60 protein-coding genes and 1 tRNA gene (2 of these 61 only partly in view) are annotated in these 53,651 nt (G+C 63.1%); 34 read left to right on the plus strand and 27 right to left on the minus strand.

The genetic code is table 11. The features are described from left to right. The 7 genes from ACN9MW_RS01015 to ACN9MW_RS01045 all read right to left on the minus strand — a co-directional run. Positions 1-193: the 5' portion of a LysR family transcriptional regulator gene (locus ACN9MW_RS01015; RefSeq protein WP_426166715.1), read on the minus strand. 713 nt of this gene lie to the left of the window's left edge; only the first 193 of its 906 coding nucleotides appear in the window; the start codon lies at positions 191-193; its stop codon lies off the left edge, out of view. 88 nt (positions 194-281) lie between these two features. Continuing rightward, complete coding sequence (locus ACN9MW_RS01020; protein WP_426166717.1) at positions 282-1,073, minus strand: peptidoglycan recognition protein family protein; 792 nt, start codon at positions 1,071-1,073, stop codon at positions 282-284. Positions 1,074-1,080: 7 nt separating this feature from the next. Continuing rightward, entirely contained in the window at positions 1,081-1,998 is a 918-nt protein-coding gene (locus ACN9MW_RS01025) for an N-acetylglucosamine kinase (protein ID WP_426166719.1), read from the minus strand. Between the two features lie 70 nt (positions 1,999-2,068). Further along, positions 2,069-3,739, minus strand: a complete 1,671-nt coding sequence (locus ACN9MW_RS01030) for a glycoside hydrolase family 10 protein (protein WP_426166721.1) — start codon at positions 3,737-3,739, stop codon at positions 2,069-2,071. A 30-nt stretch (positions 3,740-3,769) separates the two neighbouring features. Next, positions 3,770-5,035: an MFS transporter gene (locus ACN9MW_RS01035; RefSeq protein WP_426166723.1), complete on the minus strand. Its 1,266-nt coding sequence runs from the start codon at positions 5,033-5,035 to the stop codon at positions 3,770-3,772. Between the two features lie 39 nt (positions 5,036-5,074). Further along, positions 5,075-5,956 carry an N-acetylmuramic acid 6-phosphate etherase gene (gene murQ / locus ACN9MW_RS01040; protein ID WP_426166725.1) on the minus strand — a complete coding sequence of 294 codons (882 nt, stop codon included), beginning with the start codon at positions 5,954-5,956 and terminating at the stop codon, positions 5,075-5,077. Positions 5,957-6,037: 81 nt separating this feature from the next. Further along, on the minus strand, positions 6,038-6,778 hold the full coding sequence (locus ACN9MW_RS01045; protein ID WP_055939138.1) for a GntR family transcriptional regulator: 741 nt from the start codon (positions 6,776-6,778) through the stop codon (positions 6,038-6,040). Positions 6,779-6,940: 162 nt separating this feature from the next. Here ACN9MW_RS01045 and ACN9MW_RS01050 point away from each other — a divergent pair, with 162 nt between their 5' ends. Further along, a complete protein-coding gene (locus tag ACN9MW_RS01050; RefSeq protein WP_426166727.1) occupies positions 6,941-8,236 on the plus strand; it encodes a serine hydrolase domain-containing protein in 1,296 nt (431 codons plus the stop codon). 47 nt (positions 8,237-8,283) lie between these two features. After that, entirely contained in the window at positions 8,284-9,537 is a 1,254-nt protein-coding gene (locus ACN9MW_RS01055) for a D-amino acid dehydrogenase (protein WP_426166729.1), read from the plus strand. Here the strand turns inward: ACN9MW_RS01055 and ACN9MW_RS01060 are convergent. From ACN9MW_RS01060 to ACN9MW_RS01070, 3 genes are all read right to left on the minus strand, one after another. Beyond that, positions 9,534-10,064, minus strand: coding sequence for an RNA 2'-phosphotransferase (locus ACN9MW_RS01060; RefSeq protein WP_426166731.1), 531 nt, complete (start codon positions 10,062-10,064; stop codon positions 9,534-9,536). The genes ACN9MW_RS01055 and ACN9MW_RS01060 overlap by 4 nt on opposite strands. 35 nt (positions 10,065-10,099) lie before the next feature. Beyond that, positions 10,100-10,531: a PEP-CTERM sorting domain-containing protein gene (locus ACN9MW_RS01065; protein ID WP_426166733.1), complete on the minus strand. Its 432-nt coding sequence runs from the start codon at positions 10,529-10,531 to the stop codon at positions 10,100-10,102. A 136-nt stretch (positions 10,532-10,667) separates the two neighbouring features. After that, positions 10,668-11,138, minus strand: coding sequence for a hypothetical protein (locus ACN9MW_RS01070; protein ID WP_426166735.1), 471 nt, complete (start codon positions 11,136-11,138; stop codon positions 10,668-10,670). Positions 11,139-11,232: 94 nt separating this feature from the next. Between ACN9MW_RS01070 and ACN9MW_RS01075 the strand changes: the two genes are divergently transcribed. From ACN9MW_RS01075 to ACN9MW_RS01120, 10 genes are read left to right on the plus strand one after another with little or no spacing between them, the layout of a single operon-like run. Continuing rightward, on the plus strand, positions 11,233-11,661 hold the full coding sequence (locus ACN9MW_RS01075) for a YchJ family protein (protein ID WP_426166737.1): 429 nt from the start codon (positions 11,233-11,235) through the stop codon (positions 11,659-11,661). 15 nt (positions 11,662-11,676) lie between these two features. Beyond that, positions 11,677-13,284, plus strand: coding sequence for a carboxyl transferase domain-containing protein (locus ACN9MW_RS01080; protein WP_426166739.1), 1,608 nt, complete (start codon positions 11,677-11,679; stop codon positions 13,282-13,284). A 10-nt stretch (positions 13,285-13,294) separates the two neighbouring features. Beyond that, positions 13,295-14,080: an enoyl-CoA hydratase/isomerase family protein gene (locus tag ACN9MW_RS01085; RefSeq protein WP_426166741.1), complete on the plus strand. Its 786-nt coding sequence runs from the start codon at positions 13,295-13,297 to the stop codon at positions 14,078-14,080. Positions 14,081-14,092: 12 nt separating this feature from the next. Further along, on the plus strand, positions 14,093-15,421 hold the full coding sequence (gene bioA, locus ACN9MW_RS01090; protein ID WP_426166743.1) for an adenosylmethionine--8-amino-7-oxononanoate transaminase: 1,329 nt from the start codon (positions 14,093-14,095) through the stop codon (positions 15,419-15,421). 2 nt (positions 15,422-15,423) lie between these two features. Continuing rightward, a complete protein-coding gene (gene bioF / locus ACN9MW_RS01095) occupies positions 15,424-16,608 on the plus strand; it encodes an 8-amino-7-oxononanoate synthase (RefSeq protein ID WP_426166745.1) in 1,185 nt (394 codons plus the stop codon). Position 16,609: 1 nt separating this feature from the next. After that, positions 16,610-17,377: a dethiobiotin synthase gene (gene bioD / locus ACN9MW_RS01100; protein WP_426166747.1), complete on the plus strand. Its 768-nt coding sequence runs from the start codon at positions 16,610-16,612 to the stop codon at positions 17,375-17,377. 12 nt (positions 17,378-17,389) lie between these two features. Continuing rightward, positions 17,390-18,430 carry a biotin synthase BioB gene (bioB, locus tag ACN9MW_RS01105; RefSeq protein WP_130316548.1) on the plus strand — a complete coding sequence of 347 codons (1,041 nt, stop codon included), beginning with the start codon at positions 17,390-17,392 and terminating at the stop codon, positions 18,428-18,430. 31 nt (positions 18,431-18,461) lie between these two features. Then, positions 18,462-20,492, plus strand: coding sequence for an acetyl/propionyl/methylcrotonyl-CoA carboxylase subunit alpha (locus tag ACN9MW_RS01110; RefSeq protein ID WP_426166749.1), 2,031 nt, complete (start codon positions 18,462-18,464; stop codon positions 20,490-20,492). A gap of 10 nt (positions 20,493-20,502) precedes the next feature. After that, the gene (locus ACN9MW_RS01115) at positions 20,503-21,438 is read left to right on the plus strand and encodes a 2-hydroxyacid dehydrogenase (RefSeq protein ID WP_426166751.1); all 936 of its coding nucleotides are present in this window, start codon (positions 20,503-20,505) and stop codon (positions 21,436-21,438) included. Position 21,439: 1 nt separating this feature from the next. After that, complete coding sequence (locus ACN9MW_RS01120) at positions 21,440-22,348, plus strand: hydroxymethylglutaryl-CoA lyase (protein WP_426166753.1); 909 nt, start codon at positions 21,440-21,442, stop codon at positions 22,346-22,348. A gap of 186 nt (positions 22,349-22,534) precedes the next feature. On the opposite strand, the gene ACN9MW_RS01125 is transcribed toward ACN9MW_RS01120, so the two are convergent. Continuing rightward, the gene (locus ACN9MW_RS01125) at positions 22,535-23,236 is read right to left on the minus strand and encodes a CPCC family cysteine-rich protein (RefSeq protein WP_426166755.1); all 702 of its coding nucleotides are present in this window, start codon (positions 23,234-23,236) and stop codon (positions 22,535-22,537) included. A gap of 62 nt (positions 23,237-23,298) precedes the next feature. After that, a tRNA-Pro gene (locus tag ACN9MW_RS01130) sits at positions 23,299-23,375 on the minus strand. Positions 23,376-23,443: 68 nt separating this feature from the next. On the opposite strand from ACN9MW_RS01130, the gene ACN9MW_RS01135 reads away from it, so the two are divergent. Then, positions 23,444-24,004 carry a hypothetical protein gene (locus ACN9MW_RS01135; protein WP_426166757.1) on the plus strand — a complete coding sequence of 187 codons (561 nt, stop codon included), beginning with the start codon at positions 23,444-23,446 and terminating at the stop codon, positions 24,002-24,004. A 29-nt stretch (positions 24,005-24,033) separates the two neighbouring features. Here the strand turns inward: ACN9MW_RS01135 and rsmI are convergent, their stop codons facing one another. Then, entirely contained in the window at positions 24,034-24,936 is a 903-nt protein-coding gene (gene rsmI / locus ACN9MW_RS01140) for a 16S rRNA (cytidine(1402)-2'-O)-methyltransferase (RefSeq protein WP_426166759.1), read from the minus strand. Positions 24,937-24,946: 10 nt separating this feature from the next. Between rsmI and ACN9MW_RS01145 the strand changes: the two genes are divergently transcribed. From ACN9MW_RS01145 to ACN9MW_RS01165, 5 genes are read left to right on the plus strand one after another with little or no spacing between them, the layout of a single operon-like run. After that, on the plus strand, positions 24,947-26,254 hold the full coding sequence (locus tag ACN9MW_RS01145; RefSeq protein ID WP_426166761.1) for a penicillin-binding protein activator: 1,308 nt from the start codon (positions 24,947-24,949) through the stop codon (positions 26,252-26,254). Between the two features lie 9 nt (positions 26,255-26,263). Then, complete coding sequence (locus ACN9MW_RS01150; protein WP_426166763.1) at positions 26,264-26,620, plus strand: YraN family protein; 357 nt, start codon at positions 26,264-26,266, stop codon at positions 26,618-26,620. A gap of 58 nt (positions 26,621-26,678) precedes the next feature. Next, entirely contained in the window at positions 26,679-27,275 is a 597-nt protein-coding gene (locus ACN9MW_RS01155) for a phosphoheptose isomerase (protein WP_426166765.1), read from the plus strand. Continuing rightward, the gene (locus ACN9MW_RS01160) at positions 27,268-27,897 is read left to right on the plus strand and encodes a BON domain-containing protein (RefSeq protein ID WP_426166767.1); all 630 of its coding nucleotides are present in this window, start codon (positions 27,268-27,270) and stop codon (positions 27,895-27,897) included. Before ACN9MW_RS01155 ends, ACN9MW_RS01160 begins: the two co-directional genes overlap by 8 nt. Before the next feature lie 9 nt (positions 27,898-27,906). After that, positions 27,907-28,419, plus strand: a complete 513-nt coding sequence (locus ACN9MW_RS01165; RefSeq protein WP_426166769.1) for a TlpA disulfide reductase family protein — start codon at positions 27,907-27,909, stop codon at positions 28,417-28,419. A 1-nt stretch (position 28,420) separates the two neighbouring features. On the opposite strand, the gene ACN9MW_RS01170 is transcribed toward ACN9MW_RS01165, so the two are convergent. After that, complete coding sequence (locus ACN9MW_RS01170) at positions 28,421-29,077, minus strand: hypothetical protein (protein ID WP_426166771.1); 657 nt, start codon at positions 29,075-29,077, stop codon at positions 28,421-28,423. A gap of 77 nt (positions 29,078-29,154) precedes the next feature. Next, the gene (locus ACN9MW_RS01175; RefSeq protein WP_426166773.1) at positions 29,155-29,571 is read right to left on the minus strand and encodes a PaaI family thioesterase; all 417 of its coding nucleotides are present in this window, start codon (positions 29,569-29,571) and stop codon (positions 29,155-29,157) included. A gap of 152 nt (positions 29,572-29,723) precedes the next feature. Here ACN9MW_RS01175 and ACN9MW_RS01180 point away from each other — a divergent pair, with 152 nt between their 5' ends. Beyond that, complete coding sequence (locus tag ACN9MW_RS01180; protein ID WP_426166775.1) at positions 29,724-29,981, plus strand: DUF6966 domain-containing protein; 258 nt, start codon at positions 29,724-29,726, stop codon at positions 29,979-29,981. Next, a complete protein-coding gene (locus ACN9MW_RS01185) occupies positions 29,978-30,703 on the plus strand; it encodes an alpha/beta hydrolase (protein ID WP_426166777.1) in 726 nt (241 codons plus the stop codon). Before ACN9MW_RS01180 ends, ACN9MW_RS01185 begins: the two co-directional genes overlap by 4 nt. Here the strand turns inward: ACN9MW_RS01185 and ACN9MW_RS01190 are convergent. Next, positions 30,690-31,352 carry a uracil-DNA glycosylase gene (locus ACN9MW_RS01190; RefSeq protein WP_426166779.1) on the minus strand — a complete coding sequence of 221 codons (663 nt, stop codon included), beginning with the start codon at positions 31,350-31,352 and terminating at the stop codon, positions 30,690-30,692. The genes ACN9MW_RS01185 and ACN9MW_RS01190 overlap by 14 nt on opposite strands. A gap of 41 nt (positions 31,353-31,393) precedes the next feature. Between ACN9MW_RS01190 and ACN9MW_RS01195 the strand changes: the two genes are divergently transcribed. Next, complete coding sequence (locus ACN9MW_RS01195; protein ID WP_426166781.1) at positions 31,394-32,254, plus strand: CHAD domain-containing protein; 861 nt, start codon at positions 31,394-31,396, stop codon at positions 32,252-32,254. Here ACN9MW_RS01195 and ACN9MW_RS01200 read toward each other — a convergent pair. From ACN9MW_RS01200 to yfcF, 4 genes are all read right to left on the minus strand, one after another. Next, positions 32,251-32,802: a YdeI/OmpD-associated family protein gene (locus ACN9MW_RS01200; protein WP_426166783.1), complete on the minus strand. Its 552-nt coding sequence runs from the start codon at positions 32,800-32,802 to the stop codon at positions 32,251-32,253. The genes ACN9MW_RS01195 and ACN9MW_RS01200 overlap by 4 nt on opposite strands. A 58-nt stretch (positions 32,803-32,860) precedes the next feature. Further along, a complete protein-coding gene (lipA, locus tag ACN9MW_RS01205; RefSeq protein ID WP_057265523.1) occupies positions 32,861-33,817 on the minus strand; it encodes a lipoyl synthase in 957 nt (318 codons plus the stop codon). 13 nt (positions 33,818-33,830) lie between these two features. Then, a complete protein-coding gene (lipB, locus tag ACN9MW_RS01210; RefSeq protein WP_426166785.1) occupies positions 33,831-34,499 on the minus strand; it encodes a lipoyl(octanoyl) transferase LipB in 669 nt (222 codons plus the stop codon). A 67-nt stretch (positions 34,500-34,566) separates the two neighbouring features. Continuing rightward, positions 34,567-35,205, minus strand: a complete 639-nt coding sequence (yfcF, locus tag ACN9MW_RS01215; protein WP_426166787.1) for a glutathione transferase — start codon at positions 35,203-35,205, stop codon at positions 34,567-34,569. Positions 35,206-35,307: 102 nt separating this feature from the next. On the opposite strand from yfcF, the gene gcvA reads away from it, so the two are divergent. Then, positions 35,308-36,201, plus strand: coding sequence for a transcriptional regulator GcvA (gene gcvA, locus ACN9MW_RS01220; RefSeq protein ID WP_426166789.1), 894 nt, complete (start codon positions 35,308-35,310; stop codon positions 36,199-36,201). Here gcvA and ACN9MW_RS01225 read toward each other — a convergent pair. The 4 genes from ACN9MW_RS01225 to ACN9MW_RS01240 form a co-directional block, all read right to left on the minus strand. Beyond that, complete coding sequence (locus ACN9MW_RS01225; RefSeq protein WP_426172354.1) at positions 36,185-36,460, minus strand: HP0495 family protein; 276 nt, start codon at positions 36,458-36,460, stop codon at positions 36,185-36,187. The two genes, gcvA and ACN9MW_RS01225, sit on opposite strands and share 17 nt — an antisense overlap. 111 nt (positions 36,461-36,571) lie before the next feature. Next, the gene (locus ACN9MW_RS01230) at positions 36,572-37,342 is read right to left on the minus strand and encodes a hypothetical protein (protein ID WP_426166791.1); all 771 of its coding nucleotides are present in this window, start codon (positions 37,340-37,342) and stop codon (positions 36,572-36,574) included. Positions 37,343-37,387: 45 nt separating this feature from the next. After that, complete coding sequence (locus ACN9MW_RS01235; RefSeq protein ID WP_426166793.1) at positions 37,388-38,179, minus strand: DUF2491 family protein; 792 nt, start codon at positions 38,177-38,179, stop codon at positions 37,388-37,390. A 3-nt stretch (positions 38,180-38,182) separates the two neighbouring features. Further along, entirely contained in the window at positions 38,183-39,073 is an 891-nt protein-coding gene (locus tag ACN9MW_RS01240) for a hypothetical protein (protein WP_426166795.1), read from the minus strand. 95 nt (positions 39,074-39,168) lie between these two features. On the opposite strand from ACN9MW_RS01240, the gene ACN9MW_RS01245 reads away from it, so the two are divergent. Further along, positions 39,169-39,657 (plus strand): phage regulatory CII family protein, encoded by a 489-nt coding sequence (locus tag ACN9MW_RS01245; RefSeq protein WP_426166797.1) that lies wholly within the window; start codon positions 39,169-39,171, stop codon positions 39,655-39,657. Between the two features lie 116 nt (positions 39,658-39,773). Here the strand turns inward: ACN9MW_RS01245 and ACN9MW_RS01250 are convergent, their stop codons facing one another. The 3 genes from ACN9MW_RS01250 to ACN9MW_RS01260 form a co-directional block, all read right to left on the minus strand. Further along, complete coding sequence (locus ACN9MW_RS01250) at positions 39,774-41,696, minus strand: DUF6600 domain-containing protein (RefSeq protein WP_426166799.1); 1,923 nt, start codon at positions 41,694-41,696, stop codon at positions 39,774-39,776. 87 nt (positions 41,697-41,783) lie between these two features. After that, positions 41,784-41,975, minus strand: coding sequence for a DUF1653 domain-containing protein (locus ACN9MW_RS01255; protein WP_426166801.1), 192 nt, complete (start codon positions 41,973-41,975; stop codon positions 41,784-41,786). Beyond that, a complete protein-coding gene (locus ACN9MW_RS01260) occupies positions 41,972-42,613 on the minus strand; it encodes a LysE family transporter (RefSeq protein ID WP_426166803.1) in 642 nt (213 codons plus the stop codon). Before ACN9MW_RS01260 ends, ACN9MW_RS01255 begins: the two co-directional genes overlap by 4 nt. Positions 42,614-42,721: 108 nt before the next feature. Between ACN9MW_RS01260 and ACN9MW_RS01265 the strand changes: the two genes are divergently transcribed. The 11 genes from ACN9MW_RS01265 to ccoP all read left to right on the plus strand — a co-directional run. Next, entirely contained in the window at positions 42,722-43,651 is a 930-nt protein-coding gene (locus ACN9MW_RS01265; RefSeq protein WP_426166805.1) for a DUF808 domain-containing protein, read from the plus strand. Between the two features lie 45 nt (positions 43,652-43,696). Beyond that, entirely contained in the window at positions 43,697-44,104 is a 408-nt protein-coding gene (gene yiaA / locus ACN9MW_RS01270) for an inner membrane protein YiaA (RefSeq protein ID WP_426166807.1), read from the plus strand. A gap of 110 nt (positions 44,105-44,214) precedes the next feature. After that, positions 44,215-45,867 (plus strand): methyl-accepting chemotaxis protein, encoded by a 1,653-nt coding sequence (locus ACN9MW_RS01275; RefSeq protein ID WP_426166809.1) that lies wholly within the window; start codon positions 44,215-44,217, stop codon positions 45,865-45,867. 17 nt (positions 45,868-45,884) lie between these two features. Further along, entirely contained in the window at positions 45,885-47,315 is a 1,431-nt protein-coding gene (hemN, locus tag ACN9MW_RS01280; RefSeq protein WP_426166811.1) for an oxygen-independent coproporphyrinogen III oxidase, read from the plus strand. Positions 47,316-47,322: 7 nt separating this feature from the next. Continuing rightward, positions 47,323-48,108, plus strand: a complete 786-nt coding sequence (locus ACN9MW_RS01285) for a sulfite exporter TauE/SafE family protein (protein WP_426166813.1) — start codon at positions 47,323-47,325, stop codon at positions 48,106-48,108. Next, positions 48,105-50,573 carry a heavy metal translocating P-type ATPase gene (locus ACN9MW_RS01290; protein ID WP_426166815.1) on the plus strand — a complete coding sequence of 823 codons (2,469 nt, stop codon included), beginning with the start codon at positions 48,105-48,107 and terminating at the stop codon, positions 50,571-50,573. Before ACN9MW_RS01285 ends, ACN9MW_RS01290 begins: the two co-directional genes overlap by 4 nt. Positions 50,574-50,577: 4 nt before the next feature. After that, on the plus strand, positions 50,578-50,724 hold the full coding sequence (gene ccoS, locus ACN9MW_RS01295; RefSeq protein WP_426166817.1) for a cbb3-type cytochrome oxidase assembly protein CcoS: 147 nt from the start codon (positions 50,578-50,580) through the stop codon (positions 50,722-50,724). Positions 50,725-50,802: 78 nt separating this feature from the next. Further along, positions 50,803-52,227 carry a cytochrome-c oxidase, cbb3-type subunit I gene (ccoN, locus tag ACN9MW_RS01300; RefSeq protein WP_426166819.1) on the plus strand — a complete coding sequence of 475 codons (1,425 nt, stop codon included), beginning with the start codon at positions 50,803-50,805 and terminating at the stop codon, positions 52,225-52,227. A gap of 23 nt (positions 52,228-52,250) precedes the next feature. Beyond that, complete coding sequence (gene ccoO, locus ACN9MW_RS01305) at positions 52,251-52,865, plus strand: cytochrome-c oxidase, cbb3-type subunit II (protein ID WP_426166821.1); 615 nt, start codon at positions 52,251-52,253, stop codon at positions 52,863-52,865. Between the two features lies 1 nt (position 52,866). Beyond that, positions 52,867-53,013 (plus strand): cbb3-type cytochrome oxidase subunit 3, encoded by a 147-nt coding sequence (locus ACN9MW_RS01310; RefSeq protein WP_426166823.1) that lies wholly within the window; start codon positions 52,867-52,869, stop codon positions 53,011-53,013. Beyond that, positions 53,006-53,651 carry the 5' portion of a cytochrome-c oxidase, cbb3-type subunit III gene (gene ccoP, locus ACN9MW_RS01315; protein ID WP_426166825.1) on the plus strand. It continues 287 nt past the right edge of the window, so 646 of the gene's 933 nt are visible here — the first part of the coding sequence; the start codon lies at positions 53,006-53,008; its stop codon lies beyond the right edge, outside the window. Before ACN9MW_RS01310 ends, ccoP begins: the two co-directional genes overlap by 8 nt.

Here is a 53,651-nt window from a genome sequence, read left to right on the forward strand (position 1 = left end):
AAAGGCGGTGCGCTTCCGGCTTCGGGTACAGCTTGCCGCGCACGCGCTCGAACAGCGGCATGCCCAGTTGCAGCTCGGCGTGCTGCAACACCTTGGTCACGGCTGGCTGGGAAATATGCAGCACCTGGGCGGCGCCGCTGATGGTGCCAACCTGCATGATGGCGTGGAAAACTTCGATGTGGCGCAGCCGCATTGTCCTGGTTCCTCTTCCTCGGCGCCGCCGGTCGTCCCCTGCGGCATGTTGGCAGGATAGGGGAAAGCCGGCGGCCGTGCAAACCGCCTTACTGTATTGGCTTGGGCGCAGTCAGCACGTCGAGGATGGCGGCGGATTCGGCGTCCGGCACGCCGTCCCATTTGCTGTTGCGGTACTTGGCCTGGAAGGTCACCAGCACATTCTGGGTTTCTGGGTCCAGCACGCCGGTCTGCGGGGTGGCGTAGCCGTGCTGGGCCAGCTTTTGCTGGAACCAGGCGATGTCCGGCAGCTGGGCTTCGTATTGCGGACGCACCGCGGCCACGGCGGCCGCGTCCGGCCAGGCGATCAGGCCTTCGTCGGCCAGCCGCTTCCACGGGAACATCGGGCCGGGATCCTGCTTGCGTTGCGGTGCGATATCGGCGTGGCCGAGGAAGTTTTCCGGTGCGATCTGGTGGCGTTCCTTGATCTGCTTGAGCAGGGCGACCAGCTGGTCGATCTGGCGCTCGGAGAAGCCATACCAGTGGCGGCCGTCGGGCATGTCCTTGAAGCCGGGGTTGACGATCTCGATGCCGATCGAGCTGTGGTTCAGCGCCGTGTAGTTCTTCCAGCTGCTCAGCCCGGCGTGCCAGGCGGCGCGGTTTTCGTCGACCAGGGCGTAGACGCGCGGCTCATTCTCGTCGGTGATGAGATAGTGGGCGCTCACATCTTTCTCGGTCAGCAGCTTGATCGACAGCGGCAAGTCGGTCACGGTGTAATGGATCACGACGAAACGCACGCGGCTGCTCTGCCCTTTGGAGGTCAGCGAATGGTCGATGTTCGGCAGCTGGGTGGCACAACCGGTCAGCAGGGCGATCAGGGAAGCGAGCAGCAGTTTTTTCATGGTTTCCTTAGTTGCGTGGCCGGGCGGCCATCCTGGCAGCCGCATGATGCGGCCTGGCGCTGCGTTTTTGCAAATGGAATTCAGGCGGCAAGTCGGTGCGCATGGCTTCGAAAATCAGGGGATGCAGTTCGGCCGCGCGGCCGGACAGGACAATCGGCCGCGCGCCGAAGCGCGTCACCAGCGCCAGCGCCAGGCGCGCCAGTTCGCGGCCAGCCTGCAGCAGGATGTGGCGGGCGGCGGGGTCGGCCCCCGCGCTCATGGCAACGGCCAGCGCCAGCTTGCCGATGTCGCCGCGCTCCTGGGTGTACATGAAGTTGCGCGAGAAAGACCAGTCGCTGCCGCCGACATGGTCGAACACCGCATGCGCCATCGGCGAGTCCTCCCAGGCGCCGGGCTGTTCATCCTCGCCGCGCCAGATACGGCGCATCGCTTCGCGCGCAATCCAGAAGCCGCCGCCGGCATCGTCCAGCATGACGCCGCGGCCGCCGGCGCGGTGGAATTCGCCTTGCTCGTCGATGAAGGCGGCAATTGAACCGGTACCGGCATAGACCAGGTAACCCTGGCCGGGCTCGAAGGCGTCGAGATAGGCAACTTCGATATCGTTGCAGAGCGTGATGGCGTCCAGGCGTACGCCGAGCAGCGTGGAGAGCCAGTCCAGCAGCACGGCGCCATCGCCGCCGAAGCCAGTCAGCCCGGCGCAGATGCGCAGTGGCTTGCCGGCTTCCAGTACGTCTTGCGCCAGCTGGCTGAAGATGGTGTGGATCAGCTCGCGTCCGGCCGGCTTGGCCATCATCAGGGCGGACAGCCCGGCGACCGTTCCTTCGGCCACGATGTCGCCTGCCGGGGTGGCAAGCGCCCAGCGTGTTTCCGTGCCTCCAGCATCGATTCCCAGCCCTAAGGTACGATCGGTGTCAGGTTTGCCCATGATCTGTCGAGTGTACGTTGAAACGCCGACATCTTTGCATGAAAGCGCGTGCGGCACTCATTCCAAAAAGTTATAACGCAGCGGAAACTCTTGGACTTTCATTGCCTAAGCGGTCGATTGCCGATACCACCACGCTGCGGGCCGGCACGCCATTATCGTCGGTCAGCACCACTTCGCTGCGGCCGGCAGGCACCACGTTGAAGCGCCATTCTTCGCCGTAGTGCGCCCAGATCGCAAGCTGGGTGGCACGGCCGGCGTTGCCAAGGGTAAGCGACAGTCCGCTGGCGTGGCGCTTGACTGCCACGGTCGGCGCTGGCGGCGCTTCGCTGCCCAGCCATGGCGAAGCCGGCACCAGCGCCGGTCCCTGGTAGCTGGTGGCCTTCAGGTGGTCGCTCACGCCTTTGCGGTTTTGCATCAGGGCCGCAATGCTGAAATGAATGTGGCCGTTCGCGTTGCCGCGGCTGCGCGTGACGCCGACCTGCTGCACGATTTCATCCGCGCTGAAGGACTTGCTGCTGTCGTCAATGCGGCTGGTGTACAGGCCCGGCCAGATATGGCGGCCGCGCTTGTTCTGTCCCAGCCAGTAATCGAGCAACACGGGGAAAGCTTGCGGCTGCTGCGCGATCGGCCAGTACAGCTGCGGGGCCAGGTAATCGAGCCAGCCGTTCTGCAGCCACAATTCGGCGTCGGCATACAGCTTGTCGTACTGGCTGAAGCCCTGGATGCCGGGCGGGCGGCGGTCCGGGCGGCCAATGCCGAAGGGGCTGATGCCGAAGCGCACCCACGATTTTTCCTTGTGGATACCGGTGTAGAGCGCTTCGATCAGCTGGTTGACGTTCTGGCGGCGCCAGTTGGCGCGGTCCAGGGTGCCGCCGCCTTGCAGGTAGCGCTGGTACGGGGCGCCGTCGGGGAAATCCAGCTCGGGCTTGTTGCCGTTCGACGGCGCGTCCAGGGCCGCCTCGCCGCCATTGGCGCCGGGCGCTTCAATCGGATAAGGGTAGAAGTAGTCGTCGATGTGGACGCCGTCGATGTCGTAACGGCGCACCACGTCCAGGATCACGTCCAGCGTTTGCTGGGCGGCGGCTTCCTCGCCGGGGTCCATCCACTGGAATTTGCCATATTGGCGCACCACTTGCGGCCTGGTGTTGGCTACATGCTCACGCGCGTTCGGCGTGCGGGCGGCTGAATGGCGGGCACGGTAGGGATTGAACCATGCGTGCAGTTCGAGGCCGCGGGCATGAGCCTGCGCGATCCAGAAGGCCAGCGGGTCCCAGGCCGGCTCGGGAGCCTTGCCCTGCTGGCCGGTGAGGAACTCGGACCAGGGCTCGAGCTTGGACGGGTAAATGGCGTCGGCGCTCGGGCGCACCTGCAGCACGATCGCGTTCAGGTGCAGTGCCTTGGCGCGGTCGAGGATGGCGAGGGCTTCGGCCTGCTGGCGCGCCGGCGGCAGGTTGCTGCGGCTGGGCCAGTCGATGTTGGCCACCGTCGACACCCAGGCAGCGCGGAATTCGCGCGGCGCGGCAGGCGGCTGTTCGCCGGTGATGCGTTGCTGCACCGGCGCCGGGCTTGCCGCCGTGACCGGGGCGGGCGTATTGCCGCTCCCGCCACCGGAGGGTGGTGCCGCGGCGTCGCCGGCGGCTGGCACGGTCGGCGTCGACGAACACGCCCCCATTAATGCGGCCACGCCGGCCGCGGCGGCGGCTATGGTCAGCCGCCTTTTCGCATTAAAAGCCAAAACCAAATCCTCACATCAGCAGGAGCCGTATTCTACCTATTCCCGGCCAAAGTCCGGATCTATCTTGATCAGTGCCGTCATGATGAAGGCGGGGATGGTTGCCGTGCAGACATAAATGAAGAAGTGCTGGTAGCCGAGATACTCCTGGATCGCGCCGCTGGCCATTTGCGGAATCATCATCCCCAGCGCCATGAAGCCGGTGCAGATCGAATAATGCGCAGTCTTGTGCTCGCCCTGGCTGACCATGATCATGTACATCATGAACGAGGTGAAGCCGAGCCCATAGCCGAACTGCTCCACTGCCAGGCAAGTCGCGATCCAGGCGAAGTTTTGCGGTTGCGCCTGCGACAGGTAGACGAAAATCAGGTCCGGAATATGGATCGCAATCGCGAAAGGCCACAGGCAGCGCTTGAGGCCAAAGCGCCCGATCAGCCAGCCGCCCACCAGGCCGCCGAGGATCAGGCCGACGATGCCGATCGTGCCGTAGGCAATGCCCACAGCGGCGGTGTCCAGGCCAAGGCCGCCTTTCTCCAGCGGGTCTTTCAGGAACGGCACCACCATTTTCAGCAACTGCGACTCGCCAAGGCGGAACAGCAGCAGGAACAGCAGGATCACGACGATGCCGTCCTTGCGGAAGAAGGCGGAAAATGTCGCGAAAAACTCCTGCATCGGCGCCGACGAGTGCACTGCCGGCTTGTCTTCCGCCGGCCTTGGCAGCACGACGAAGTGATAGAGCGCCAGCGCCAGGAAGACCGCGCCGGTCACACCGAAGGTGATAGCCCAGGCCATATGGGGATTGCCGTGGTACTTGATGATTTCGCCGGCCAGGAATAGCAGGCCGCCGTTGCAGGCCACGTTGGCCGCGCGATAGAAAGTGCTGCGCACGCCGACAAATTCCGCCTGCTGCTTCTGCCGCAGGCCGAGCATGTAGAAGCCGTCCGCCGCGATATCGTGGGTGGCGGAGCTGAAGGCCATCAGCCACATGACGCCAAGGCTAAGCTGGAAAAAGTTCGAGAGCGGCAGCGTGAAGGCAACCGCCGCCAGCGACACGCCCAGCACCATCTGCAGGATGGCGACCCAGGAGCGCTTGGTGCCGAACATTTCGATCAGGGGAGACCACAGCGGCTTGATCACCCATGGCAGGTACAGCCAGCCGGTGTAGAACGCCATCTCCGTGTTGGAGATGCCAAGATCCTTGTACATGGCGGTGGACAGCGCCATCACCACGAAATAGGGAATGCCCTGGTTGAAATACAGTGTCGGAACCCAGCCCCAGGGGCTGCGTTGCTGCGCTCGATCCATTACGTCCTTTCTTGTCGGCCGGACGCGCGCAGGGGCGGATCAGATGGTGAGTGCGCCGCGCACGCTGCCCCCGGCCTGGTCCAGCAAGCCTGCCGCCTGCTGCACCGTGGTTTTCTTTAACAGGGCGACCACCGCCACTTTGACGTGGAAGCCGCACTGTTCCAGCGCTGTGCGGGCTGCCGCTTCATCGGCGCCGGTGGCGTGCATTGTGAGCCGCACCGTACGCGCGTACAGCTTCGCATTGGTCGGCTTCAAGTCTACCATCAAGTTTCCATAAACCTTGTTCAGGCGCACCATGAGCGCGCTGGAAATCGTGTTCAGCACGATCTTCTGCGAGGTGCCGGCTTTCAGGCGCGTGCTGCCGGAGATGATTTCGTGGCCGGTGTCGAGGGTGATGCCGATTTCAGCCTCCTGCGTGACCGGCGCACCAGGGTTGTTGGCGATGCCGACGGTTAGCGCGCCGGCCTTGCGCGCGGCTTCGATGGCGCCCAGCACATAGGGGGTGGTGCCGGATGCGGCCAGCGCCAGCACGACGTCATCCGGGCGCGGGTCCAGGGCCTGAAGGTCGCGTGCGCCCTGTTCGCGGTCATCCTCCGCGCCTTCCACCGCCTTGAACATGGCTTCCGTGCCGCCGGCAAGGATGGCGACGGCACGTTCGTGCGGCCAGGAGAAGGTGGGATAGAGTTCAACGCTGTCGAGCACGCCGAGCCGGCCCGAGGTGCCGGCCCCGACGTAGAGCAGGCGCCCGCCCGCTTCGATGCGGGGCACGATTGCTTCGACTGCCTTGGCAATGGCGGGGATGGCGGTGCGCACGGCTTGCACCGCATTCAGCTGGTCATCGGCAAAGGCGGCGACCAGTTGCTCTATGGGATATTGGTCCAGCTCGCGATGTTGTGCACTGGGTGTTTCGGTCTTCAGCATGGAACGAGTGTAATGCCAAATTGCCGGGCCGGCCCATGACGGGACTTGCGAAGCTTATTCCCCCAGGTTATGCGGCGCGGCCTACGCGGCGCGGCGCATCTCCGCCACGAAGTCGTAATGATCGCTGCGGCAGTAGGAATGCGTCAGCTCGATCGCCTGGCCCGACTCAAGATAGGCGATACGGGTAATAAACAATACAGCCTGCCCTTCCGGCACTTCCAGCTGGCGCGCCAGTTCGGCCGAAGCATTCATGGCGCGGATATGCTGCAGCGCGCGCGCCGGGCCCTTGCCGACAGAATCCAGGTATTGGTAAAGCGAATCGCCGATCAGTTCCGGATTGGGAACGATGGTTTGCGGCAGCACCGACACCTCATACGCCATCACCACGTCATCGGCCAGGCGCAAGCGTTCAAGCCGCGCCACGCGGGTATTCGGCGACAGGCCGAGGCTGAGCTGTTCGTCGGCGCTGGCGGCCACCAGCGCGCGCTTGAGCCAGCGCGAGCCGGGCTTGTAGCCGCGCTGCGAAAGTTGTTCCGAGAAGCTGGTCAGGTTCGACAGCGGTTGTTCGATGCGCGGCGCAATGTAGTTGCCCGAACCGCGGCGGCGTACCACTAGGCCCTGGTCCACCAGCTGGTCGATGGCCTTGCGGGCGGTCACGCGCGAAACGTTCAGCAATTCCGAGAGGGTTCGTTCAGAAGGAAGCGCCTGGTCGACCTGGTAACGTCCGTTTCGAACATCGTCGCTCAACTTGCGGGCAATCTGCATGTACAGCGGCGAATTGTCTTGTTGATCTGGTTTGAATTCAACGCTGGTGAGGCTCATTACATTTCTCCTATAACTGCTAGTGTAATAGCGAAAGAGAAATCACGCTGCTCTTTTCATATTTGCTTTAGCGCCCGATACACCGGGGTTATAGGCAGATAATCAGTTTTCATTAGCAGGCCGAAAGGACGGCACCGTATGCTGCTTGCAAAAGGAGAATGCATGCAAAGAGCTTTGCGCGCCTTGGCCGGCGCAGTACTGCTGGGCAGTATCGGCCACGTTTCCGCCAGCAAGCTGGATGCGGAACTGGCAGCGATCGTCAACGATGCGCAGCGGCCGCTTTCGGGCTTGTCCGTACTGGCTATCCGCGACGGCAAGGTGGCTTACCAACAACAGTTCGGGCTGCGCCGGCTTGATACGACGGGCCGCGGCATCACCGCGCCCGTCACGCCGCAGACCATGTTCCGTATTGCATCCATCTCCAAGATGATGACCACCTTGGGCATGATGAGGCTGGTCGAGGAAGGCAAGCTCAAGCTTGACACCGACGCCGGCGAATATCTGGGCTTCGCGCTGCGCAATCCGCATTACCCGTCGCAAGTGATCACCCTGCGGCATTTGCTGAGCCACACCTCAACGCTGCGCGATGACGCGGGCTATTCCTGGCCCGCTGGCACGGCCTTGCGCGATGTGCTGGCGCCAGATGGGAAGATGTGGGCGCGCGATGGCGAGCCGGGCCAGTACTTCACGTATTCCAACCTGAACTGGGCTGTGATCGGGACCATCATGGAACGCGTGACCGGCGAACGCTTCGACCGACTGATGAGGCGCTTGCTGCTGGCGCCGATGGGCCTGCGCGGCGGCTATAACCCTGCCGAATTCAGCGCCCAGGAAGTAGCGGATACCGCAACGCTGTACCGGCGCCGCACGCGCGAAACTGAAATCTGGGACAGCAAGGGGCCGTGGATTGCGCAGGTCGACGACTTCGGCGTGACCGCGCCGCAGGATCCGCCGGGCCTCGACAAGTATGTAATCGGCACTAATGCCACGCCCTTCAGCCCAACCGGCGGCCTTCGCATGTCGGCCAGCGACATGGGCAAGGTCATGCTCATGCTGATCAACAACGGCCGCCATGAGGGCAGGCAGCTTATCAAGCCGGCATCACTGGCCCTGATGTTTGGCGAGCAATGGCGCTTCAATGGCAGCAATGGCGATACCTTGAAAGGGCTTTACCATAGCTGGGGGCTGGGCGCCCAGCGCTTTGCCGACGTGCGGGGCAATATGGGCGGCATGCCGAAGGATGGCCGCTTCCATGCGGTCGGCCACCTGGGCGAAGCCTATGGCCTCGTGTCCACCTTCGCCGTAGACTTAAGGAAGAAGCAGGGCATCGTATCGCTGATCGGCGGCTTTGCCAGCGACCCGGAGGCCGATCCAGGCCTGCAGTCGGCGCACACGCGTGCCGAGGAACGGATCCTTGATGCGATTTACCAACGCGCCATCCTGCGCCGCCGCGACTGAACTACAATAGGCTAATTTTCCACAAGGCAACACAATTCGGGGATCGGATGGCGAGAGCACGGCAAGTGGTGGTGATTGGCGGAGGCGTGGTCGGCCTGGCGTCAGCGTGGTGGCTGCTGGAAGCAGGCTTCCGCGTGACGCTGCTCGAACGCGCCCCGACCGTTGCCAGCGCCGCCAGCTACCGCAATGGCGGCCAGCTCAGCTATCGTTACGTCTCGCCGCTGGCCGACGAAGGCGTGCCGAAAAAGGCCCTGCAATGGCTGTTCGAGCGCGACGGCCCGTTTCGTTTCCGTCCCGAGGCCGATTACCGCCAGTGGCGCTGGATGGCGCAATTCCTGCGCAACTGCAAGGCCGACGCCAATGCCCGCACCACCGCCAAGCTTTTGCAGCTCGGCGAGTTGAGCCGCCTGTCCCTGTCGCTGCTGGAACTGAAATTGCCGCTGAGGGAATTCAACTGGCGCAATGCCGGCAAGCTGGTGGTCTATCGCAGCGAAGAAGCCTTCAAGGCCGCGCTGGACAAGCCCGATAACGACGAAAACCGCGCCGTGCTCTGGGGCCGCGATACGGCCCGCATCGAGCCGGCGCTGGCCGAACTGGCGCCCAGGCTGGCGGGCGGCATCTTCAATCCCGGCGAAGCCGTGGCGGATTGCTATGCCTTCTGCCTGGCGCTGGAAAAACGCATCTATGCCCACCCGCGCTTCGAGCGCTGCATGCACACGGCAGCGCGCACCATTTTCGTTGAAGCCGGCAAGGTGACGGCAATCGAGACCGACGCCGGCTGGCTGACTGCCGACCATTACGTGCTCGCTGCCGGCATCCAGAGCCGCGACCTGGCTGCCACGGCCAACCTCGACCTGCCCATGTATCCGCTGAAAGGCTACAGCCTGACGGCGCCGATCCGCAGCGAACACGTGGCGCCCAATATCAGCGTGACCGATTTCGAGCGCAAGACGCTGTATGCCCGCATCGGCAAGCAATTACGGATCGCCGCGATGGTCGACATGGTGGGCGAAAGCACGCGCATCGACCGCCGCCGCATCGCCAGCCTGTCCCGCCTGGCGCGCGAATCGATGCCGCATGCCGCCGACTACGACAAGGCGGAGGCCTGGGCCGGCCTGCGTCCCGCCACGCCGAACAGCGCCCCCATCATCGGGCCCACGCCTTATCCCAACCTGTGGCTCAACGTCGGCCATGGCCCGCTGGGCTTCACCTTCGCCTGCGGCAGCGCCAGCCTGCTGGCAACACTGATGCTGGGCAAGGAGCCGCCGTTTGAGCTCGACTGCCTGGCCTACAAGGTCTAGTTCAGGTATTTCGCAGGCACGGCCTCGGTCAGCCAGACGCCGTTTTCCGAGATGTAGAAGAGGTGGCCGTCGCGCGCCATCTGGCCGGATTCCACGGTCAATACGACCGGCTTGCCATGCCGGCTGCCCACTTTTTCGGCAGTTGCCTGGTCAGACGAGAGGTGCACATGCTGGCGCGAGGCCGAATGCAGGCCGCTTTCGCGGATCGAATCAAGGAAACGCGTGGCAGTGCCATGGTACAGGCGCTCCGGCGGCGTCCGGGGCGGCAGTTCGAGCGCGATATCAACGGAATGGCCCTGGTTGGCCCGGATTTTCGTGCCATCCGCGCTGATCGCAAATCGCTTCTTATCGCTGTTTTCAACGATGGATTCGATCTGGGAGCGGTTCAAATTCGTTCCGCGGACGTTGGCAAGGGCAATCAATTGGTCGATCAATGCCCATCCATTCTGGTCCAGTACGAGCCCGATTTCTTCCGGTTTGTGACGCAAGACCAGGCTCAGGAACTTGCTTTGACTGACTTCGTTCATGACCGGCATCTAGCACCTGCCACTGTCGGCTTTCTTTACTGTGCAGCTGGGCGCCCCCTTCTCTCGCGCAAAATGAGGAGGGCGAAGCCCAGGCCCAGCAAAGCGAAAGTGCCTGGCTCAGGCACAACCGCCACCACTGGCAACTGGACCGGCGGCTCGACAAGCGGCGGTGAGCCGGTGGGTGCAGGAGGAGTCAGCGGCAATGCCACGTCCGGCGCCCGGGCGGGCGGACCTGCTGCAGGCAAGGGCGGCGGCAGGCCATTGAACGCCGGTGTCCGGCCGAATTCCGTCGGTGGCCTGCGATTGAAGTAGGATGCAGGGGGCCTGCTGTAGTTCATGTAGCTGAAGTCGATGCTGTTGAAGGTATAGGGGGACTGCGTCGATCCAGTTGGACCCGCTAGGGCCTGGCCGCCTGGCAGGATGGAGCAGGCCAGCAGGCAAGACTTGAACATGGCTTCAGCTTTCATTTTGCGCTCCATGACGAGTTGGCGAAACTTCAAGCTTGAAGAAGCATCAACCGTACCTGCACCTAAGTCGCTGATTATCCGGCTCGTTGCTGGTTGAACCGGGCCATGCGTAAAATTTTGCGACGCGGCGCGCGGCTCATTCCCAGGGATTGGGTTCGTCGATGCGCTTGAAGAAGTCCCGTACGCCGGCTTGCTCGTCTCCCTGTTTCAAAGGCACGGCCAGCAGAATTGCCCCCTGGTTCATCGCGAGGAGGTAAGGCCTGTCGTGCGTAACCCATACTTTGAAATCATCGCAAAAATGATTGAGCATGCCGCCAACCTCATTCTTTTCGAAAAAACCACGCAACAGCTTGATGGGCGCGACTTTGACGGTCACTCGCGTACCGGGTTCAGGGAACTGGCTGCCAGGGATTTCGGCGGTCGTCGCAACCACCAGTGTCGGGGCGCTAGCTATCACCCTTTTTTCCCACTGGGTCTGGGCTCGCTCCCAATAAGCGCGCGCCGCTTCCGGATCACTGGGCATGTCGCGTGGCGGCTGGCATGCCAGGGCCGGCGAAGTCATTGCGACCGCAAAGGTCAGCGCGAATAAGGATGCATGGATTTTCATTCTGGCAATTATAGCTTTCCAGCCCGGATGGTGGTGCCAACCCGCATGACCTCGGGAAGTCACGCGAGCCGCTGTTATGGCGGATAATGGCGGGATGTCCAAATCCAAGACCCCTGTCGGCTGCCCATGCGGCGGTCCTTCTTTTGCGACTTGCTGTGGCCCTTTTATCGAAGGAAAGGCCTTGCCGGAGACGGCTGAGCAACTGATGCGCTCCCGTTATTCCGCCTATGCGCTGCAGAACGAGCCGTATTTGTTGTCGACCTGGCACGAAAGCACCCGTCCGACCGAGCCGATTATTAACAAGGACGAAAAGCTCCAATGGCTGGGACTTGAGGTAAAATCTGCTTTACGTTTACGTCAACGTAAAGCAGAAGCCCAGCCGAACGAGGATTTTGTCGAGTTCGTCGCCCGCCTGCGCGTGAATGGCCGTGGCCAGCGTCTGCATGAGCTGAGCCGCTTCCTGCGCGAACCGCGCGAAGGTGGCTTGCGCTGGTTTTACGTCGACGGCGAATTTCCAGAATAAGAGAAGAGGACGACAATGCCGCATATCGAAAGCAAACTCAATCCGCGCAGCGAGGACTTCAAAGCCAACGCCGACGCCATGCAAGCCCTGGTCGACGACCTGCGCGCCAAGGTCGCGAAAGCGGCGCAAGGCGGCGGAGAAGCGGCCTGCGCCAAGCATGTGGCGCGCGGCAAGCTGCTGCCGCGCGACCGCGTACAGATGCTGCTCGATCCCGGCACGCCTTTCCTCGAATTCTCGCAGCTGGCTGCTTTCGATATGTACGACAACGCCGCTCCGGCAGCGGGCGTGATCACCGGCATCGGCCGCGTAAACGGCCAGGAATGCGTGATCGTCTGTAACGACGCCACTGTGAAGGGCGGTACTTACTACCCGATGACGGTGAAGAAGCACCTGCGCGCGCAGGAGATCGCCGAGCAGAACAACCTGCCGTGCATCTACCTGGTGGATTCGGGCGGCGCCAACCTGCCGAACCAGGACGACGTGTTCCCGGACCGCGACCACTTCGGCCGCATCTTCTTCAACCAGGCCAATATGTCGGCCAAGGGCATCCCGCAGATCGCCGTGGTGATGGGTTCCTGCACCGCCGGCGGCGCCTACGTGCCGGCCATGTCGGACGAATCGATCATCGTGAAGGAACAGGGCACTATCTTCCTCGGCGGCCCTCCGCTGGTGAAGGCGGCGACCGGTGAAGTGGTTTCCGCTGAAGACCTGGGCGGCGGCGACGTGCACACCCGCCTGTCCGGCGTGGCCGATCACCTGGCCAAGGACGATATGCATGCGCTGTCGATGGCGCGCACAATCGTGTCGAACCTGAACCGCCAGAAGCCGCAACAGGGCGTGCTGCGCGAAGCGGTGGAACCGAAATACGCGCCGGAAGAACTGTACGGCGTGATTCCTGTCGACACCCGCAAGCCTTTCGATATCCGAGAAGTGATCGCGCGTATCGTCGACGGCTCCGAATTCGATGAGTTCAAGGCCCGCTACGGCACCACGCTGGTGTGCGGCTTCGCCCACATCTACGGCATGAAGGTCGGCATCATCGCCAATAACGGCATCCTGTTTTCCGAGTCCGCGCTGAAAGGCACGCACTTCATCGAACTGTGCTGCCAGCGCAAGATCCCGCTGGTCTTCCTGCAGAACATCACCGGCTTCATGGTCGGCCGCAAGTACGAAAACGAAGGCATCGCCCGCAACGGCGCCAAGATGGTGACCGCCGTCGCTACCGCTTCCGTGCCGAAGTTCACCGTGATCATCGGCGGCTCCTTCGGCGCCGGCAACTACGGCATGTGCGGCCGCGCCTACTCGCCACGCATGCTGTGGATGTGGCCTAACGCGCGCATCTCCGTGATGGGCGGCGAGCAGGCAGCCGGCGTGCTGGCCACCGTCAAGCGCGACGGCATCGAAGCCAAGGGCGGCCAGTGGAGCGCCGAGGAAGAAGCGGCCTTCAAGCAGCCGATCAAGGAACAGTACGAAGTGCAGGGCCATCCTTACTACGCCTCCGCGCGCCTGTGGGACGACGGGGTGATCGATCCGGCCGACACCCGCATGGTGCTGGGCCTGGGCCTGTCCGCCGCGCTCAACGCGCCAATCCCGGACACCAAGTTCGGCGTGTTCCGCATGTAAGGAGATGGCGATGACTTATGAAACCCTGACCGTCGACATCAACGACAAGATCGCCACCGTCACCCTGAACCGCCCTGACGTGCGCAATGCCTTCAACGAGCATTCGATCAACGACCTGGCGCGCGCCTTCTCGGAGCTGGGCCGCAACGAAAACGTGCGCGCCATTGTGCTGGCGGGTAACGGCCCGGCCTTCTGCGCCGGCGGCGACCTGAACTGGATGAAGAAGATGGCCCATTACACCCACGAGGAGAATGAGGCCGACGCCATGCAGCTGGCGCAAATGCTGCGCACTATCTACCTGTGCCCGAAACCGACCGTCGCGCGCGTGCATGGCGATTGCTATGCGGGCGGCATGGGTCTCGTCTCCGCCTGCGACATCATTGTCGCCGTGCCGGAAGCGAATTTCTGCCTGAGCGAAGTGAAACTGGGTCTGATCCCCGCGACCATTTCGCCGTATGTGATCAAGGCGATGGGTGAGCAGGCTTCGCGCCGCTATTTCCTCACCGCCGAACGTTTCAGCGCCGCCGAAGCCCACCGCATCGGCATGGTGCACGAACTGGTCTCCGCCGACGCACTGGACGCCAAAATGGCGGAAGTGCTGAAGGCGCTGGTGACCAACAGCCCGAATGCAGTGAAGGAAGCCAAAGTGCTGGTGCGCGACATCGCCGGCAAGCCGGTGAACGATGCACTGCTGGCCGATACGGCCCAACGCATCGCCCACATCCGCGCTTCCGAGCAGGGCCGCGAAGGCGTGACTTCCTTCCTGGAGAAGCGCAAGCCGGGCTGGCTGAATTGAACGGAGCAGTTTTTGGAAGCAAACCAACAAAGCGATTGGGTAGCACGTAGCCTGAAGTCAGTCTGGCACCCGTGCACCCAGATGCAGCACCATGAAACGGTCCCGCTGATCCCGGTCAGCCATGGCCGCGGCGTGTGGCTGTATGACCATCAAGGCAACCGCTACCTGGATGCGATCAGCTCCTGGTGGGTGAACCTGTTCGGCCATGCCAACCCGCGCATCAACGCGGCGCTGCGCGAACAGCTCGACATGCTGGAGCATGCGATGCTGGCCGGCTTCACCCACGAGCCGGTGATCCAGCTCAGCGAACGCCTGGCGGCGCTGACCCAGCACCAGCTGGGCCACGCCTTCTACGCGTCGGACGGCGCGTCGGCGGTCGAAATCGCGTTGAAAATGAGCTTCCACGCCTGGCGCAATATGGGCCAGGGCGACAAGCAGGAATTCGTTTGCCTGAAGGGCAGCTACCACGGCGAGACGATCGGCGCGCTGGCCGTGACCGACGTGGCGCTGTTCAAGGATGCTTACGGCCCGCTGCTGCGCGCCACGCAGACCGTGATGTCGCCCGACTCGCGCCAAGCGGCAGAAGGCGAAACGGCGGCCGACGTGGCACGCCGCGCCGCGGCCGATGTCGAACGCATGTTCACCGAACGCGCCGGCAAGATCGCCGCCATCATCATCGAACCGCTGGTGCAGTGCGCCACCGGCATGGCGATGCACGACCCGCTCTACCTGAAACTGGTGCGCGAGCTGTGCGACAAGCACGGCGTGCACCTGATCCTGGACGAAATCGCCGTCGGCTGCGGCCGCACCGGCACCTTCTTCGCCTGCGAACAGGCCGGCATCTGGCCTGACTTCCTGTGCCTGTCGAAGGGCATCAGCGGCGGCTACCTGCCGCTGTCCATCGTGCTGTCGCGCGACGAGATCTACCAAGCGTTCTACGATGCCGACGTCACGCGCGGCTTCCTGCACTCGCACTCGTACACCGGCAACCCGCTGGCCTGCCGCGCGGCCTTGGCCACGCTGGACATCTTTGCTGAAGACCATGTGCTGGAAGCGAACAAGGCGCGCTCGCGCAAGCTGACCGAGGCGCTGGCGCCGCTGGCCAACCACGAGCACACCGAGAACTTCCGCAACCGCGGCATGATCTGGGCCTTTGATGCCGTCGGCGCTACGCCGGGCTTCTCGCGCCGCTTCTTCACCGAGGGCACGAGGCAGGAACTGCTGCTGCGCCCCATCGGCAATACCGTGTACCTGATGCCGCCGTATATCCTCAGCGATGAGGAAATCGATGGACTGGCTGCGCGCACCTTGTCGGTGTTCGAGAAAACGCGGGTGGGCTGATCATGGAACTGCTCGCAAAACTCGACCAGCAATTGCAAGCGCTGGATGACAAAAGCCTGATCCGCAAACGGCGCTCGGTCGAAACGGCCTGCGCGCCGCGCATGATGGTCGACGGCCGTGAACTGCTGGCCTTCTGCAGCAATGACTACCTCGGCCTGGCAGCGCATCCGCGCGTGGCCGAAGCGATGCACCAGGGGATTGAACTGTATGGCGCCGGCAGCGGCGCCGCGCACCTGGTCAGCGGCCATAGCCGCGCGCACACCTTGCTGGAGCAACGCCTCGCAGAATTCCTGTCGCCGCACCTGGTTGAGGCGCAGGCGCTGTATTTCTGCACCGGCTACATGGCCAACCTGGCCGTGGTGACCGGCCTCGCAGCCGGCGACAAGGACACTGAAATCTTCAGTGAAGCACTCAACCACGCATCCCTGATCGACGGCGCCCGCCTGGCACGCACCAAGGTTTCCGTCTACCCGCACGCCGACGTGGCCGCGCTGGGAGAACTCCTGTCCGCCAGCACCGCCAGCAACAAGATCGTGGTGACGGACGCCGTGTTCAGCATGGATGGCGACCTGGCCGACCTGCCGGCGCTGCTGGCCCTGTGTGAACGTCACAAGGCCTGGCTGGTGGTGGACGACGCCCACGGCTTCGGCACGCTGGGCGAGAATGGCCGCGGCGCATTGGAGCACTACGCCATGCGCTCGCCTTACCTGGTCTATGTCGGCACCCTGGGCAAGGCTGCCGGCGTGGGCGGCGCCTTCGTTGCGGCGCACCGTACCGTGGTGGAAACGCTGATCCAGCGTGCCCGTCCTTACATTTTCACCACCGCTGCGCCGCCCGCATTGGCTCACGCGCTGCAAGCCAGCCTGGACATCATCTGCGGTGACGAAGGCCGCGAGCGCCGCGCTCACCTGCAAGCGCTGGTGGCACAATTGCAGGACAGCCTGCACTTGAAGCGCTGGCAACTGCTGCCGTCGAAAACGGCAATCCAGCCAATCATCATTGGCGAGAACGAAGAAACCATGCGCATGTCCGCCGCGCTGTACGAGCAAGGCATCTGGGTGGGCGGCATTCGCCCGCCAACGGTGCCAGCAGGTACTGCGCGCCTGCGTGTCACGCTGTCCGCCGGCCACACCGCCGACGACGTGCGCCGCCTGGCAGACGCAATTAACGAATTAGAAAGGACCTGATATGGCGCTTGAAGACCCTGTCATCGCTCCTGCACCCCAAGCCGCAGCGGCCGCCGATGGCCTGCCGCCGCGCTTCGCCTGCTTCGTGGCAGGCACCGACACCGAAATTGGCAAGACCCTGACGTCTTCCGCCATGCTGTATTCCCTGGTGCGCAATGGAGCGCGCGCCTGCGGCATGAAACCCGTCGCCGCCGGTGCGGTGATGAAGAACGGCCAGTTGCACAACGACGACGCCGACCAGCTGATCGAAGCGAGCAATGTGCACTTGCCGCAGGCGCTGACCACTCCCTTCATGCTGAAAGAGCCGGCTGCACCGCATATCGCCGCCGCCCTGGAAGGTGTTGAAATCGATCCGGTGCCGATCCTGGCCGCCTACGTGGAAGTCGCTGCCGCAACGGACGCCATCGTGGTGGAAGGCGTGGGCGGTTTCCGCGTGCCGCTGACCGACGATTTCGACACCGCCGACCTGGCCCAGCAGCTTGCGCTGCCGGTCGTGCTGGTGGTGGGCCTGCGCCTGGGCTGCATCAACCACGCGCTGCTGACCGTGGAAGCGATCGAGTCACGTGGCCTGAAGCTGGCCGGCTGGGTCGCCAACACCCTGGAATTTGAAATGAATTTCGCGGACGAGAATATCGCCGCACTGGCAGCGCGCATTCCGGCGCCGCTGCTCGGCCGCATCCCGCGACTGGCAAAGCCGACTGCCGCCGCTGCTGCCGAATACCTGAACTTCACGTCCCTGCCAAACTGGCCGGGCCGCCGCACCACGTAAGAGAGGAAGAACATGTCCCTGCAAGAACCTAAAGCCGTCCAACTGCACCGTCCAACCGCCGCCATCAAGCTGCCGGAAGCCGCTACCTGGCCCCTGGAAGACGTGATGGCCCTGTACGAGCTGCCATTCAACGAGTTGATGTTCCGCGCACAGGAAGCCCACCGCGCCCACTGGCCGGACGGCGACGTCGAACTGGCGACCCTGCTCTCGATCAAGACCGGCGGCTGCGAAGAGGATTGCGGCTACTGCCCGCAGGCCGCACGCTACGACACCGGCGTCGAAGCCAAAAAGATCCTGGACCTGGACACCGTGCTGGATGCCGCCAAGCAGGCAAAGGACAACGGCGCGACCCGTTTCTGCATGGGCGCCGCATGGCGCAGCCCGAAAGAGCGCGACATGGAAAAGGTCGAAACCATGGTGCGCGAAGTCAAGGCGATGGGCCTGGAAACCTGCGCCACCCTGGGCATGCTGGAAGCCGAGCAGGCGCAGCGCCTGAAGGACGCCGGCCTGGACTACTACAACCACAACCTGGACACTTCGCCGGACTTCTACGACAACGTGATCTCCACCCGCCAGTACCAGGACCGCCTGGACACCCTGGGCCACGTGCGCAACGCCGGCCTGAAGGTTTGCTGCGGCGGCATCGTGGGCATGGGCGAAACGCGCGAACAGCGCGCCGGCCTGATCGCCCAACTGGCCAACCTGAATCCATACCCTGAATCGGTACCGGTCAACCACCTGGTGCAGGTGGAAGGCACTCCGCTGCACGGCCTGGACAAGCTGGACCCGCTGGAATTCGTACGCACCATCGCCGTCGCCCGCATCACAATGCCGAAAGCGCGCGTGCGCCTGTCCGCCGGCCGCCGCGAGCTGGGCGAAGCCGTGCAGGCCATGTGCTTCATGGCCGGCGCCAACTCGATCTTCTACGGCGACAAGCTGCTGACCACCGACAATCCGGAAGCCAACGACGACCGCGCATTGCTGGCAAAACTGGGCTTGCCGACCCGCGGCGCCGTCCTGGACTCTGTACAAAAAGAAGCCTGCGGCTGCTAAGAAAAAAATTCAAAAAAGAGTAGAGAGAGACATGTTCAAAAAAATCCTGATTGCCAACCGTGGCGAGATCGCTTGCCGCGTCGCTGCAACTGCACGCCGCCTGGGCATCAAGACCGTCGCCGTGTATTCGGACGCGGACGCCAATGCCAAGCACGTCGCCGTCTGCGACGAAGCGGTGAACATCGGCCCCGCCGCCGCCAAGGAATCCTACCTGTGCGGCGACAAGCTGATCGCCGTGGCGTTGGCCACCGGTGCGGAAGCGATCCACCCGGGCTATGGTTTCCTGTCCGAGAACGCCGAGTTTGCGGATGCCTGCGCCGAAATGGGCCTGGCCTTCATCGGCCCGCCGGCTTCCGCCATGCGCGCCATGGGCTCGAAGTCGGCTGCCAAGCAGCTGATGGAAAAAGCCAATGTGCCACTGGTGCCGGGCTACCACGGCGACAATCAGGATGCAGGCTTCCTGCAGGAACAGGCCGACCGCATCGGCTACCCTGTGCTGCTGAAGGCTTCGGCCGGCGGCGGCGGCAAGGGCATGCGCGTGGTCGAATCGTCGGAAGCGTTCAAGGATGCGCTGGCGTCCTGCAAGCGCGAAGCGATCAGCTCCTTCGGCGACGACAAGGTGCTGGCCGAGAAATACCTGCAGCGTCCGCGCCACATCGAAATCCAGGTGTTCGCCGATACCCACGGCAACTGCATCTACCTGTTCGAGCGTGACTGCTCCGTACAGCGCCGCCACCAGAAAGTGCTGGAGGAAGCGCCTGCACCGGGCATGAGCGCCGAGCGCCGCGCAGCAATGGGTGAAGCTGCCGTTGCCGCCGCGCGCGCCGTGGGTTACGTTGGCGCCGGTACGGTGGAATTCATCGCCAACCAGGACGGCAGCTTCTACTTCATGGAGATGAACACCCGCCTGCAAGTTGAGCACCCGGTGACAGAAATGATCACCGGCACCGACCTGGTGGAATGGCAGATCCGCGTCGCCGCCGGCGAAACCCTGCCGAAGAAGCAGGAAGAACTGACCATCAACGGCCACTCGATCGAAGCGCGTATCTATGCCGAGAATCCGGAGAAAGGCTTCCTGCCGTCGATCGGCACGCTGCGCCACCTGGAAACGCCAGCCGCGGCCAACTTCGAGCTGGGGGGCGTGCCCGGCCATCCGGCTGCCGTGCGTATCGATTCCGGCGTGCGCGAGAACGATGCCATTTCGCCTTTCTACGATCCGATGATCGCGAAGCTGATCGTGTGGGGCGCAGACCGCAAGCAGGCGCTGGCCCGCATGGCGCAAGCACTGTCGCAATACCAGATCGTCGGCCTGGCGACCAATATCGCCTTCCTGAAACGCCTGGTGGAAGGCGACGCCTTCGCCAACGCAGACCTGGATACCGGCCTGATCGAACGCAACCACGATGCGCTGTTCCCTCCGGCGCGTTCGATTCCGGTTGCTGCCGTCGCGCTGGCCGCGGTGTCGCTGATCGAAGAAGAGAAGGAAAAGTCGGCCGCGCAATCGGGCGCCAACAAAGGCGATCCGTGGGGCCAGGCGCTGGGCTGGCGTATGAACTTCCATTACGCCCGCAAGCTGGCTTTCAGCGACGAACATGGCAAGCAGTACGCGCCGATGCTGACCTATTTGCCGCACGGCTGGCGCTTCGAGATCAAAGGCCTGGAAGTCGACCTGTCGCTGTTCAGGCAGGACGGCGTGGACCTGAGCATCAAGCTAGGCGAAACCTCGGTGCATGGCACCGTGCGCCGCGATGGCGATGTATTCCACGTGTTCACCGGCGGCGGCCACTATGTGCTGGACTATAACGACCCGATGGCGCACGCCGGCGAGTCCGAAGCCGAAGGCGGCCGCCTGACCGCACCGATGCCGGGCAAGGTGGTTGCCGTGCTGGCTGAAAAAGGCAAGGAAGTGAAAAAGGGCGATGCGCTGGTCATCATGGAAGCGATGAAGATGGAGCACACCATCTCCGCCCCGCATGACGGCGTGGTCGAAGAGGTCCTGTACGCGGTGGGCGACCAGGTGGCAGACGGCGCGCCGCTGCTGGCCTTCAAGACCGCCGCTTAAGGAGAGGCGCATGCGCATCCTGCTTTATCGCGCGGATGGCAATACCGCGCCGTGGATCAAGGATTTCGCCGAATTCATGCCGGAGGCCGAAGTGGTCGTATGGCGCGAAGGCATCGGCGAGCTTCCAGCCTGTGACTACGCAGTGCTGTGGACGCCGCCGCAATCCATGCTGGCCGACCTGGCGCGCGTGAAGGCGATTTTCCTGACTGGCGCAGGTGCTGACGCGATCATGAAGTACTCGCACGCGATTCCGCCGCACATTCCGATCGTGCGCCTGAATGACGCGGGCATGGGCATCCAAATGGCGGAGTACGTCACGCACGCCGTGCTGCGTTATTTCCGCCGGCTCGACGAATACGAGGCACAGGCCCGCGCCGGCGCCTGGCTGCAACTTGAAGCGCGTGACAAGGCCGATTTTTCGGTGGGCGTGATGGGCGTTGGCGCGCTCGGATCGCGCGTGATCGAGGCTTTGCGTCCATTCGAGTTTCCGTTGCGCGCCTGGAGCCGGTCGCCAAAATCGCTGGCTGGCGTTGAATCCTTCCATGGCGATGAGGGGCTGGACGCTTTCCTCGGCTCGTCGCGCGTGGTGGTGTGCATGCTGCCGCTGACGGAAGAGACCACCCACATCCTCAACCGCGCGAACATGATGAAGCTGCCGCAGGGCGCCTACCTCATCAACGTTGGGCGCGGTGCGCATATTTCCGAACCGGACCTGCTATCGCTGATCAAGTCCGGCCATATCGCGGGCGCCATGCTGGACGTGTTCCGCAACGAGCCGCTGCCGGCGCAGCATCCGTTCTGGCAGGAGCCGCGCATTACGATCACGCCGCATATTTCCGCGCTGACGTTGCGCCGCGAAAGCGTGGAGCAGATGGCCGGCAAGATGCGCCAGCACGCACGCGGCGAAGAGGTCGCCGATGTCATCAATCGCACAAAGGGATACTGAAATGAGTTTGCCAAAGAAGGTCAAGATTGTTGAAGTGGGCCCGCGCGACGGGCTGCAGAATGAAAAGGGCGACGTCCCGGCCGAGGTGAAGATCGAGCTGGTGAACCGCCTGACGGAAGCAGGCTTCCCGAATATCGAAGCGGCATCCTTCGTGTCGCCGAAGTGGGTGCCGCAGATGGCGACTTCGAAAGAAGTCATGGCGGGCATCACCCGCAAGCCGGGCGTGATCTACTCCGCGCTGACGCCGAATATGCAGGGCTTTGAAGCCGCGCTGGCGGCGGGCACCAATGAAGTCGTGATTTTCGGCGCAGCGTCTGAAGCATTCTCGCAGAAGAACATCAACTGCTCGATCGCAGAATCGATCGAACGCTTCGTACCGGTCGCCAAAGCGGCCAAGGATGCCGGCCTGCGCCTGCGCGCCTCGGTCAGCACGGCGTTTGGCTGCCCATACCAGGGCGAGGTGCCGCTGGATTCCGTGGCCTATGTTGTGGGCCGCATGCGCGACCTGGGTTGCGACGAGATCGATATTGCCGACACTATCGGCGTGTCGACTCCGCGCAAGACCCTGGCGGTGATGGAGCGCGCGATCAAGGAGTTCCGCGCCGAATCGCTGGCCGGCCACTTCCACGATACCTACGGCCAGGCGCTGGCGAACATCTACGCCTCGATGGAACTGGGGATCGAGATTTTCCACTCCTCCGTATCCGGCCTGGGCGGCTGCCCCTATGCCAAGGGCGCTACCGGCAACGTCGCCACCGAGGACGTGATCTACATGATGAATGGGCTCGGCATCGAGACCGGCGTGGACCTGGACAAGGTGGTCGACGCCGGCCAGTTCATCTCCAGCTTCCTGGGCCGCAAGGCCGCCAGCCGCGCGGGCAATGCCATTGCCGCCAAGCGCGCAGGGTAAGGCGCATGGCCAGGCTCTTGAAGATTTGGGGTCTCTGCATGGCTTTTGGCGCCGGCATCGCACCTGCGCATGCCGCAGTGTCCCCGCAGGAAGCAAATGCCAAGGTTGCCGCCGAGATCAAGCAAAGCCGGAAGGTACTCGAGGCTGCTTGCGAGGCAGCTTATGCGAAATTGCCGGGAAGATAGGTCAGCTTTCATCCGAACGGCCGCGTTGCAGGAACACTTCCCGCAGTGCGGCCGCTGCGCGCTGCAGCGCTTGCCAGTTGGGCGTTGCGAACAAGGCTTCAAGCCGCGGCAGGGGATGCGGCGCTCCAGCCGCGATATCACTCCACGTGCGCGCGAACTGCGCGATGCCGTTGCGCTCCTCCGCCGAGAAGACCGGTTCAGTGAAATGCGTCTTCCAGTCTGGCGTTACCCAATCCTCCCATTGATTCAAGACTTCGTCCGCCGCCGACATGGCCGGCGCGGAAGCTTGCAGTTGGCGTTGTGCGTCGAAAGAGCTGGCCAGTTCCAGGTATTCAATGATGCGGTTGCGCACGCGGCGCAGGCCGACTGGTTGCTCGGGCACGGAAGCGCGCGGGGTGCGCAGCCAGTAGTACAAGTCGTAAGTCGTAGCGCTTTCCGGCGCCGGTCCATCCGGGATATCGGTCTTTTGCTGCCACAACGGGAACCAGTGCGGATCGCGAACATGTTCAGCGCCTGTCGTGGCGCCGCCGAACTGCACGTATCGCACTTGAGCTTCAGCCAGGCTGTACACATTTGCGCCGCTTGCCAGGAAGGGGGAGTAGAGTTGCGGCAGGTCGTCGTGCCAGTCGCAGACAGGGCACGCTGCAAGTGAGCCGGGCGCGCCGGCGAAGGTGGCGTATCCGCAGCAAGGGCAGGTGTACATGGCTCTGATCCTAATGCAGAAAAAAAAAGACCTGCACGAATGCAGGTCTTTTTTCTGAAACTTGGTCGGAGTACAAGGATTCGAACCTTGGACCCTCTGCTCCCAAAGCAGATGCGCTACCGGGCTGCGCTACACTCCGAAGAAGCAAGATAATACAAGCTGGGCAGGGGGCCGTCAACCCCCAGATTTAAAAGTTGGAGAATTTTGATGCCTTATCGAACGCCGAGATGGCGTATAGTGGCCGGTATCGTTATTTCTTTGCTACTGCACCTGGCAGCGGTGATCTTTGTGCGGCTGCCCGAACCGCGCAATGTGGCTGACTCCCGCACCTGGCTGACGAAGGTGGAAGTAAGGATAGTTGCGCCACCTGAGCCACCGGAACCGAAGCCGGAGGCGCAGAGCAAACCGGAGCGCGTTGCAGCCGCCGAGCCGCGCCGCCAGCCGCGTCGTGCAGAGCCGCGCAAGAACGCTGTCAAGGAAGAATCCGAGCTGGCAATCCAGCCAGCCCGCACATCCACGCTGGTGCTGAGTCCCGCCGAGCCGGGGGCAGCGCCGCACTTCGACCGCGAAACCGCGAAAGCCGCCGCGCGCGACATCGCAGGCGAGCTGGAAAGTGCCCCGCTCAAGATGCGCGAAACCCGGGACGAGAAGCTGGCCCGGCAAATCCAGAACGCCGCCCGGCCCAATTGCAAGGACGGCATCCCCGGCGGCCTGCTCGCCCCGCTCTACCTGATGATGGATAAGAAAGACAGCGGCTGCAAATGGTAAAAATCAATGGGGACGTACCCCATTTATTTTTACTGCTTGAGCTCGAGCGCGCGGTCGTAGAGGGCGTTCTTCTTTTTGCCGGTGATCTGGGCGGCGAGGGCGGCTGCTTGTTTAACCGGCAACTCGGCGAGCAGGATTGCCAGGATGCGGTCGGTTTCGGCGTCGTGGCCTTCTTCGGCTGGCGGGGCGCCTTCGACCAGGACCACGAATTCCCCTTTTTCATGGTTGGCGTCGGTTTTCAGCCAGCTGACCGCTTCGCCCAGCGGGCAGCGGTGGATCTGCTCGAACAGCTTGGTGACTTCGCGGGCGAAGACGACCTGGCGCTCGGCGCCGAAGGCGTCGCACAGCGCCTGGGCACACTCGACAATCCGGTGCGGGGCTTCGTAGAACACCAGCGTCGCCGGCGCGGACACCAGCCCTTGCAGCACGGTCTCGCGCTGCTTGGCCTTCGATGGCAAAAAGCCAACAAAGTGGAATTGGTCGTTGACCAGGCCGCTGGCCGACAACGCAGCCACGGCGGCCGAGGCGCCCGGCAAAGGAATCACGCGCAGGCCGGCGGCGCGCACGGCGTCCACGATGCGGGCGCCGGGGTCGGAAACGGCGGGCGTGCCGGCGTCGGACACCAGGGCAATGCGTTCGCCAGCCTGCAGGCGGCCGATCAGGCCTTCGGCCGCTTGACGCTCGTTGTGCATATGAGCTGCAATCAAGGGCTTGTGCAGGCCGAAGCGATTCATCAGCTGGGCCGTGTTGCGCGTATCTTCACACGCAACAGCGTCGACCAGCGACAGCACATGTAAAGCACGCAGGCTAATGTCAGTCACGTTGCCAATTGGTGTGGCCACCACGTATAAAGTTGCCGTAGGATAATTTTGGTGGGCGGTCTCGCCGAGGATTGGTAAACTGGCGAGAGAGCTGGAATCTTGTGCTGTCATTGGGGGAAGGATGCTGTCTAAAAATATCAAAACGCTGATACTTGGCGTTGCCACGGCCATGCTGGCCAGCGCTTGTAGCACGCCGTGCGACGCGCCCGGGGGATTGTGCGCGCCAATCACTTCGGTGACAAGTGCGCCGCCTGCCGTTGCCAAGGCGCCGCGGCCAAAACCGCCGGCGCCGCCGCCTGAACCGGAGGTCGTGGTCGAAACCTTCGCCGTGCCGTCGCCGGAAGATGCGGCGCGGCCGCCGAGCTTCATGCAGGTCGTCCCTCGGCCGGCAGAAAATGCCGATGGCAAGCGCGCTTACCGCATTGCCCTGCTGCTGCCGCTGCGCTCGGAGTCCCTGGGCCGTGCTGCCGATGCCTTGCGCGCCGGTTTCATGGCGGCGCTGGAGCGCGACAGCCACGGCTTTGAAGTCAATGTTGTGGAAACCGGCGATTCGCCGCAGGAAGTGCTGTCTGCTTACGTCACGGCCCAGGAAAAGAACGATATGGTGGTCGGCCCGCTGGCCCGTTCCGCCGTGACCGCCATTGCTGCCGGCCCGCTGGTGGAAAAGCCGACCATCGCGCTGAACCACCCCGAGTTGCGCGGCGATCCCCAGGTTCCGCCGCAAATGCTGACGATCGGCCTGTCCATCGAGGATGAGGCACGCCAGGTGGCCGAGTGGGGCGCGCGCGAAAATCCTTCCGCCAGGGCGCTGGTCATTTCCGGCAACTCATCCTGGCAGAAGCGCATTGCCGGCGCCATGAGCGCGCAATTGCAGCGCCTGGGCCTGCGCCCGCGCAACGTTGACCTGACTCCACTCAACGGCTACCTGCAAGACTCGGAACTGGTGGCCTTGCGCGGCCGCCTGCAAAGCGAGCCGGCCGGCGTGCTGTTCGCGGCGCTGGACCCGGACCAGCTGCGCCAGCTCAAGATCGCGTTGTCGGCGCCGCCGCTGGGCGAGCTCCCCTTGTATGGCACTTCTTCCCTGAATCCTGGCCGCACCATGTACCGCGCCGGTCCTGAACTGGACGGCGTGCGGCTACTCGACCTGCCATGGCTGGTGCAGCGTGACCATCCAGCGGTGATGACCTATCCTCAGCCGGTGCCGCGCGACGAAGCGCGCATCAGCGCCGACATGGAGCGCGTGTATGCGCTGGGGATCGATGCCTTCCGCATCGCCCGCGAAATTGCCATCCAGCCGCAGCGCCGCTTCCAGCTTGATGGCGTGACCGGCCAGCTGACCATCGATTTCGGCAACGGGCCGTCCTGGTTCGAGCGGCTCGAGGTGCCGGCCGAGTACCACAACGGCGTGCCGGTACCGGTCGCCCAGTAAGGAAAACGCATGCCCCGCACCGAACTGCAGGAAATCGGCCGGGGCGGCGAAGAGCGCGCCCTGGCTTTCCTGCAGCAGCAGGGGCTGACGCTGGTGGAGCGCAATTTCCTGTGCAAGATGGGGGAGCTGGACCTGGTCATGCGCGATGGCGAGCACCTGGTGTTCGTCGAGGTCCGGGAGCGCAATAATCCCCGTTTTGGCGGCGCCGCCGCCAGCATTTCCCCCGCCAAGCAGCGCCGCGTGCTGCGCGCTGCCAAGTTTTACCTGCTGCGTTTTGCCAAAATGCCACCATGCCGCATCGACGTGGTGGCCATCGACGGCGAACACATTCATTGGCTGCGCAACGCTATCATTGATCAAATGTAAGCATTTTTATCAGCGCTTGTGAGGCCCGCCAAGCCACTGCACTATAATTACGCACACTATGACCAATCAACGCATCCTCTCGCACTTCCACGAAAGTGCCGAACTCAAGATCCAGTCCGCAACCGTCCTGGCGCAGCCTATCGCGCAGGCGGTGGAACTGATGTTCTCTGCCCTCTCAAACGGCAACAAGATCCTGGCCTGCGGCAATGGCGGCTCGGCGGCTGACGCCCAGCACTTCGCCGCGGAACTGGTGGGCCGTTTCGAGCGTGAACGCTTCCCGCTGCCGGCAATTTCGCTGGCAACCGACACCTCGATCCTGACCGCCGTGGCCAACGACTACAGCTACCGCGAGATCTTCTCCAAGCAGGTGCAGGCGTATGGCCAGGCTGGCGACATCCTGCTGGCGATTTCCACATCGGGCAATTCGGCCAACGTGATGGCGGCAATCGAAGCGGCGCTGGAGCGCGAGATGCGCGTAGTGGCACTGACCGGCAAGGGCGGCGGCGCGATCGGCAAGATGCTGACCGATGCCGACGTGCATATCTGCGTACCGGCCGATCGCACCGCCCGTATCCAGGAAATCCACCTGTTGACCATTCACTGCATGTGCGACGGCATCGACGTTGCACTGTTCGGAGGAGATGTAAATGAATAAAGCCCGTCCACTTTCGCTGGCCGTGATGGCCGCGGTCCTGGCGAGCACCACCCTGTCCGCTTGCGCCCCAATCCTGGTCGGCGGCGCGGTTGCCGGCACCCTGGCGGCGTCGGATCGCCGCACACTGGGCGCGCAGACCGAGGACAAGTCGATCGTGGTCAAGGCCGAGGTGAAGATGCCTAACATCGCCGGCAAGAGCGCCCACGTCAACGTGAACAGCTTTAACCGCCGCGTGCTGCTGACCGGAGAAGTGCCTGACGACGAGACCAAGGCCAAGGTGGAGCGCGAAGTGCGCGCCATCGACGGCGTGCAGAACGTGACCAATGAACTGGAAGTAGGCTTCTCCTCCAGCTACACCTCGCGTTCCAACGATGCGCTGATCACCTCCAAGGTCAAACTGAGCCTGGCCGATGCCAAGGATATCTCGGCCAATTCCTTCAAGGTCGTCACCGAGAAGGGCGCCGTGTTCCTGATGGGCCGCGTGACCCAGCGTGAAGGCGCGCAGGCGGCCGACATCGCGCGCGGCGTGGCCGGCGTGACCAAGGTCATTAAAGTGTTCGAGTACATCACCGATGAAGACGTCAAGCAGTACCAGCCGTCCCAGCAGGCTTCCCAAGGCTAAAGAACTATCATGAGTACGGGCTCCAGGGCATGGGTTAAACCGGCAATTGCGCTTGCCGTCATTGCCGGCATCGGCTTCACGACATACCAGTCGCTGAACAAGCGCCAATCCGCGCCTGCGGTGACCTTCCTCGGCATCAAAGGGGAAAAGATCACGCCCGAGAGCCTGAAAGGCAAAGTGGTGATGGTGAATTTCTGGGCCACCTCGTGCACCACCTGCGTGGCCGAGATGCCCGAAATGGTCGAAACGTACAACAAGTACAAGGGCCAAGGCCTGGAATTCGTCGCCGTGGCGATGAAGTACGACGCGCCCAACTACGTGGTCAACTTCACCGAAACCCGCCAACTGCCTTTTAAAGTGGCGCTGGACGTGACCGGCGACGCCGCCAAGGCCTATGGCGACGTCTCCATGACGCCGACGACCTTCGTCATCGACAAGGACGGCAACATCATCAAGCGCTATGTGGGCAAGCCGGAATTCCCGGCCCTCCACGCGCTGCTCGAAAAAGCCCTGAAGGGTTGAATTACTCGCCCCAGCCGCTGGGGTCCAGCGAGTTGTAGGCCCGGATCTCCTTCTTCCCGCCTTTCAGCTGGTAATAGTCGCTCTCATACAGGCGGAATGAGCACAGGTCGATCGGCGTCACTTCCGATGCATTGATGGAGGAAATCGCGCCGGCTGCCTCCAGGCTGCCGGTGACCAGCTCGGAGCAGAAGAAGCGCGCGAAGTCTTCCTTGTTATGCGTGAGCTTTTCCGCAACCGGGATGCTGTCGAAGGCATCGAGGGCGGATTTGATCGCCTGCGGCATGTCGTAGGGCTTGTGGTTCTGGTGGATGAGGAAGTCGTAAAAGGCCTTCTTGTTCATCTTGTCCCACAATCCTTTTTCGATGGGAAGCCACCAGATCTCGCCGTCATAGGTTTCGACCCGGTCGCTGAGCCGGCTGATGGAAACGCCGGAAAAGCCATTCAGCGTCGTGGATTCGATCACCTGGTTGAACATCCCGGGTTGTTCATCCAGGTCGATCAGCAGCTTGGTCTGCAGGATGACGCCCACGTGCGAAACGGGCGCCCTCGTCGCCCACTTGATCACTTCCGAAAAATCGCCCTTGCCGGAAAACGCAATGACATCGCCAGCTTTCATTTGCGCCCTGACATCGCTGTATTTGGCCGGAATCCATGCCATGACTGCCTCCCTGGGTTTTGGTCCGTGAGATTTCAGTTTAGGCAGCGCCAGCCGGGCCATTCTCTCGAATTGTCACATCACGCTTTGGGGTAGAGGATCATCTGCGTGCAGCGGAACAGGGCGATGGCTTTGCCGGTCGCCTTGTTGGTCACCGTTGCATCCCACACCTGCGTGGTGCGGCCGTCGTGCACCATGCGGGCGGAGACGGCGATCGTACCTTCGCGCGCGGTGCCGAGGTGGTTCGCCTTCAGTTCGATCGTGGTGAAATTCTGGGCGCCTTCCGGCAGGTTGGCGATGCAGCCGAAGCCGCAGGCTGTGTCGGCCAGGGTGACGACCGTGCCGGCATGCAGGTAGCCGTTCGGCGCAAGATGGTGCTGGACGATGTCGATTTCCGCCTGCAATTCGCCTTCCGCGGCGCCGGTGACGCGCACGCCAAGGTGGCCGGTCAGGTTGTTGTGAGTGAGTTGGTTGAGTTTTTCGAGGTCGAACTTCATCAGGCTTGTCTCCGTTTACAGATAAAGGATCATAGCAGCCGGAAACAGGGTATGCTTACGCATGCGCGACCTGCCCCACAAGGGCCCGGTCTGCAGGCAAGACCAGAAGCTCAAAAGGTGGATTCAACCGATTAACTTACGGAGAATGACCTATGAACGAACGAGAGCAACTGTCTGCCATCGTGCAGCGCATGGAAGTGAAGCTGACGCAGGGCCACCAGGAAGATTGGGCCCGCCTGCTGCACCGCGCCCGCACGCTGAGCGCCTTCGATTGCTCGGCCGCCAAGGGCGAGATCCTGCATTATTTCGGCGGCGCCGGCTCGATCAGCGATCTTCAGCTTGATGAAGAATTCAGCGAACTGCGCACCCAGCTCTACACCCTCTGCTACGGCAAGCACACCACGCATTGAAGCGCAGGACTGTCCGCCTGCTGTTCCTGGCCTGGGCCCTGGTTTCGACGGGCTGGCTGGCCAACTCGTTCCGGACGCGCGGCGTCGATCCGGCGCTGCTGCGCGGCAGCGTCGATGCCGAAGAATCCCTTAGCCTCCCGCCGCGCGCTTCGGGCGCCACGTCTGGATTGCTATTCTTTTGCGGCTCGGGCGTCGCGGCGGAGGCCTATGTCCCGATGCTGCGCCAGGTTGCCGATGCCGGCTATCCCGTTGTGATCATCAAGCTGCCGTTGCGCTTCGCCCCGCTCGACAGCAGCAAGGATGAGGCTTTGGCGAGGGCGCATCGGGCCATGGCGGCCCATGCCGATGTCCGGCGCTGGACTATCTCCGGCCATTCGCTGGGCGCCGCGCTGGCGGCCCGGCTGGCCTACCAGGAGCCGGCGCTCCCGGCCGCGCTGGTCCTGGTTGGCACCACCCATCCCAAGCAGGAGGATCTCTCCAAACTGCCTTTTCCCGTTACGAAGGTCTTTGCGTCCAACGATGGCGTGGCGCGCATCGGCGACGTGATGCATAACAAGCCGCTGCTGCCGGCGCAAACGCGCTGGGTGGAAATCAAGGGCGGCAACCATTCGCAGTTTGGACATTACGGCCACCAGTTGCTCGATGGCGAGGCGGCGATCAGCCGGGAGGCGCAGCAGGCGGTCGTCGTGCAAGCGCTGCTTGCTGCTCTCAAGCCCAGTTGATGGGGTCTTTGCCTTGCTGCGCCAGGTAAGCGTTGGCGCGCGAGAAGGGGCGGCTGCCGAAGAAACCCTTATGCGCTGAGAAGGGCGAAGGGTGGGGCGAGGTGATGACCAGGTGCTTGCGCGGGTCGATCAGGGCGCGCTTGGCGATGGCATAGCTGCCCCACAGGATGAAGACCAGGCCGTCGCGGCCGGCCGACAGGCGCTTGATGGCGCTGTCGGTGAAATTTTCCCAGCCCTTGCCGGCGTGCGAGCCTGCTTCGCGGGCGCGCACTGTCAGCACGCAGTTCAAGAGGAACACGCCTTGGCCAGCCCAGTCGGACAAGTCGGTGCGCTGGCGCGCCACACCCAGGTCGGTTTGCAGTTCCTGGAAGATGTTCTGCAGGCTCGGTTGCGGGCGATTGCCGTCGGGGACGGAGAAGCAGAAGCCCATGGCGGCGCCGGGCGTGTGGTAAGGGTCCTGGCCGAGGATCACCACTTTCACGTCGTCGAACGGCGTCAGGTCGAATGCGCGGAAAATATTGCGGCCGGCGGGGAAGCATTGGCGCTCGGCGTATTCGGTACGTACGAAACTGGTTAGCGATTGCCAGTAAGGCTGCGCGAATTCTTCTTCCAGTTGGGCTTTCCAGCTTGGTTCAATGCGGACGGTCATATCGAAATCTTATCATCCTGCGGCAGGCCTATACTGGCGCAATGGAATCGCATCCGAACCTGTTTGCCCATGCCGTGGCTGCAGCACCGGTCAATATCCGGCGCACTGCGCGGTTTGGCGAGGCGTTCGAGGCCATCGCCCGGAATTGCCTGGCGCAGGTCCGTGGCAACTTGCCGGGCGTGCTGGCGGGGGACGTAGAAAGCCTGCACCAGATGCGGATCGGCGTCCGGCGTTTGCGCGCGTTCCTGTCGGCAGCACAGTCCTGGGATCCGATGCCGGTGGGGACCGCTGGCAAACTGCGCTGGTTTGGCGTTGAGCTGGGCCGGACGCGCAACTGGGACGTCTTCCTTGAGTCGACCTTGCCCAGCCTTGGCGGTTCGTCCGAACCGGTGGAGGCGATGGCGCGAGAGCTGGCTGCGAAGCAGCGCGCCCACATCCAGCATTTGCTGCATGGTGCACGCTGCAAGGCGCTCATGGACGAACTGGCACTATGGAGCGGGGAACGCCTGTGGCGTGATCCGGCTCGCATACAGCCTTGGGACAAGGATGCGCGCAAGGTGGCGCGGTCCTTGCTGCGGCAGGCGCGCGAGCGGGTCAGGAAGCGCATCCGCCGGCTTGACGCAGCGCAGCCCAGCAGCTTGCACCGGCTGCGCATCGCAGTGAAGAAGGAGCGCTATATGCGCGAGTTCTTCAACATGAATGCACGCGCGCAGGTACTGTCCGACGCGCAGGAATTGCTGGGCAAGCTGAACGACGGCCGTGTTGCACGCGACCTGCTGCGCACCCTGCAGGATCACTTGCCCAGGCATGCGGCCGAACTGTCGTTCCTGGAGGGCTTGCTGGCGGAGCGGCAGGAGCATGAGATGCCGAAGGCCTTGCGTTTCGCCCGCCGCAAACTCTAGTCGTCCAGGCCTTTGCCGGCCAGGATCTGCGGCATGCATTTCTCGACGCGCGACTGGCGGGTCTTGGATTGCTTGGCGGAGGAGAAGTGCAGCAGGTAGCCGCGCTGGCGGCCCGGCGTCAGGCCGTAGAAGGCTTCCGCCAGTGCTGGATGCTCGTCGAGCTTTTGCAGGAATTCGTCGGCCATCGGGAAGTCTTCGGTCTTGCGGAATTCGACCTTGGCGCCCGACTTTTCCAGCTCGATCGCTTCTTCGACGTAGGCCTTGATGATTTTTGCCTGCCGCTTGATGTCGGCGAGGCCGGTGAAGCGGAGCTGGCGCCCTGCTTGAACGTTGGCAGTCTGCCGCACCAGGATGTTTTCCGGATCCTGCATCAGGGAGCCCTTGAAGAACAGAAGCGCGCAGTATTCCTTGAAGCCGTGGATCAGGACCACGTTCTGGTCATTGTAGGTAAAGCACGCGCAACCCCATTTCGTCTCCTCGGCCAAATGCGTGGAGAGAACGATCTTGCGCAGTGCTTCGAATTCCTCGTGCCATTTATGCTCAGCCATTCTTGCCTCCCGTTGTTATTAGGTCGGCAATATACTACTTCAGAATGGCTGATTCGGCTCAGGCCTGTTCCAGGACGTTGTGGGCCTGGACGTCGGCGTGGTACGAGGAACGCACCATGGCGCCAACCGCGGCGTGGGCGAAGCCCATTTCGTAGGCTTTTTCTTCGAACATCTTGAATACGTCCGGGTGCACGTAACGGCGCACCGGCAGGTGGCTGTTGGACGGCGCCAGGTACTGGCCGATGGTCAGCATGTCGATGTCGTGCGCGCGCATGTCGCGCATCACTTCCAGGATCTCTTCGTCGGTCTCGCCCAGGCCGACCATCAGGCCGGACTTGGTCTTGACGTGCGGGTAGCGTGCCTTGAAGTCTTTCAGCAGGGTCAGCGAGTGCTGGTAGTCGGCGCCCGGACGGGCTTCCTTGTACAGGCGAGGCACGGTTTCCAGGTTGTGGTTCATCACGTCCGGCAAGCCGTCGGCGAAGATGTCCAGCGCCTTTTCCAGGCGACCGCGGAAGTCGGGCACCAGCACTTCAATCTGGGTCTTGGGCGACAGTTCCTTAGTCTTGGTGATGCACTCGACGAAGTGGCCGGCGCCGCCGTCGCGCAGGTCGTCGCGGTCCACCGAGGTGATCACCACGTAGGACAGGCGCAGCTTGGCGATGGTGTTGGCCAGGTTGATCGGCTCCTGGGTGTCCAGCGGGTCCGGACGGCCGTGGCCCACGTCGCAGAACGGGCAGCGGCGGGTGCACTTGTCACCCATGATCATGAAGGTAGCAGTACCCTTGCCGAAGCATTCGCCGATGTTCGGGCAGCTCGCTTCTTCGCACACGGTCACCAGCTTGTTCTCGCGCAGGATGTCCTTGATCTCGTAGAAGCGGGAGGAATGCGATGCCGCTTTGACGCGGATCCACTCCGGCTTCTTCAGGCGCTCGGCCTGTTCGATCGGGATGATCTTGATCGGGATGCGGGAGGTCTTGTCGGCGCCTTTTTGCTTGTCGCTTGGGTTGTAAGTCATGGCTGCTTTGCTTTCAAGTTAATTCAGGTTCGGCCACCTGCAGCTGGTTGACCAGCTCATTGGCCAGTGCCTGCTGGACATCGGCCAGCGGGACATCCACGCCCATCGAACGCATGTCGATGGTTTCCAGGCCTGCGTAACCGCAGGGATTGATCCAGGTGAAGGGGGCCAGGTCCATGCCCACGTTCAGCGATACGCCGTGGTAGGTGCAGCCGTTGCCGCGCACCTTCAATCCGAGGGCGGCGATCTTGGCGCCTTTTTTCGGGCCGTTGGCGATGTAGATGCCGGGCGCGCCTTCAACGCGCTCGCCGGCGAGATTATACGCGGCCAGCACATTGATGATCGCTTCCTCGATCTTGTTGACGAACTGGCGGGCATACAGCTTGCCGCCTTTCTTGTTGCGGCGCAGGTCCATCATCAGGTAGATCACGACCTGGCCGGGGCCGTGGTAAGTCACCTCGCCGCCGCGGTCGGTCTGCACCGTGGGAATCGAGGTGGCGCCGGCCAGCAGGTGGCCGCGGTCGGCACCCAGGCCCAGCGTATAGACGGGCGGGTGCTCGACGATCCACAGTTCGTCGGGCGTGTCTTCCTGGCGCGCGTCGGTGAAGGCGCGCATCGCTGCGAAAGTTGGTTCGTATTCGGCTTGGCCGAGATGGCGGATGACCGCCGGCTGAATAGGCATAAGGCCGCCATTATACCTTTCCAGCCTTGGCGCTGCTTAATGACTAGGCAGTTTTATGCCGATTTCCTTAGCCTGTCATCAGGTTGATGTTCTTTAGCCAATCTTGCAAGGACGGTCGTTGCGACTGGAAGATAACGTAATCCTTCAGCTTTTGCGGCACCGGGTCGCCATTCATCACCAGGCGGCTCAGCATGATGGCCAGGTCGGTATCGGCAATGCACCAGCTGCCAAACAGGTAATCGCCGTTGACCAGGCGTCCGGCCAGTTGCATTAGCTTGTTCGCTGCCGCCTGGGCGGCCGGGGACAGTGGGGGCTCGGGCTGTTCGGCTCGCTTGTAGAACACGGTATAGGTGCTGCGGTCTTCCCTCAGCGCCTGCAGGTCGCTGCGAATCCAGGCCTGGATTTGGCGCGCGATCGCACGTTTCTCAGGGCGGACCGGGTACAAGCTGGGGTATTGCGGCGCGGGATATATCTCTTCCAGGTATTCAGTGATGGCACTCGACTCGGTGAGCATGAAGTCATCATGCACCAGGCATGGCACGCGGCCAGTCAGGGCCTTGTCGGTGAATGATGGTTCCTTGTTCTGGCCGGCGTCCAGGTTCACAGTCTCCAGCTCGAAGTCGAGGCCTTTTTCGCGCAGGGCGACGTAGGCGGAAATGGCGTAAGGACTGACAAATTGACTGTCCACATACAGTTTGAGACTCATGGCGGCGTTCCGGCTTGGTAAAGTTATTTATTTACATAATATTTGCTTGCCTCATGCTAGCCAAAACGATATATTTTCAACCGTCTTGCTAATTTTTTTCACATGCGAATTCCCAATCTTTCTGCCTTGCGCGCTTTTGAGGCGGCAGTGCGCCACGGAAATTTCTCGCGGGCGGCGGCAGAGTTGTGCCTGACGCATGGCGCGATCAGCCATCAGATCCGCGGCTTGGAGCAGGAATTGGAGGTGCCGCTGTTTGTGCGCCATGGGCGGCGCGTGACACCGACAGAGGAGGCACGGCAATACGCAGCCACCGTGGCGCGCTGCCTGGCAGAGCTGGCCAACGGCGCCGCCCAGCTGCGGCCGCAGCAAGGGTTGCAGCGCTTGAGCGTGACCTCCATCCCCTCCTTTGCCGCACGCTGGCTGGCGCCTCGGCTGGGACGGTTTATAGAACAGCACCCGGAAATCGAAGTCGTGCTACAGCTCGGCCAGCAGTTGCAAGACCTGGCGCGCGACGGGATCGATATCGGCATCCGCTTCGGACGCGGCAGGTATCCGGGGCTCGAAACGGTCCACCTGAGCAGCGAAATCCTTTATCCAGTAGTAAGTCCTCGCTATCGCGATGGCGACCTGCCGGCCTGCCCGCAGGATTTGGCGCGCGCCACGCTGCTGCGATCAGAGGACGCCTGGACGCCGTGGTTCCAGGCAGCCGGACTCAGCCTACCGGAGCCCGCCGGCGGTGTCATGTTCGAGGACTTGTCGATGCAGGTCCGTTCCGCCGTCGACGGCGACGGGGTGGCGCTGGTGCGTCATCTGGTGGCAATGGAGGAGATTGCTGCGGGACGCCTGGTGCGGCTGTTCGATATCGCCACGCCTTGCGCGTATGAGTACTACCTGGCGAGTCCGCCGCACGTCCTGCAGAAACCGCAGGTGCGGGCGTTCCGCGAGTGGCTGAAGGCGGAAATCGCCCGCAGCCAGCTTCTTAAAGCACCATCTTGACCATCGGGTGGCCGGACAGCGCGCGGTAAATATTGTCCAGCTGCTCGCGGCTGGTGGCGCGCACGGTGCAGGTCAGGCTGGTGTAATTCCCTTTTGCCGACGGACGCGATTCCAGCTTCCCTTCGTGGAAAGTCGGGTCGTGCTCGACCACTACCTCGATAATCGTGGTGGCGAAGGCGTCGTGGGTGGCGCCCATCACCTTGATCGGGAAGTCGCTCGGGTACTCAATGAGGGACTCTTCAGGCGAGATGGGTTTCATCATGATTTTTCCAATCTTGTAACAACAAAAAAAAGACCCGGCGCGGTGCGAGTGCGCCGGGTTCCATTTTACATCGTTACCTATATGGCCCCTGAGGGCCACTTTTCAAGGTCAGGCGGCTTCTGGCGCCTTGTTCGACAGGCGCTGCAGGCGTTCCAGGGCCGATTCGCTGCCGTTGGCCGGGTTGGTCACCGATTTGCGGATCGCTTCGATTTCTGCGGCCTGGTCGTAAGGGCGCTGGCCGATGTCGGAGACGATCTTCATGCCTTCGGCTTCGTTGGCGATCGACTGGGCGCGCTTGGTCAGCGCGTTCAGCGCGCTGGTATTGCCGCGCATGCCGGACAGGTTGGCCAGCTGGCTCTGGCGCTCGGCGCGCACTTGCTGCAGGTCGCGCTGGGCCTTGGCCTGGGCCAGGGCTTGCATCGCCTTTTTCGCGGCGGCATCGAAGTCGGCCAGCTGCTGCGACAGGGCGTCGACGATCTTCTGCAGTTCTTCCATATAGGCCTGGGCGTCGGCTTCTTCCTGGATTTCCTGCGGCAGGCGACCTTTGTTGGCTTCCAGCTCGTCGCAGAACAGGTTGATCGTCGCTTCCGAAATCTGGCCGGCGGCCAGGCGTTCGGCAAGGGTACCGGTGGCTTTTTCGTCGGTTTCGATCAGTTTGCGCAGGCGGACCACGTCGTCGCGCTCCTTATTGAAGGCGGCGCGGGCTTGGGCCAGCTTCTGGGCGGCGCTGCGCAGGGTGTCGGCCAGGCGGTCGCGGTCGGCCTCGGTCGCCGTTTCCGGGTCAAAACTGGCGATGGCTTCCGACACGCGGTCGCCCAGGGCGCCAAAGTGCTTGGAAATCAGTCGTGCAGTCAGGGCCCAGCCATTCGAGTTGCTCATTTTTGCTTCCTTTCAGTTAAGTTCAATTCACCAATGCGGCGGTCGTTATTGGATGACCAGCCGTTCCTGCTCCACCGGAATTCCCACTACGAAGTCGACGTGAATTCCGCGTTTCCTTGCATCGCCGTTCACGCTCTGGAGGATCTCCGTCGTGACCAGCAGGTATTCCTTGCTGCCGTCGCCCAGTTGCCGGGCGTAGGGCATGAAGTACAGCTCTTGTTTCAGGCCCTGCATGCCGCTGGCTTCGTCGATGCGGGTTTCGGTGCCCGTGAAGGGCGGGACGAAACCGGCATTCGGGTCGCCAACATCGCGCTCGAAGTCCAGCGCTTCCTGCTCGCCGAAGGCGGTGGCCAGCACTGCGCTGTCCGCGCCGCTTTCCTCCAGCTGGCTGCGCCACAGGCTGAATTGCAGGTCGCCAAGGCCGCAGCCATCTGCGCCAGTGAAGGCGTCCTGGTCTTCCGCCGTGGTGGGGATGAAGCGCACCAGCTGCGTGCAGTACAGGATTTCCTTCACCTCGCCGTGCTCGTCCACATAAAGCTGGAGGAACTTTTCGCGCTCGTCCTCGTCGCCCTTAGCCAGGTAGTAGCGGTACAGGCGGCCGGCCATCGACAGCTTGAACTGCGAAATGGCGAGGATCCGGCTGTCTTCCGCTTCCGGCAACGCGACCAGGGAACCGTTGGCGTTGGCGCGCAGCAGGGGCGACGCTTGCAGGTTCACCACGCTGCCGATCCGGGCTGCCAGCGGCAGGCCGCGGTCTTCCGGCTGCGGCGCGTCGCTGTCGACGCCGCGGCGCTTGGCGCCGCTGCGCAGGTAATCGATGGCGTCTTTCCAGCCCATTCCTTAGTTCCTTTCAAACGAGTAGTTAGCGTTCTTTTTCACTTCCTGCGCCGCGGCCATCATCCTGAAGGCTTTCCAGGCCAGCCACACCAGGCCGCCGATCAGCAAGGCGACTGCCAGTTTGGCCAGGGTGCTCGATTCGTGGGCGGCTGGTTTGGCGGCCGGGGCTTGTACTTGCTGCTGGCGGGCGGTCTCGACAACAGCACCAGCAATGTCGCTCGCGCCGGCGGCATCGGCCATGGCACCGGTATTGCCGCTGACGTCACCCTGGACGGTTGGCGCCGGTGCCGGGGCTGGCTGAGCAGCAGGAGCAGGGGCCGGAGCCGCATGGCCGCTGGCTGCGCGGCCCAGCATGAAGCCGCCGATGCCCCACAGCCAGCCGTTGCTGCTGTCGCGGACGATTACGGGCGCCGGCGCACTGGTCGAACCGCTGTTCGGGGCGCCGTGCTGGGCAAAGGCGCCGTTGCTGTAGCCGCCATTTCCGCCGCTGCGGCCACCAGGAACGACCGGATCAAGCGGAGGCAGCGGAGGCGTGGTCCCGGTGCGGGAGGCCGTGGAGCTGCCGAAGCTGCCGGGCGCCGGCTGGCCAGTAGCGGCCGCACGCCGCGTGTCATAGGTGCGCATCGCCTGGTCCTGGGCGGCGCGGCGGTCGAGGTCACGGGACATCGCCGAATCGCGTTGTTGCGTGCGTGCCGCAGCAGGCGGCTGCGACTGGCGCTGGCCAAAGGTGCCGAAGCTTGGCTTGCTCGGGGTGCTGACGCTGCGCGAAACCGTGCTGCGGCTCGAGGAAAAGCCGCTGCGGTATGAGCCGCTTGGGCGGGCATCGGCCGTGTTGGCGACTACAATTGCCACCACGATTGCCATGATGGCCGCGAAGCGAGTGCGCTTGAACATGAAATTCACCGTTGTCAGGTAGTTAAACTTTCGATGAAAATCAGCATATCTTTCAAACAATCCGACTGCATCGGTAAAAAAAGGCCAGCTTCACCATGACTAAGAAATACCTGGACATGAACCAGCACGACGCGCTTTACAAGGTGGCGCGTACCTATCCCGGCGGCATTGAGGCGCTTGCCCAGCAAATGGGCATTTCGGCCAACGTGCTGCGCAATAAGCTGGCGCCGACCATCGCTTCGCATTACCCCTCGTTCGAGGAGGTTTCAACGATCGTGGACCTGTGCCACAAGGCTGGCGTGCATGAAGCCATGTTGCCGCTGCACGCGCTGCTAACGCGGCATGGCATGGCGGCCTTCATCGTCCCTATCCCCGATGAGGTGAGCAATGACGACCTGTCGCAGACGGTGTGCAAGGTGATGGCCCAGGTGGGCGCGGTGGCGGAGGCGGTGTCCGAGGCGCTGATCGATGGCAAGGTGACGGAGGCGGAGGCCGACCTGATCGAGCGGGAGTTCCACGGCGCGCTGTCGGCGTTGGGCGAGTGGCGCGAGCGCATTCGCCAGCGGGCGAAAATCGGCAAATAAAAAAGCCAGCCAGGCCTGTTGGCCGGCTGGCTAAGACTCATTCTTCCGTGGGGGCGAAATAGTCGGGACAAGGCGCGCAGCTTATCCTTGTTTCGCTACCCCTTCATGACATCGCTTTAACGGCGCTCTTCTTCCCGGCGATCTTCGCCGCGACGTTCACGCACTTCACGGCGCTGCTGCTGTTGCTGCTGTTGCTGTTGCGGCTGTTGTTGATGTTGCTGCTGCGGCTGCATTTGGGGTTGCATTTGCGGCTGTGGTTGCGGCTGGGCCTGCTGCGGTGGTGGCGACATCTGCGGCGGGCGGGCCGGGGCCATCTGCATCTGCGGCGGTGCGTCGCGGCGGCCACGGTCTTCCCGGGCCTCGCGGTCCCCTCCGCCGAAGCGCGGCTCATGGCGCGGTTGCTCCACGCGTTGCGGCTGCGGCTGCGGTATTTGCGGCGGCGCTGCTTGCAGTTGCGGCGGCTGCTGGGTCGCCGTAATGATGCCTGGGCGGCGCTGCTCTTCCCGCATATTGCGGCCGCGCCAATTGTCGCGCTCGTCATTATCGGTACGGGTCCAGTTCTGGCGCGGCTGCTGTGGCGGCGTCGTCAGCTGCTGAGGTTGCTGCGGCTGGGTTTGCAGCAACTGCTGGCGTTGCTGTTCCTGGCGCTCAGGGCCACGCAGGTCCGGGCCGCGTTCGGCACGACGCTCCCAGTTACGGTCGCGATTGAAGCGGTCGTCGCGGTCACGGTTGAAGCGATCTTCACGGCTCGGCGGCGGTTCCTGGCGTTGCGGACGCTGCAAGCTGGAAGCCAAGACCGGCGGCGCGGTCATGATCGGCACGTTGCGCACGTCCTGCGGCGTGACGCGCGCTCCGTTGTTCACCGGAATATGGCGGCCACGCCCCCACTGGTCGCTCGGCAAGGCGGTCACGCCATCGCGGCGGCCATCGTGGTTGCGGTCCTGGTAGCGCTCGTGCCAGCGCTCGTTGGTGCGGTGATTCCACACGAGGCGGCGCTCGAAATCGGACGATACGCGGTAAGCCGGCACATAGCGGTCGCGCGGGCTCAGCGGGTACCAGCCAACGGCGGGACCGGAACGGCCCGAGCCGAAGCTTACGCTCCAGTTATTGCCGCCGACCCAGCCCACCAACGCGGGCGACCATACTGCGCGGCCAATGACGCGTCCCGGCGTCCAGCACCAGCGACCGCTGACCACGACCCAGCGGCCATAGTGGAACGGTGCATAACCCCAGGGCGAGTTATCGACCCAGGTCCAGCCCCATGGCGAAATCCAGACCCAGCGGCCGTCACGATAGGGCGCCCAGCCGACCGGCACCGCGCGCGGGAACCAGACGGTGCCGTATTCGCGGTCTTCCACCCAGTTGCCGTAATTATCCAGGTCTTCGTAGCCGGTCATGTCAGCCGGCACGTAGCGCGAAGCGACCATGCCTTCGTCGCGGCGGTCGCGGTTGGCGACCCAGTTGTCGAAATCATCACGCCGCGCAAGCGCGGTAAAGATGTCGTCGCCGCGTACTTCCACGCGTTTTCCGGACCGGGCGGTCAGCATGGTGCCGGCGCCTTCAACGCGGGCATTGCCGGCGAAGACGTTGACCACGGTGGTGTCGGGAGCGCGCTCCGTGTCGACCCGGAAGGAGCCGGGTTCGGTGAGCGTAATGCGGGCTTGCGGCGTGAGGAATTCGAATTCATTGAGCATGGCCGGATCGCGCACGCGCACGGCGGCGGTGCCGTAGTTCAGGCGCAGCACCAGGCGCTCGTCATCCAGTTCCTGCACCTCGAGGTCGGTGTCGCCGTCCAGGCGGATGGCGGTGGAGCCGACGCGGAATTCCGCACGGGCGCCAGACGCGGTCGTCAGGTGGTTTTCGCTGGTGACCGGCCAGTTCATCAGGTTGCCGGATTCTTCTTCGCCGTTGACGAGCATGGTCACCCTGCCTTCGGTAACCGTCACCCGTCCCACCCGGGCGGGCGGATCGGCCATGGCAACCGAGGTCACTGCGACTAGCGCTGCCAGCGCCAGGAACTGCACTATCTTGCGGCTCATTCTATCTCTCCAAGGGAACGTCTGCGGCGTTTTTGTTTTTATATAACGCCTGAGCCCCCTTGGCGAGGACGCAAGTTACAAATAATTTCAAATGGGGGTAAAACGCTGCACCTGCTTGCCATCCACTTCGATGATTTCGAAGAAAACTTCGCGCGGGCGGCACCAGATGGAGCCGTTGGCGGCCTTGTACACGATCATTGTGCTGAGGTCGGATTCCAGCGTGGCTTCGCACACCAGATCGTAGATGCCGCCCTTGTAATGCCGGAACTGGGTGGTCATGCCTGTGCCGCTCCCCGCTTGACGAAGAACAGGGCGCCGCCGATAAACATCAGAAGACCACCAAATACGCGATTTTGCACCTTGATGGCAGAAGATTCGCGGAAGAAGCGCTGCATCGACGAGGCCAGGAAGGCGTAGCTGTGCATCACCACCAGGTCGATCACGCACATGGTTGCGGCCAGGATGGCCAATTGCGGCAGAAGCGGAGCATGCTGGTTGATGAACTGCGGCAGCACCGCCACCATGAAGATGATGCCTTTCGGGTTGGTGGCATTGGTCAGGAAGCCGATCATCACGCGCTTGCGGAAGGTCGGCAGCGCCTGGCGGGCGGCATGTACGCCTTCGCCGGCGGCGACTTTGGCGCGCCACTGGCTGATGCCCAGCCAGATCAGGTACAACGCGCCTACCGTCTTCACCACGCTGAAGGCGACCTCAGAGGCGATCAGCAGGGAGCCGACACCCGCGCCGGCAATCGCCAGCACCAGCAGCAAGCCCAGTTGCAGGCCGAGGATGGTGGCGGAAGTACGCTTCACGCCATAGGACAAACCATGCGACATTGACAACACCGCGCCGGAACCAGGCGACACGGCAATGATGCAGGCAGCGATGACAAAGGTGATCCAGGTGGTGAAAGTCATGACCGATTACCGACGAATAAAGAGTTCATTGTAGCGTTGAAGATGCCCGCTGGCTGCGGCGGCGTGTTAGATTGTCGATCCTGTAATTTTTCTTTGGAGTTATACGAAATGGCCGGTTCCAGCCTGCTTGCACTGATCGACGATATTGCCACCATCCTGGACGACGTGGCTGCCATGAGCAAAGTGGCAGCCAAGAAGACCGCGGGTGTGCTGGGCGACGACCTGGCGCTGAATGCGCAGCAGGTCGCAGGCGTGCAAGCCGACCGTGAACTGCCTGTTGTCTGGGCAGTAGCGAAGGGTTCGATGATCAACAAGGCGATCCTGGTGCCTGCTGCGCTGGCGATCAGCTACTTCGCGCCATGGGCGATTACGCCCCTGCTGATGCTGGGCGGCGCCTACTTGTGCTTTGAAGGTTTCGAGAAGATTGCCCACAAGTTCCTGCATTCGCCGGCGGAAGATGAGCAGCACCACAAGGAACTGGTGGATGCGAACCAGAGTGTTGACCTGGTGGCAATGGAAAAGGAAAAGGTCAAGGGCGCCGTGCGTACCGACTTCATCCTGTCGGCCGAGATTATCGTAATCGCCCTGGGCACCGTGGCGGCCGCCAGCTTCTTGCAACAGGTGACGGTGCTGGTTGGCATCGCCATCGTGATGACCGTGGGCGTATATGGCCTGGTGGGCGCCATCGTGAAGATGGACGACGCCGGCCTGTACCTTACCAAGCGTGCCGGTGCCGCCGTGCAGGCGATCGGCCGTTTCCTGCTGACTGCGGCGCCCAAGCTGATGAAATTCCTGTCGGTTGCCGGTACGGTCGCGATGTTCATGGTCGGTGGCGGCATCCTGACCCACGGTATTCCTGGCGCGCATGACGTGATCCATCACGCTGCCGAAGCTGCCGGTTCGGTGGGCGGCGTTGGTCCCCTGCTGGCTGCCATTACCCCGTCCGCGCTGGATACCATTGGCGGCGTGATCGCCGGCGCTATCGTGTTGGCGGTCGTCACCATCGGCAGCAAACTGTTGAGCGTGGTCAAGCGCTAAGCATTGGCCCGGCGGCACACTGTCATTTTTAACAAGGAGAATCCGATGTCGACCCATAACCGACCTTCCGGCGCGTTTGTTGGCGCCTCCTGGACCGCCCTGCTGCTGGGCGCCGGCGCCTTCCTGGCCGGCCTGTGGAATGCCCAGATGGCGCTGAACGAGAAAGGGTACTACCTGACCTTGCTGCTGTACGGCCTGTTCGCCGCCGTATCGCTGCAGAAGTCGGTGCGCGACAAAGTGGAAGGCATTCGCGTGTCGAATATGTACTTCGGCCTGTGCTGGATTTCCACCGCGTCCGCTATCCTGCTGCTGGGGGTCGGTCTGTGGAATGCCAACCTGGCGCTCAGCGAAAAAGGCTTTTACGGCATGGCTTTTGCCCTGAGCCTGTTTGCCGCCGTCGCAGTGCAAAAGAACGTTCGTGACAGTTCGGCAATCCAGGCAGAAGTGGCCTGACCGGCCAACCCTGCCAGATTTGATCTACATCATTAAAAAAGCGCGCTCAAGTCCCTAGACTGTTCCCTGTGATCTTGCGTTATAGCAAGAAAGTCAACAGGGAGCGCGCGATGCGTAAGAATTTACCGGTAACCAATCAGGAAGTAGAACTGGACGAAGACCAGGCGATCGTCTCCAAGACTGACCTGGAAGGCAATATCGTCTACGTAAATCCTTACTTCGAGCACATCAGCGGCTTCTCCGCTGCGGAGCTGATTGGCCAGCCGCAAAACATCATCCGCCACCCGGACATGCCGCCGGAAGCGTTTGCCGACCTGTGGCAAACCATCCGCGCCGGCATTCCCTGGACCGGCCTGGTGAAAAACCGCTGCAAGAACGGCGATTTCTACTGGGTCAAAGCGAATATCACCCCGATCAAGGAAAACGGCCGCACCATCGGCTACATGTCGGTGCGCACCAAGGCCGAACGCGGCCAGATCGCGGCCGCGACCGAGGCCTACCGCAAGATCATTGCCGGTGCCCGCAATATCCGCATCAAGAATGGCCAGATCGTGCGCCTGGGCCTGTCGAACGTGCTGGCACGCCTGAGCCATGTGTCGCTGGCCATGCGCATCTGGCTGGCCACCAGCGTGGTCAACGTGCTGCAGATCGCGGTCTGCATCGCTGCACTGTTCGCCGATGGCACCAGCGACGTGACGCGCTGGGGCATCTTTGGCGCCACGGCCTTTGGCTTCCTGATCAACGTCTTCCTGTGGTACACGCTGCGCACCGGCATGCTGCAGCCGCTGGGCCGCGCGCTCGATGGCGCGCGCCTGATCGCGGCCGGCGACCTGACCGGCTCCTTCGACACCGACAGCACCGACGAAGTGGGCCAGTTGCTGCGCGCCCTGCAGCAGATGAATAACAACCTGATCGCCACCATTCGCGACGTGCGCTTCAATATCGATGCGATGGCCGTGGCGACCAAGCAGATTGCCGCCGGCAATGCCGACCTGGCCGGCCGCACCGAATCGCAGGCAGCGAGCCTGGAAAAGACCGCTTCCAGCATCGAGGAATTCTCTTCGACCGTGAAGGCCAATGCCGAGAACTCGATGGAAGCGAACGCGTTGGCAGTCAGCGCTTCCGGCGTAGCGGTGCAAGGCGGCGAGATCGTGTCCGAAGTGATTGCGACCATGGACGAGATCAACTCCTCGTCCCGGCGCGTGGTCGACATCATTGGCCTGATCGAAGGCATCGCCTTCCAGACCAATATCCTGGCGCTGAACGCCGCGGTCGAAGCGGCACGCGCCGGTGAGCAGGGCCGCGGCTTCGCCGTGGTGGCTGGCGAAGTGCGCAACCTGGCGCAGCGCTCCTCCGCTGCCGCCAAGGACATCAAGCAGCTGATCGAAATCTCGGTGGAGAAGGTCAGCACCGGCATGGAACGTGCGCAACGCGCCGGCGCCACCATGGACCAAGTGGTGAACTCGGTCAAGCAGGTCACCACCATCATGCACGAGATTTCCACCGCCTCCCGCGAGCAGAGCATCGGCGTCGACCAGGTCAACCAGGCCGTCAACCACATGGACCAGGTGACGCAGCAGAACGCCGGCCTGGTCGAAGAGGCCGCCGCAGCGGCGGTCAGCCTGGCCGACGAAGCCGGCCACCTGCGCGACGCCTTCAGCCTGTTCAAATTTGAACGCACCCGTCATGCGCGCCTGACGGCTGTCAATTCGGCACGCGGCGCGCAGCCAACCCGTAAGGCGCCCAAACGCCTCGCAGCCTGATACCGAACGAGAAAATCATGAATACCATTGCAGAACCAACCGTACAGTTTGATGCAGAGCTGATCAGCCGCATGAGCACTTCCGGCCCGCGCTACACTTCGTACCCGACCGCCGACCGCTTCAAGCCGGACTTCAGCTACTCCAGCTTCCTCGAGGCGCAAGCCAACCTGCGCATGCGCGGGGCGCGTGCACCGCTCTCGCTGTACGTCCATATCCCTTTCTGCAACGTGGTCTGCTACTACTGCGCCTGCAACAAGGTGGTGACCAAGGACCGCAGCAAGGCCGTCACCTACCTTGGCTACCTGAAGCAGGAAATCGATATGCAGGGCAAGCTGTTCGCGGGCATGAACCGCGTGGAGCAGCTCCACTTCGGCGGCGGCACCCCGACCTACCTGGATGACGACCAGATGGGCGAGTTGCTGGCGCACATGCGCAAGCACTTCGAATTCGCACCGGATGAAGAGGGCGAGTACTCGATCGAGATCGACCCGCGCACCGTCGACGCTGAACGTATCCACACGCTGCGCAAGCAGGGCTTCAACCGCGTCAGCATGGGCGTGCAGGACTTCGATCCTGACGTGCAGAAGGCCGTCAACCGCATCCAGCCTGCCGAGGAAACCCTGGCCGTGATCCAGGCAGCGCGCGACGCGGGCTTCCGCTCAATCAGCGTGGACCTGATCTACGGCCTGCCAAAGCAAAGCATGACCACCATGCAGGCAACGATGGACAAGGTGATCGAGGCCAATCCCGACCGCATCGCGCTGTACAACTACGCGCACATGCCGCACCTGTTCAAGCCGCAGCGCCGTATTGCGGAAGACGAGCTGCCAACGCCGGCCGTGAAGCTGGATATGCTGGCCCTGTGCATCGATCGCCTGACCAAGGCCGGCTACGTCTACATCGGCATGGACCATTTCGCCAAGCCGGACGACGACCTGGCCGTGGCACAGCGCCAGGGCCGCCTGCATCGCAACTTCCAGGGTTACTCGACCCACGCCGAAACCGACCTGGTGGCGCTGGGCGTGTCTGCCATCAGCTCGGTGAACGGCACCTACAGCCAGAACGAGAAAACGCTGGACGAATACTACGCGCGCCTGGACGAAGGCCGCCTGCCGATCGCACGCGGCTACGCGATGGACAACGACGACCTGCTGCGCCGCATGGTGATCCAGATGCTGATGTGTAACTTCGAGCTGTCGATCTCGGCGCTGGAACTCGGTTATCCGATCCGCTTCAAGCAGTACTTCGCCAAGGAGCTGGAAAAGCTGCGCGAGTTCGAGCGCGACGGCTTGCTGGCGATCGAAGACGACTGGATTTCCGTAACGCCCAAGGGTCGCCTGCTGATCCGCAATATCTGCATGGTGTTCGACCGCCACCTGACTGCCGACCGTGCTGCAGGAACGGCGCCGGGACAAGTGCATCCGCTGCGCTTCTCGCGCACGATTTGAGGAGTTCATGAACCTGCTGCCCATCCTGATTGCCGGCCTCGCCGGCAGTGTGCATTGCGCCGGCATGTGCGGCGGCATCGTCAGCGCGTTCAGCGTTGGCGGTCCGTCCGCCGCGCCGGCGCGTGCTCGCGTGATCCCGATTGCGCGCATGGGCACGGGTGGAACTGCCGCCATGACTTGGGCCGGCGCCAATGCAGGCGCGCTTGGCCACGTGCTGGCCTATAACAGCGGGCGCATTGGCAGCTATATGCTGGCTGGTGCAATTGCAGGCGGCATCGCCGGCAGCATCGCCAGCCTGGCACAAATGGCATCCGCGCAGTTGATCGCCTACTGGATGGCCAACCTGATGCTGGTCGCCATGGGCCTCTACCTGATGGACGCCTGGCGCGGCCTGGCCCGCGTGGAGGCCGTGGGCGGCATCCTGTGGCGCCGCGTGCAACCGATGGTCAAGCCCCTGGTTCCGATGGATACGCCGTTGAAGGCGCTGGCGCTCGGCGGCCTGTGGGGCTGGGTGCCTTGCGGCATGGTGTACAGCATGCTGCTGACAGCCATGCTGACAGGCTCCGCGCTGGATGGCGCCCTGGTGATGGGCGCCTTCGGCCTGGGCACGCTGCCGATGCTGCTGGCGATGGGCATAGCTGGTTCGAAGCTGCGCCAGTACCTGCAAAAACGCTCAGTGCGAGTGGCCTGCGGCCTGCTGGTACTGGGCTTCGGCGTGCTGGGCCTGGCCCGCGCAGCCAGCGGCGGCCAGCACGCATTGTTCGATGTGCTTTGCCTGACGGTGCAGCCATGATGATGAATGAAATTGCGGCCTGCTTCCATTGCGGCCAGCCGGTCGCCGCAAGTGCCAACTGGCATGTGAACATCGAAGGCGTCGAGCGCGCAATGTGTTGCCCTGGCTGCGCGGCTGTTGCGCAGACCATTGTCGATATCGGCCAGGCCAGCTACTACCGCGAGCGCAATGGCTTTGCCGCGCCGGGCGAGGCGGGCGTCGCAGCGGCGCTGGTGCCAGCCGCGCTCGCGCTGCCGGAAGACGATCCGAACATCATCGACGATGGCGATGCGCGCGAAACGACCTTGCTGGTGGAAGGCATCCGCTGTGCCGCCTGCGTGTGGCTGATCGAGCATCGGCTGCGCCAGGTCGAAGGCGTGGAAATGGCCAACCTGAACGTCGCCACGGAAAAGCTGTTCCTTCGCTGGCACAAGGATAAAACTACCGCCGCGGCGCTGCTGGAGGCGGTGCGCAGCATTGGCTACAACGCCTGGCCTTACGATACCAGCCGCCACGACGCGCAGCTGCAGAAAGCCAGCCGCACGCTGGGCCGCCAGCTCTTCGTTGCCGGCCTGTCGATGATGCAGGTGATGATGTACGTGGCGCCGGAATACATGGCCGGTGACGACGGCACGCTGGATGCCGGCATGGCTAGCCTGATGCGCTGGGCCAGCCTGCTCCTGACGCTGCCCGCCATTGCCTACTCTGCCCAGCCTTTCCTGAAAGGCGCCTGGGCCAGCCTGAAGGCGCGCGTGCTGGGCATGGACGTGCCGGTGGCATTAGGCATCATGGCCGCCTTCATCGGTAGTGCCGTATCGACTTTCCGCGGCCACGGCGAGGTGTATTACGACTCGGTCACCATGTTCATTTTCCTGCTGCTGGCCAGCCGCTACCTGGAAATGGTGGCGCGCCGCAAGGCAGCCAGCGCCTTGTCGCGCCTGCGCCATGGCGTACCGGAGATGGCGCAGCGCCTGGCTGCCTGGCCGGACCTGCGCGATGCCACCACCGTGCCCGCCAGCGCACTTGCCGCCGGCGACCATATCATTGTCAAAGGCGGCGAATCCGTGGCAGCCGATTGCGTTGTCGTTGAAGGCAGCACGGCCGTCGATCTGTCGCTGCTGACCGGCGAGAGCGCCCCGCAGCGCAAGACTGTCGGCGATACGATTCCCGGCGGCGCGGTCAACGCAGGCAGCCCGGTCGTACTGCGCGTCGAGAAGCCGGCGCGCGAAAGCACCCTGGCCGGCCTGCTCAAGCTGATCGAGCGCGCCGGCAGCGCCAAGCCGCAAATCGCGCAATGGGCGGACCGTACCGCCTCTTGGTCTGTCGCTGCGCTGCTGCTGTTCGCGGCGGCCAGCTTTGGCTTCTGGACCTGGCATGACGCAGTGCGCGCCTGGCCGGTGGCGATTGCCGTACTGGTGGTGTCCTGCCCATGCGCCTTGTCGCTGGCGACTCCCTCGGCGCTGGCAGCAGCGACAGACCGCCTGTTGGGCAAAGGCGCCCTGGTCGTGCAGCCGCATGTCCTCGAGACTTTGCACCGCACCACACATATCGTATTCGACAAGACCGGCACGCTGACGGAAGGCTGCCCAACCGTGCAAAACATCGACGCGATCGATGGCGCGCGGATCATCGGCATCCTGCGCGTGGCAGCGGCACTCGAAACTGGCAGCGCGCACCCGATTGCACGGGCCATCAGCGCCGCCGCTGAAGCGCATGGCGCTGGCGCGGCTGGCGCCACCGGCCTGCACGAACTGGCGGGGCAGGGCATGGAAGGCATGGTCAATGGTGTTCGCTATCGCCTCGGCACTGCGGCATATGTAGCCGGCATCGCTGGCAGCCCGGTACCGCGATCGGGCCTGGCCGGAACGGCTGGCGCTGCGGGCGCCACGGACAGCTCGCCGATGACCACCGTGTGGCTGGGCATGCAGGGCCGTTGGCTGGGACGTTTCCGCATTTCCGACGCACTTCGGGCGGATGCGCGGCGGACGGTTGAATTCTTCCAGCGGCTCGGCAAGGAGGTCGTGCTGCTAAGCGGCGACCAGCAGTCACTGGCGGAGAGCGTGGCAGGACAGTTGGGCATCACGGAGGCGATCGGCGACTGCCTGCCGGACGAAAAGCTGGCATACGTCCAGGCGCTGCAAGCGCGCGGCGGCGTGGTAGCGATGGTTGGCGACGGCATCAACGACGCCGCCGTGCTGAGCGCGGCCGATGTCTCTTTCGCAATGGGCAGCGGGGCAACGTTGGCACAAGTACATGCCGACTGCGTACTGCTCGACGCCCGCCTGCCGCTGCTGACGGAAACCGCCCGCAGCGCGGACAAGACCATGCGCGTGATTCGCCAGAACCTGGCCTGGGCCACGCTATACAACATTGTTGCCATTCCGGCAGCGGCCTTCGGTGTGCTGAACCCCTGGCTGTCCGGCGTTGGCATGGCGGCCAGCTCCGCCATCGTCGTTCTCAATGCGCTTCGTTTGCGCAGAGGTTAAAAAAATGGAATCACTTTACCTGCTCATCCCCATCAGCGTCGGCCTGGTTTTCGGCGCGCTGTGGTTGTTTTTCAAGGCCTCGGATGACGGCCAGTTCGACGATCTGGTAGGCCCGGCCATCCGCGTTTTGCAGGACAACGACCGGATTTGATCCACGTCATGTTTTTTTGAAGTGCTCCTCGGTAACCTTTGACATATCTCATCAAAGTGTCTGCCTGGAGAATTCAAAGTGGATCAATCACTGGACTACAACTACAAGGTCGTGAAGCAATTCGCGATCGCCACCATACTGTGGGGCGTTGTGGGCATGCTGGTCGGCGTCATCATCGCCGCCCAACTTGCCTGGCCCGCCCTGAACCTGGACATTCCTTGGCTGACCTACGGTCGCCTGCGTCCCCTGCACACCAATGCAGTGATTTTCGCCTTCGGCATCAGCGGCCTGTTCGCCACGTCGTACTACGTGGTGCAACGCACTTGCCAGGTCCGTTTGTTCTCCGACAAGCTGGCAGCTTTCACTTTCTGGGGCTGGCAAGCGGTGATCCTGGCCGCCGTGGTCACCCTGCCAATGGGTTTCACCCGCGGCAAGGAATACGCTGAGCTGGAATGGCCAATCTCGATCCTGATCGCCCTGGTGTGGGTCAGCTACGCGGTGGTCTTCTTCGGCACCATCGTCAAGCGCAAGGTCAAGCACATCTACGTCGCCAACTGGTTCTTCGGCGGCTATATCCTGGCGGTGACCCTGCTGCACGTGGTGAACTCGATGTCGATGCCGGCCTCGCTGTTCAAGTCCTATTCCATGTACACCGGCGTGCAGGACGCGATGATCCAGTGGTGGTACGGCCACAATGCGGTGGGCTTCATCCTGACCGCCGGCTACCTGGGCATGGTGTACTACTTCATTCCAAAGCAGGCCGAGCGTCCCGTGTACTCCTACAAGCTGTCGATCGTGCACTTCTGGGCGCTGATCTTCACCTACATGTGGGCGGGTCCGCACCACCTGCACTACACCGCGCTGCCTGATTGGGCGCAATCGCTGGGCATGGTGTTCTCCCTGATCCTGCTGGCGCCAAGCTGGGGCGGCATGATCAACGGCATGATGACCCTCTCCGGCGCATGGCACAAGCTGCGCACCGACCCGATCCTGAAGCTGATGATCGTGTCCCTGTCCTTCTACGGCATGGCCACCTTCGAAGGCCCGATGATGTCGATCAAGACCGTCAACGCACTGTCGCACTACACCGACTGGGGCATCGCCCACGTTCACGGCGGCGCGCTGGGCTGGGTGGGCTTCATTACCATGGGCTCGATCTACTACCTGATCCCGCGCATGGCCGGCCAGACCAGGATGTACAGCACCAAGCTGATCGACCTGCACTTCTGGGTCGCCACCATCGGCGTCGTCCTGTACATCGCCGCGATGTGGATTGCCGGCGTGATGCAGGGCCTGATGTGGCGCGCAGTCAACGCCGACGGCACCCTGACCTACACCTTCGTGGAAAGCGTCAAGGCCACCTATCCGTACTACGTGGTGCGCTTCCTGGGCGGACTGCTGTACCTGGCCGGCATGTGCATCATGGCCTACAACGCCTGGATGACCCTGAAGGGCCGCGAAACGACGCGTGCACGCATCCCTGAATTGAGCATGGCCGCCTGAGTGGCAACTGATCGGAGTAGAAGATGAAATTTTCCCATGAATGGATTGAGAAGAACCCCTGGCTGCTGATCGCGCTGGTCACGCTGGTGGTATCGGTGGGTGGCGCGGTGGAGATCATCCCGCTGTTCTTCCAGAAGTCGACCACGGAGCCGGTGGCGGGCCTGAAGCCTTATTCCGCGCTGCGCCTGACCGGCCGCGACATCTATGTGCGTGAAGGCTGCTACGTCTGCCACTCGCAGATGGTGCGCCCGTTCCGCGCCGAGACCGAGCGTTACGGCCACTACTCGGTGGCGGGCGAGTTTGTGTATGACCGCCCGTTCCAGTGGGGCTCCAAGCGCACCGGCCCAGACCTGGCACGCGTTGGCGGCCGCTACTCCGACGAGTGGCACCGCACCCACCTGAACAACCCGCGCGACGTGGTGCCGGAATCGAACATGCCTAACTATCCGTGGCTGGCGCAGAACAAGCTGAAGCCGGAAGACGTGGTGCCGAAGATGCGCGCACTGAAGCGCATGGGCGACCCGTACACGGAAGAAGAAATCGCCGCCGCACCGGCCGAACTGGCCAACAAGACGGAAGAGGATGCACTGGTGGCCTACCTGCAAGGCCTGGGCACCCTGATCAAGACGAGGAACTGAAATGGAAAACTTTTTTGGCAATGCGAGCAATGTGATGACGGTGATTTCCTTCCTCACTTTCCTCGGCATCGTATGGTGGGCCCAGCGCGGTAACTGGGAAGAAGCAGCCAAGCTGCCTTTCGCAGACGAGGAGAAGGACCATGGCTGATTTCACCAGCGAATTCTGGAACCTGTACGTCGTCGTCCTGACCGTCATCGGCATCGTCGGCTGCGGCGTGCTGCTGTGGTCCCAGTCGTCCGTCAAGGGTTCGGCCCTGAAGTCGGTGGACGGCAAAGTCGGCACCACCGGCCATATCTGGGACGAGGACCTGACCGAGCTGAATACGCCTATGCCGCGCTGGTGGATGTGGCTGTTCTACCTGACCATCGCCTTCGCCATCGGCTACCTGTGGCTGTATCCGGGCCTGGGCAGCTACAAGGGCTCGCTGGGCTGGACTTCCGCCAAGGAGCACAAGGAAGAACTGGCCAAGGCCGAGAAGGAGTACGGCCCGCTGTTCGACAAATACAAGGGCCAGGACCTGAAAGCCGTAGCGGCAGATCCACAGGCGCACGCCATCGGCGAACGCCTGTTCCTGACCTACTGCGCACAGTGCCACGGTTCCGATGCACGCGGCAACAAGGGCTTCCCGAACCTGGCAGACAAGGACTGGCTGCACGGCGGCGATCCGGACACCATCAAGCTGACCATCATGAAGGGCCGCCACGGCGTGATGCCTCCGATGGGCGCGGCAGTGGGCTCGGAAAAGGACATCGAGAACGTTGCGCAGTATGTCCTGAGCCTGTCGG

Origin of the sequence: Pseudoduganella sp. R-34 (assembly GCF_049904655.1) — a bacterium.
GTDB lineage: Bacteria > Pseudomonadota > Gammaproteobacteria > Burkholderiales > Burkholderiaceae_D > Rugamonas.

Bases quoted from the DNA above. Each gene is read 5' to 3' on its own strand.
- ACN9MW_RS01310 (WP_426166823.1), top strand. From the start codon at position 52,867: ATGGAAAACTTTTTTGGCAATGCGAGCAATGTGATGACGGTGATTTCC.
- ACN9MW_RS01020 (WP_426166717.1), bottom strand. From the start codon at position 1,073: ATGAAAAAACTGCTGCTCGCTTCCCTGATCGCCCTGCTGACCGGTTGT.
- ACN9MW_RS01115 (WP_426166751.1), top strand. From the start codon at position 20,503: ATGCGCATCCTGCTTTATCGCGCGGATGGCAATACCGCGCCGTGGATC.
- ACN9MW_RS01060 (WP_426166731.1), bottom strand. From the start codon at position 10,064: ATGAACGAAGTCAGTCAAAGCAAGTTCCTGAGCCTGGTCTTGCGTCAC.
- ACN9MW_RS01025 (WP_426166719.1), bottom strand. From the start codon at position 1,998: ATGGGCAAACCTGACACCGATCGTACCTTAGGGCTGGGAATCGATGCT.
- ccoS (WP_426166817.1), top strand. From the start codon at position 50,578: ATGGAATCACTTTACCTGCTCATCCCCATCAGCGTCGGCCTGGTTTTC.
- ACN9MW_RS01230 (WP_426166791.1), bottom strand. From the start codon at position 37,342: ATGAGCAACTCGAATGGCTGGGCCCTGACTGCACGACTGATTTCCAAG.
- ACN9MW_RS01160 (WP_426166767.1), top strand. From the start codon at position 27,268: ATGAATAAAGCCCGTCCACTTTCGCTGGCCGTGATGGCCGCGGTCCTG.
- ACN9MW_RS01155 (WP_426166765.1), top strand. From the start codon at position 26,679: ATGACCAATCAACGCATCCTCTCGCACTTCCACGAAAGTGCCGAACTC.
- ACN9MW_RS01265 (WP_426166805.1), top strand. From the start codon at position 42,722: ATGGCCGGTTCCAGCCTGCTTGCACTGATCGACGATATTGCCACCATC.
- ccoO (WP_426166821.1), top strand. From the start codon at position 52,251: ATGAAATTTTCCCATGAATGGATTGAGAAGAACCCCTGGCTGCTGATC.
- gcvA (WP_426166789.1), top strand. From the start codon at position 35,308: ATGCGAATTCCCAATCTTTCTGCCTTGCGCGCTTTTGAGGCGGCAGTG.
- ACN9MW_RS01050 (WP_426166727.1), top strand. From the start codon at position 6,941: ATGCAAAGAGCTTTGCGCGCCTTGGCCGGCGCAGTACTGCTGGGCAGT.
- ACN9MW_RS01110 (WP_426166749.1), top strand. From the start codon at position 18,462: ATGTTCAAAAAAATCCTGATTGCCAACCGTGGCGAGATCGCTTGCCGC.
- ACN9MW_RS01260 (WP_426166803.1), bottom strand. From the start codon at position 42,613: ATGACTTTCACCACCTGGATCACCTTTGTCATCGCTGCCTGCATCATT.
- ACN9MW_RS01065 (WP_426166733.1), bottom strand. From the start codon at position 10,531: ATGAAAGCTGAAGCCATGTTCAAGTCTTGCCTGCTGGCCTGCTCCATC.
- ACN9MW_RS01080 (WP_426166739.1), top strand. From the start codon at position 11,677: ATGCCGCATATCGAAAGCAAACTCAATCCGCGCAGCGAGGACTTCAAA.
- yiaA (WP_426166807.1), top strand. From the start codon at position 43,697: ATGTCGACCCATAACCGACCTTCCGGCGCGTTTGTTGGCGCCTCCTGG.
- ACN9MW_RS01125 (WP_426166755.1), bottom strand. From the start codon at position 23,236: ATGTACACCTGCCCTTGCTGCGGATACGCCACCTTCGCCGGCGCGCCC.
- ACN9MW_RS01195 (WP_426166781.1), top strand. From the start codon at position 31,394: ATGGAATCGCATCCGAACCTGTTTGCCCATGCCGTGGCTGCAGCACCG.
- ACN9MW_RS01035 (WP_426166723.1), bottom strand. From the start codon at position 5,035: ATGGATCGAGCGCAGCAACGCAGCCCCTGGGGCTGGGTTCCGACACTG.
- lipB (WP_426166785.1), bottom strand. From the start codon at position 34,499: ATGCCTATTCAGCCGGCGGTCATCCGCCATCTCGGCCAAGCCGAATAC.
- hemN (WP_426166811.1), top strand. From the start codon at position 45,885: ATGAATACCATTGCAGAACCAACCGTACAGTTTGATGCAGAGCTGATC.
- ACN9MW_RS01165 (WP_426166769.1), top strand. From the start codon at position 27,907: ATGAGTACGGGCTCCAGGGCATGGGTTAAACCGGCAATTGCGCTTGCC.
- ACN9MW_RS01145 (WP_426166761.1), top strand. From the start codon at position 24,947: ATGCTGTCTAAAAATATCAAAACGCTGATACTTGGCGTTGCCACGGCC.
- ACN9MW_RS01135 (WP_426166757.1), top strand. From the start codon at position 23,444: ATGCCTTATCGAACGCCGAGATGGCGTATAGTGGCCGGTATCGTTATT.
- bioB (WP_130316548.1), top strand. From the start codon at position 17,390: ATGTCCCTGCAAGAACCTAAAGCCGTCCAACTGCACCGTCCAACCGCC.
- ACN9MW_RS01225 (WP_426172354.1), bottom strand. From the start codon at position 36,460: ATGAAACCCATCTCGCCTGAAGAGTCCCTCATTGAGTACCCGAGCGAC.
- ACN9MW_RS01120 (WP_426166753.1), top strand. From the start codon at position 21,440: ATGAGTTTGCCAAAGAAGGTCAAGATTGTTGAAGTGGGCCCGCGCGAC.
- ACN9MW_RS01290 (WP_426166815.1), top strand. From the start codon at position 48,105: ATGATGATGAATGAAATTGCGGCCTGCTTCCATTGCGGCCAGCCGGTC.
- ACN9MW_RS01235 (WP_426166793.1), bottom strand. From the start codon at position 38,179: ATGGGCTGGAAAGACGCCATCGATTACCTGCGCAGCGGCGCCAAGCGC.
- murQ (WP_426166725.1), bottom strand. From the start codon at position 5,956: ATGCTGAAGACCGAAACACCCAGTGCACAACATCGCGAGCTGGACCAA.
- lipA (WP_057265523.1), bottom strand. From the start codon at position 33,817: ATGACTTACAACCCAAGCGACAAGCAAAAAGGCGCCGACAAGACCTCC.
- ACN9MW_RS01045 (WP_055939138.1), bottom strand. From the start codon at position 6,778: ATGAGCCTCACCAGCGTTGAATTCAAACCAGATCAACAAGACAATTCG.
- ACN9MW_RS01250 (WP_426166799.1), bottom strand. From the start codon at position 41,696: ATGAGCCGCAAGATAGTGCAGTTCCTGGCGCTGGCAGCGCTAGTCGCA.
- ACN9MW_RS01240 (WP_426166795.1), bottom strand. From the start codon at position 39,073: ATGTTCAAGCGCACTCGCTTCGCGGCCATCATGGCAATCGTGGTGGCA.
- ACN9MW_RS01285 (WP_426166813.1), top strand. From the start codon at position 47,323: ATGAACCTGCTGCCCATCCTGATTGCCGGCCTCGCCGGCAGTGTGCAT.
- ACN9MW_RS01180 (WP_426166775.1), top strand. From the start codon at position 29,724: ATGAACGAACGAGAGCAACTGTCTGCCATCGTGCAGCGCATGGAAGTG.
- rsmI (WP_426166759.1), bottom strand. From the start codon at position 24,936: ATGACAGCACAAGATTCCAGCTCTCTCGCCAGTTTACCAATCCTCGGC.
- ACN9MW_RS01070 (WP_426166735.1), bottom strand. From the start codon at position 11,138: ATGAAAATCCATGCATCCTTATTCGCGCTGACCTTTGCGGTCGCAATG.
- ACN9MW_RS01150 (WP_426166763.1), top strand. From the start codon at position 26,264: ATGCCCCGCACCGAACTGCAGGAAATCGGCCGGGGCGGCGAAGAGCGC.
- ACN9MW_RS01200 (WP_426166783.1), bottom strand. From the start codon at position 32,802: ATGGCTGAGCATAAATGGCACGAGGAATTCGAAGCACTGCGCAAGATC.
- ACN9MW_RS01245 (WP_426166797.1), top strand. From the start codon at position 39,169: ATGACTAAGAAATACCTGGACATGAACCAGCACGACGCGCTTTACAAG.
- ACN9MW_RS01075 (WP_426166737.1), top strand. From the start codon at position 11,233: ATGTCCAAATCCAAGACCCCTGTCGGCTGCCCATGCGGCGGTCCTTCT.
- ACN9MW_RS01255 (WP_426166801.1), bottom strand. From the start codon at position 41,975: ATGACCACCCAGTTCCGGCATTACAAGGGCGGCATCTACGATCTGGTG.
- ACN9MW_RS01275 (WP_426166809.1), top strand. From the start codon at position 44,215: ATGCGTAAGAATTTACCGGTAACCAATCAGGAAGTAGAACTGGACGAA.
- yfcF (WP_426166787.1), bottom strand. From the start codon at position 35,205: ATGAGTCTCAAACTGTATGTGGACAGTCAATTTGTCAGTCCTTACGCC.
- bioF (WP_426166745.1), top strand. From the start codon at position 15,424: ATGGAACTGCTCGCAAAACTCGACCAGCAATTGCAAGCGCTGGATGAC.
- ACN9MW_RS01190 (WP_426166779.1), bottom strand. From the start codon at position 31,352: ATGACCGTCCGCATTGAACCAAGCTGGAAAGCCCAACTGGAAGAAGAA.
- ACN9MW_RS01085 (WP_426166741.1), top strand. From the start codon at position 13,295: ATGACTTATGAAACCCTGACCGTCGACATCAACGACAAGATCGCCACC.
- ACN9MW_RS01175 (WP_426166773.1), bottom strand. From the start codon at position 29,571: ATGAAGTTCGACCTCGAAAAACTCAACCAACTCACTCACAACAACCTG.
- ACN9MW_RS01170 (WP_426166771.1), bottom strand. From the start codon at position 29,077: ATGGCATGGATTCCGGCCAAATACAGCGATGTCAGGGCGCAAATGAAA.
- bioD (WP_426166747.1), top strand. From the start codon at position 16,610: ATGGCGCTTGAAGACCCTGTCATCGCTCCTGCACCCCAAGCCGCAGCG.
- ACN9MW_RS01055 (WP_426166729.1), top strand. From the start codon at position 8,284: ATGGCGAGAGCACGGCAAGTGGTGGTGATTGGCGGAGGCGTGGTCGGC.